Raw genomic sequence first — 54,890 nt, 5'->3', positions numbered from 1 at the left:
AGAAAGTGCTGTACGAGCGCGCCGGTGGGTCAGGCAATGGGAGGCGTAAGGATGACCTATGACATCGTGATCCGCGGCGGCAGCCTTGTGGACGGCGCGGGCGGGGAGGCCGTGCGCGGCGACCTCGGCATCCGCGATGGCGTGATCGCTGCGGTCGGAGAGGTCGAGGGCGACGCCGCGGAGGAGATCGACGCGGTGGGCTGCCTGGTCACGCCGGGGTTCATCGACCTGCACACCCACCTCGACGCCCAGATCGGCTGGGACCCCGACCTCACGCCCGTGAGCTGGCATGGCGTCACCACGGCGCTGATGGGGAATTGCGGCGTCACCTTTGCGCCCTGCAAACCCGCCGACCGCCCGTTCCTCGCGGCCATGATGGAGACGGTGGAGGATATCCCCCGCGAAGCCATCCTGGGCGGCCTGCCCTGGAGCTGGGAAGACTTCGGCGGCTACCTGGACGCCCTGGAGGAGCTGAAGCCCGGCATCAACGTCGCCGGCCTGGTCGGGCATAGCGCGGTCCGCTGGTACGTCATGGGCGAACGATCCTTCGACGCCGAGGCGACGGCGGAAGAAGTCGCGGAAATGGCTCGCATCGTCGCCGAGGCGATGGATCGCGGCGCGCTGGGATTCTCGGTCAACCGGCTGGAGTCGCACAAGGTCCCCGACGGCCGGTGCATCCCCGGCACCTATGCGCCGATCGAAGAACTGATCGAAATCGCGAAGGCGGTGGCCGATCGGAACGGCATCATGCAGTTCGTCGCCTCGCCGCACGACGAGATGCGCCGGATCGCCGATTCCACGGGCGTGCGCATCCTGTTCAGCTTCGGCGCCGGAGCCTCGGCGGGCGCGGGGCGTCGCGCCTCGGAGGCGTTGGACGCCCTGTGCGATGGCCGTGACGTGACCGCCATCGCCCAGTCCCGCGGAACCGGCTTCATGTTCGGCTTGCAGGGCGGCCTGCCGTTCAGCGGCGACACCTGGCGCAGGCTGCGGCGCGTCGGGTTCGATGAACGTCTTGCCGCGATCCGCGATCGCGACACGGCGGCCGTCCTCGTGGACGAAGGGCGGCAGACGACGCGGTTCGACCTGCGCGAAGTCTACTACCTGGGCGATGCCGAGACGCCCGACTACACCCAGACCTCATCATCCAGCGTGGCTGCATTGATCGCTGCGACGGGGGAGAGCTTCGTCGAACTGTTCCTGCGCCTTTCTCGCGACACCGATGGGAAGGCGCTCTTCAGCCAGCGCATGTTCGCCCGCAACCTCGACGAGGTCGCCGACCTTCTGGCGAACCCCCGGGTCTACCCCGGGCTTGGGGACGCCGGGGCCCATGTATCGCAAGTCATGGACGCCGACTGGGGAACCTACCTGTTGTCCGAGTGGGTGCGGAGGCGAGGATTGTACTCCGTCGGCGACGCGATCCACAGGATGACGGGCGGGCCTGCGCGGGTCATGGGGCTCACCGATCGCGGCCAGCTCAAGGTCGGCAAGCGGGCGGATGTGAACGTCATCGACTACGCGAGGCTGACAAGTCTTCGGCCTGAGATCCTCCACGACTTTCCCAACGGAGCGCCGCGTTTCTCGCTGCGCGCACGCGGCTATCGCGCCACGATCATAAACGGGAAGGTCAACATTCGGGATGATCAACTCACCGGATCGCGGAACGGCTCGGTGCTTCGATCTTCCCTTGCGAATTGAGCGCCTGGCGTAGCTGGCCGCGCGATACCGTACGGAACCTGACTGCCCGACGAAGGGACGCTCAAGGCCCCCGAAGCGCGCGACGCCGCCGGGGATGGAGATCGCCCTGGGATCCCGGCCGATGCGCCGGCCGCGCCGGCTTTTCGACTGCGCCATCGGGCGCGCTGCCCGGCCCGAGCCCGCTTGCAATTGACGTGCGGCCCATAGTACTACTGACAAAACGTCAATATTATGCCAGCTTCTAGGGTGGCTCAGTAGCGCGAGGGAAGACCAGATGAACGCCCGCTCACTGCCCGGTTTCGAGTCGATCAACGTCGGCGTCGAAGGCCCGGTCGCCGTCGTGACCTTGAACCGGCCCGAGCAACTGAATGCCTGGGACTGGGAGATGTCCCTGGAGCTCAGCAACGCCTACGAGGCCCTGGACCGCGATGACTCCGTCCGCGCCATCGTGCTCACCGGCGCCGGGGACGCCTTTTGCGCGGGGGCGGCGCTTCAACCCGATGGCGCAAATTGGACGAACGGCCGCCGGGAAGAGATCGCGAAGCTGCACAGGCGGCTCGTGGGGCCCAGCGACCTGCACACCCCCGTCATAGCGGCCATCAACGGAGCGGCCGTAGGCGCGGGAATCACCATGGCGATGGGCGCCGATATCCGCATTGCTGCGGACGACGCCATCATCGGCTTCGTCTTCCACCGGCGAGGGGTGATACCGGACGGCGACCTCCTGTGGAGTCTGCCGCGCCAGATCGGCTATGGCTCAGCCATGGAGTTGCTCCTGACGGGGCGGAAGTTCACCGGCGCCGAGGCCTGCCGGCTGGGGCTGGTGGTGCGGGCCGTCCCTCGCGATCAGGTGCTGCAAGTGGCGATGGATATGGCGAACGAGATCGCCGAGAACGTGGCGCCCATCGCCGCGGCCCTCACCAAGACGGCCGCCCGAAAGCTGCTGGACGAGCCTGACAGATCGAGGGCGCGCGCCGTACAGGATCGCATCTTCCGGTGGTCGGTGCGCCAAACGGATGCGGCGGAGGGCGTCAATGCCTTCAAGGAACGCCGGTCGCCCAATTGGCGTCTGTCGGCCCACTCGGACTTCCCGGCGGAGCTCTTCGACGACGGTCGTGAGTGACCCGGCGGCGGGCAGGCGGCGGGGTTGGGGCAGGGGCGTGACTCCGCCAGGTCAAGGATAGGGAAGGACGCACATGCGCCGCCGCGATCTGATCGGCCTGGCCGGATGGGGCGCCGCCACGCTGGCCGGCTGTGCGACGTTGTCGCGACCCGATGCCGAGGACATCACGGGCGATGTCGCGCGCGGCCTGGAGCCTGTGCGCGACGCCTTCCTGCGCTCGCATGCCGACGACCCCGGGGGCGCCCAGCTCGCCGTCTACAGGAATGGTCGGCGGGTCGTCGACCTGTGGACGGGTACGGACCCGGTGAAGAAACAGCCCTTCACCGCAGAGAGCCTCACCACGGTCATGTCCTGCACCAAGGGCTGGACAGCCATCGTCGCACACGACCTGGCCCAGCGGGGGGTCATCGACATCGACGCGCCTGTGACGCGCTACTGGCCCGAGTTCGCCGCCAAGGGAAAGGGCGGGACTACCGTTGCGTGGCTGCTGTCCCATCGCGCCGGACTGCCCTCATTCCCGGCCGCGTCCGGGATCGGCTGGCGCGAGATGGCGGACTGGGATCGTTGCGTGCATGTGCTGGAGCAGATGGAGCCGGCGTGGAAGCCGGGTTCGGCCGTGCAGTATCACGCCGTGACGTTCGGATTCCTGGTCGGCGAGGTCATTCGGAGGGCGTCGGGCCGGACCGTCGGCATGCATATCGCGGAAGAATACGCGAAGCGGCTGAATCTCGATCTGTGGATCGGCCATCTTCCTTCGGACGCCGAGGCGCGCTACGCGCCGGAGTTCAGGTTGCCGCTCAACGCCCCGCCCGCCCCCGTCGACTTCCTGAACTCGCCGGCTGCGCACCAGTCGGAGCAGCCCGCCGCGAACGGCATCACCAATGCGCGTTCCATGGCGAAGCTCTACGCGGCTGTCATCGGGCCGGTCGACGGGCCGCAGATACTTCGAGACGACACCATCGCCCGGGCGACCCTGGATGTGACGAAGGGCCTGAACGCCCCGGACGGGACGCCGCGAACGGCGCGCTACGGCCTGGGCTTCAACATCTGGAATCCCGCTCGACAGGAGATGCTGGGACCGACCTCCTTCGGGCATGCGGGGGCCGGTGGCCGGCAGGGCTTCGCCTGTCCGCGACTAGGGATGGCGGTCGCCTACGTCTGCACCAACATGGCGTGGGATTCCTCTCGCGGTCCCGACCCACGATGGGCCTGCATCGACACGCTGCGGAGGATCGTGCAGGCTTGAGGGACGGCGTTCAGGATGACCTGTCCCCGTCCTGATCCCGATGGGCCGTGTGAGCGCCGTCCCCTGTCCCCTCTTCGAGCCTGTCAGGCCGTGTAGACGCAGAACTTGTTGCCGACGGGGTCGCGGAAGTAGGCGCCGTAGAATTCCGTGCCTTCGGGCGGGCGGAAGCCGGGGGCGCCCTCGTCGGAGCCGCCGGCGGCCAGGGCCGCGGCGTGGGCGGCGCGCACCTCGTCCTGCGACGCGGCCCGAAAGGCGATCATGACGCCGTTGCCGGCGCGGGCCGCCTGGCCGTCGTGCGGCTTGCAGATGCCGACGCAGGGGCTGCCGCCCTTCGGGCCGTAGAAGGCCCAGCCGCCCGAGGGCTCGCCCCGCTCGTAGCCGAGGGCGCCCAGGGCCGCGTCGTAGAATGGGAGGGCGGCCTCGACGTCGGCGGCGCCCAGGGTCACGTATCCGATGCTCATGTCCATCTCCTGTCCGGTCCCGGGAACATAGCTGTGAGAACGAACATAGCAAGAACATGAATTGACAAGGCGCGGCGAGAGGCGTCCCCTCGGCGAACGCCAGTCTTTAGGGAGCCACGCGATGGAGACCCGGGAACACTTCGGCGACCAGACGATGGACGTCGTGACCCACGAACGGACCTACCACTACTTCAGCATCCTCACGCGCTGGGCGATGCTGGTGATCGGGGACCTGATGCTGTGGCTCACCCTGTGGTTCGCGACGCCCGCGGGCTTCCTGGGCGGGACGTTCGTCGCGATCGTGGCCTTCGTCATCGGCTACATCGTGCTGGTGCGGCACGAGGAGAAGCAGCCGCTCGACGTCTGGGTCGAAGGCCGCTGATCCTCATGGCGTCGCCCCGGCGTCCGCCGGGATGAGCGGTGCGCGGGCGGCCTACGCCGCCAGCGCCTTCTCCAGGTTGGAGGCCACCTTGTCGAGGAAGCCCTCGGTGGTGAGCCAGCCCTGGGTGTCGCCGACCAGCAGCGCCAGGTCCTTGGTCATCGAGCCCGACTCGACCGTGGCCACGCAGACCTTCTCCAGCGTGTTGCAGAAGTGCTCGAGCTCGGCGTTGCCGTCGAGCTTGGCGCGGTGCTTCAGCCCTTGCGTCCAGGCGAAGATCGAGGCGATCGAGTTGGTCGAGGTGCTCTCGCCCTTCTGATGCTGGCGGTAGTGGCGCGTGACGGTGCCGTGCGCCGCTTCGGCCTCCATGATCTTGCCGTCGGGCGTGATCAGCACCGAGGTCATCAGGCCCAGCGAGCCGAAGCCCTGGGCGACCTGGTCGGACTGCACGTCGCCGTCGTAGTTCTTGCAGGCCCAGATGAAATCGCCGTTCCACTTCAGCGAGCTGGCCACCATGTCGTCGATCAGGCGGTGCTCGTAGACGAGGCCGGCGGCCTTGAACCGCTCGATGTAGTCGGCCTGGTAGATCTCCTCGAAGATGTCCTTGAAGCGGCCGTCGTAGGCCTTGAGGATCGTGTTCTTCGTGGAGAGGTAGAGCGGGTACTTCCGGGCCAGCGCGTAGTTGAAGCAGGCCTTGGCGAAGTCGCGGATCGAGGCCTCGACGTTGTACATCGCCATGGCGACGCCGGCGCCCTTGAAGTCGTAGACGTCGTGCTCGATCACCTGGCCGTCGGCGCCCTCGAACTTGACCGTCAGCTTGCCGGGGCCCGGGACCACGAAGTCGGTGGCGCGGTACTGGTCGCCGAAGGCATGGCGGCCGATGATGATCGGCTTGGTCCAGCCGGGGATCAGGCGCGGCACGTTCTTGCAGATGATCGGCTCGCGGAAGACGACGCCGTCCAGGATGTTGCGGATCGTGCCGTTCGGCGACTTCCACATCTTCTTGAGGCCGAACTCCTTCACGCGGGCCTCGTCGGGCGTGATGGTGGCGCACTTGATGCCGACGCCGTACCGCTTGATCGCGTTGGCCGCGTCGACCGTCACCTGGTCGTCGGTGGCGTCGCGGTTCTCCATCCCGAGGTCGTAGTACTCGATCTGCAGATCGAGGAACGGGTGGATGAGCTTGTCCTTGATCAGCTTCCAGATGATCCGGGTCATCTCGTCCCCGTCGAGGTCCACGACGGGGTTGGCGACTTTGATCTTGGCCATGAGGGGCGGGCGCTCCGGGATGTTCGTCTTGTTTGGGGTTCGTATAGCCACCGGGAGCGCCGACGCAAAGGCTCGTGGCGGCCTCTAGCCCACGGCTTTCACGGCGGCGCCCGCAACCTGGGCTATGACGCGGTCGCGGCCGGCGTCGTCCAGGGTCGATCCGGAGAGGAAAACCGCCAGCGCGTACGAACGCTTGTCGGGCAGGGTGAAGATGCCGACGTCGTTGTGGGCCAGGGAGACGCCGAGGTCGACGCCCGACGTGCCCGGCCGGTGCGCCAGGAAGGCGTTCGCCGGCAGGCCCGCGCGGATGCGGTTCGCGCCGCGGGGCGTGCGCGCCATGGTCTGCAGCAGGGTGCGGGTCGAGGCGGGCGAGACGAGCTCCTGCTTGTCCAGCCTCTGCAGGAACTCGATCATGCCGCGCGGCGTGGCCGTGTCGCGCGGGTCGGCCATGTAGGCGCGGTGGGCGGCGGCGCGGCGTTCGGGGGGCACGGCCTCGCGGGCGGCGGCGAAGGCGGCGTCGGTCCGCCAGGCCGGGCGGTACGAGGCCATGCCGTTGGCCTCGGTCTGGATCTCGCGCTCGTAGCGGTCGATGCGCACCTCAGGGACGCGCTGGGCGGTGAGCCAGGCCATCAGGGCGCCGGGCCCGCCGATCCGTTTCATCAGCACGTCGGCGGCGGTGTTGTCGCTGTCGACGATCACGGCGTCGAGCAGCTCCCGGACCGTGTATTCGCGCCGCCCGGGCCAGGCGGCGGCGATGGGCGAATAGGGAACGGAAAGCTGCGGCTCGAGCAGGAAGACGCGCTCGGTCAGGAGCACGCGCCCGGCGTCGACCTCGGCGAGCACGGCCGCCGCCAGCGGCAGCTTGAAGACGCTCTGCATGGGGAAGCGCCGCTCGCCGTTGAAGAAGAAGACCTGGCCGCTCTCCAGGTTCGAGAGGCCGACGCCCAGCACGCCCGGCCTGGCCCGCTCGGCGATGGCGACCACGGCGTCGGTCATCTGGGCCAGGGCGATCTTGGGGGTCGTGGAGGCGGTGGTCCGCATCCGGGGCTCGCAGGCGGCCAGCAGGGCGGCGGGGGCGGCGGCCAGCAGGGCGCGGCGGTCCAGGCTTGCCATCGGCGGTCGGGACTCCTCTAAACGCGGCATGTCCGAAGCGTCCCTCCCAGCGCCCGTCGTCATCCTGAACGCGACGCAGCTCGCCGAGAATATCGGGGCCACGGCGCGGGTCATGGCCAATTTCGGGCTTTCGGACCTGCGGCTCGTCAACCCGCGGGACGGCTGGCCGCAGGAACGGGCCTGGGCGCTGGCCTCGGGGGCCGAATGGCCGCTGAACGCGGCGCGGGTCTACGACAGCGTGGCCGCGGCGATCGCCGACCTGCAGGTGGTCTACGCCACCACGGCGCGGCCGCGGGAGCTGACCCTGCCGGTGCTGACGCCGCGGGCGGCGGCGGCGGAGCTGGCCGAAGCGGCGGGGCAGGGGCAGAAGACGGGCCTGCTGTTCGGCGGCGAGCGGGCCGGGCTGGAGACGGCCGATATCGCGCTCTGCCAGGCGGTGGTGACGATCCCGATCGACCCGCGGTTCCGCTCGCTGAACCTCGGCCAGGCGGTGGCGATCAACGCCTATGAGTGGCGCACCGCGCAGCAGGACGCCGCGCCGGCCAACTTCCGGGAGCGGTCGGAACCGGCGACCGGCGAGGCGCTGCTGGGCCTCTACGAGCACCTGGAGCGGGAGCTGGACGCGGCGGGGTTCTTCCACCCGCCGGAGAAGACGCCGAACATGATCCAGAACCTGCGCTCCGCGCTGGGGAAGGCGCGGTTCACCGACCAGGAGGTGCGCACGCTGCGGGGCGTCGTGACGGCGCTTTCGCGGGGCCGCGGCAAGGTGCTGGAGAAGATCGCGAAGAAGAAAGGCGAGGGATCATGACGCTGCGCGCCCTGCTGGACGGCCTGCCGGTCCCGATCCTCCAGGCGCCGATGGTGGGCGCCTCGCTGGACGGCCTGGCGCTGGCGGTGAACGCCGCGGGCGGGATGGGGACGCTGGCGGCGGGCGCGCTGGCGCCGGCGGACATCGCCGCGGCGATCGCGGCCATGAAGGCGGCCAGCGACCGGCCGTTCGGCGTGAACCTGCTGATGGCGCCCAGGGTTTCGCCCGATGCGGCGACGGTGGAGGCCGCGCTCGAGCGGCTCGCGCCCTGGTACGCGGAACTCGGCGAGGCGCCGCCGGAGACGCCGAACCAGTACGCGCCGGATTTCGAGGCGCAGCTTGCGGCGGTCGTGGCGGCGGCGCCCGCGGTGGCGTCCTTCACCTTCGGCATCCTGACGCGGGACCAGGCGGCGGCGCTGCGGGCGGCGGGGACCTATGTGGTCGGCACGGCGACCTCGGTGGCGGAGGCGCGGGCCTGGGCCGAGGCGGGCGCCGACGGGATCTGCGCGCAGGGGTTCGAGGCGGGCGGGCACCGCGGCCACTTCCTGGCCGAGCTGGACGCGAGCCTGGTGGGCACGATGGCGCTGGTGACGACGATCCGGGCCGCGGTCGACCTGCCGGTGATCGCGGCGGGCGGGATCATGGACGGGCGGGGCGTGGCCGCCGTGCTGGCGCTGGGCGCCTCGGCGGCGCAGATGGGCACGGCCTTCCTGCTGGCCGACGAGGCGACGACGTCGAAGCCGTGGCAGCGCGCGGTGAGCGAGGCCGGCGACGAGGCGACGCGGCTGACGCGGGCCTTCACCGGCCGCTACGCCCGCGGCGTCGAGAACAGGTTCATGCGTCTGATGCATGGGGTGCAAGGCCAGGTCCCCGCCTATCCTGTGCAGAACCGGCTGACCCAGCCGCTGCGCGCCGCCGCCGCCAAGGCCGACGATCCGGAGATGCTGTCGCTCTGGGCCGGCCAGGCCGTCGGCCTCGCGCGGCCGGGCGCGGCGGGGGAGATGGTCCGCCGCTGGTGGGCCGAGGCAAGAAAAGCGGCCGCAGACCTCGCGGCGAGGACCGGGAGACCTGAGTGAGCGACCTACGGACGGCGGCGCGTGAGGCGTTCGTCTATGCGCTGCCGCTGATCGAGGTGGCGACCACGCGCCAGCGCGGCATGGGGCTGGGCCAGTCGATGGGCGCGATCACCCACGTGCGCAACCTGGCGAACCACCGCCACCGGGCGGTGACGACGCCGAACACCGACACGCTCTATTCGACGGCGCACATCGACCTCGCGGCCGGGCCGGTCACGTTCGTATTGCCGGCGGCGGGGGACCGCTATCTCTCGCTGGCGCTGATGGACGCCTACACCAACAACTTCGCCATCCTGGGCACGCGCACGACCGGGCCGGACGGCGGCACGTTCCGGCTCGTGGGTCCGGGCGAGGCGGCCGAGGGGCCGAACGTGATCCGTTCGCCGACCAACCACGTCTGGGCGCTGGCGCGGATCCTGGTGGCGGGCCCGCACGACCTGGAGGCCGCGCGCGCGGTGCAGGCGGGGATTTCGCTGCAGGGACCGGACGCGGCGTGCCCGGGCCCCTACGCGGCGCGGACGGCGGACTGGCGCGAGCTGTTCGGGGCGGTCGCGGCGCTGATGGCGGCCAATCCGCCGCCGGTCACCGACCTCGGGAAGCTGCGCCAGATCGCGCCGCTGGGCCTGCTGGAGGGCTTCGATCCGGCACGGTTCGACGCCGCCGAAGTCGCGGAGATCGAGGCGGGGCTGGCCGAGGGGCGCAAGGCCGTCCGCGGCGGCGGCGGGCTGGGCGGCGAGGCCTTCAGCGAGGGCTGGACCTATCCGACCGCGCGACTGGGCGACTTCGGCCAGGACTATGCGCTGCGCGGGACGGTGGCGCTGGGCGGGCTGGCGGCCCTGCCGCCCGAAGAGGCCATGTACATGCAGGCCGAGGGGCCGGGCCCCCGGAAGCTGTTCGACGGGACCCAGGGCTGGCGGCTGCACTTCCCGGCGGGGCAGCACCTGCCGGTCGACTCGTTCTGGTCGCTCAGCCTCTACGAGGCGATGGACGACGGGCAGTTCTTCTTCACCGACAACCCGCTGAACCGCTACGCCATCGGCGACCGCACGCCGGGCCTCGCCTGCAATCCCGACGGCTCGCTCGACATCTGGATCGGCCACGAGAGCCCCGGCGCCGAGCGCGAGGGCAACTGGCTGCCGGCGCCGGCCGGGCCGTTCGCGCTCTTCATGCGGGCCTACCTGCCGAAGCCGGAGTTGCTCCAGGGCTATTACCGCATGCCTCCGGTCGAGGTTGCCTGAAGCCCGCCACGACGTAGGGTCGCGGCGGATCTGATGGAGGCGAAGTCTTGAACAGGCGTGAGGCGCTGGCGTTGCTGGCGGTGATCGGGGCGGCGCCGGCGGCGCGGGCGTTCGCGGCGGCGGGCGATCTCAAGGCGGCGGCGCGGGAGGCGTGGCTCTATGGCCTGCCGCTGATCGAGATGGCGACGACGCGGGCCCGCGCGCTGAAGGGCGACGGGACCATCGGCGCCGGGCTGAACGCCTTCCGCCACACCCGCCAGTTGGCCACGGACAAGAGCCGCGGCGTCACCTCGCCCAACAACGACACGCTCTATTCCGGCGCCTGGATGGACCTGACGAAGGGGCCGCTGACGCTGACCCTCCCGCCGACGGGCGAGCGCTACATCTCGGTGGCCGGGATGAGCATGTACACCGACAACGACTTCGTCCTGGGCACGCGCACCAGCGGCGTCGCGGGCGGGACCTACACCATCGTGGGGCCGGGGCAGGCGGGCTCGGGGCCGAACGTGGTGCGGCTGAGCACGCCGCACGGCTGGCTGCTGGTGCGCACGCTGGTCGACGGGCCGGGCGATCTCGCCGCCGTGCATAGGGTGCAGGACGCGCTGGGGCTGAAGGGCCCGGCCGCGGCCCCGCCGCCGGCCTACGCGCTGCGCAGCGCGCCGGCCGCCGAATACTTCGCCTCGGTCGCGCGGCTCCTGGGGTCGGACCCGCCGCCCGCCACGGACGGCGCGTTCTTCGCCCGCATCGCGCCGCTGGGGCTGACGGCGAAGGGCGTGTTCGACATGAAGCGCCTCGACGCGGCGGCGATGAACGAGGTGGAGGCCGGCGTCGCCGAGGCGCGCGCCTCGCTGGCGGCGCTGCGGGCCGGCAGCGGGGTCCAGGGCTGGAACTATCCGCGCGCGGCGCTCGGCTTCTACGGCCAGGACTACGGCTTCCGCGCCGCGGTGGCGCTCTCGGGCCTGGCGGCCCTGCCCCCGGCCGAGGCGATGTACATGAACCCGGTCGCCGACCGCGGGCGGATGTTCGCCGGCGCCGGGCCCTACCGGCTGCACTTCGACGCCGACAGGATGCCGGCGGTGGACGGCTTCTGGTCGCTGACCATGTACCAGGGGACGCCGGACGGGCAGTTCTTCCTCGTGCCGAACGCCATCGGCCGCTTCTCCATCGGCGACCGCACGCCGGGGCTGAAGAAGAACGCCGACGGCTCGCTCGACATCTGGATCGCCCGCGCCGACCCGGGCGGGGAGCGTTCGTCCAACTGGCTGCCGGCGCCGGCCGAGGGGCCGTTCACGCTCAGCTTCCGCGCCTACCTGCCCAAGCCCGACCTGCTGGACGGCCGCTACCGCCTCCCGGCGATCCAGGCGGGCTGAGGCGCATCTCACTCTCTGGACGTCGTGGCCGGGAGAAGATGGAGGATGAAACCTTCGGTTCGCGCCGACCTCGTCAAGCGGTGTCCTTGACTCCGGGCCACCCGGCCGTCATACACCGCGCCTTCCCGCCGCCGGGCCAGCCCGCGTGGCCGGGAACCTATGACGGATTGATGCAAGGCCGCCGTTGAAATCGCATTCTCACCGAGAGGATGCCGGCCCGCGTCGAATGAGAGTGGAATATGTCCAAGCGCCATAGCGCCAAGTACAAGCTCGACCGCCGGATGGGCGAAAACGTCTGGGGTCGCCCGAAGTCTCCGATCAACACCCGCGCCTACGGCCCCGGCCAGCACGGCCAGCGCCGCAAGTCCAAGGTCTCGGACTTCGGCCTCCAGCTCCGCGCCAAGCAGAAGCTGAAGGGCTACTACGGCAACATCACCGAGAAGCAGTTCGTCCGCATCTACAAGGACGCCGCGAGCCGCAAGGGCAACACCTCGGAAAACCTGATCGCGCTGCTGGAGTCGCGCCTGGACGCGGTGGTCTACCGCGCCAAGTTCGTGCCGACCCCGTTCGCCGCCCGCCAGTTCGTCAACCACGGCCACGTGCTGGTGAACGGCAAGCGCGTGAACATCGCGTCGTACCGCGTGAAGCCGGGCGACGTCGTGTCGGTCCGTGAGCGTTCGCGCAACATGGCCCTGGTGCTGGAAGCCCTCCAGTCGAGCGAGCGCGACACGCCCGAGTACATCACCGTCGACCACAAGGGCATGGCCGCCACCTTCGTGCGCGCCCCCGAGCTGTCGGAAGTGCCGTACCCGGTGAAGATGGAACCGAACCTCGTGGTCGAGTTCTACGCGTCGTAAGTGTTGCTCCCCTTCGGGGGAGCTCCTGCGAAGCCGGTGAGAGGCTTCCTCCACTGTTGGAGTGGACCCCATCGGCTTCGCTGACACCTCCCCGATGGGGAGGAACCTGGAAAGGGCCCCGGATCATCTCCGGGGCCTTTTGCTATTCCGATACAGGCTCGTCCGCGCTCCCGCTGTTCCGGCGGTAGCCATCGTACCATCTGATGTTGTGGAACCGGCCATCTGCGACCAGCTCTGGGTGTAGCCGCTTGAGAAGCTGGGCGAGGATGGATGCGTGGCGATCGAACAGCCGAGTGAAAGCGGGTGTGCGCTCGATGCCGATAAGGGTGTAGCTGTCGTCCATATCCGTGATCTGCATCGTCACCAGACCACGACCTGCCGCGGCATCGAAGCGCCATCCGTAGGGCGGACTGTGCTCGGGTGTCTCGACCTCGTACCCGAGATGTTGAAGCTTCTCGGCGATGCACTCCGCAAGAGCCTTGCCTCCGAGGAGGAGGGGCTCCTCGTCCGGGTCTTCGGGCCAAATGGTGTCGTCCGGAAAGTCGGCGGTGAACTCCGCGAAGGCTCGGACCTTCACCGCCATCCCGCTTCCTCCATCGCTTCGTTCAGATAGCCGCCACCCACGACGACAGCACGGTGGCAGTCTTGCATACTTGAAGAACGGGTCCACGCGCGTGTGTCGTTCGTAGAGCTCACCATGCGCCCTGCCAGCGGGGCCTTTTGCATTGGCGTCGCATGTGGCGAACTGGCCGGATGAACCGTCGCGTCTTCATGCTGGCCGCCGTGGCGCTTTCGGGCTGTGCGGGCGCGGGCGTGCGGGTGGCGCCGGCGGACGCGCCGCTGGCGGAGCTGGAGCCGGTGTACCGGGCCGACGCCGGGCGCGAGGCGATCACCATCAGCGTCGCGTCCAACGGCTGCACGGCGAAGGCGGACTTCGCGTTCCATGTGGAGCGGCGGGGCGGGGCGACGACGCTGGCCTTCGCGCGCAGGCGGATCGACACGTGCAAGTCGTTCGCCATGGGCAGGACGGAGCTCACCTTCACCTGGGCCGAGCTGGGCGTGGCGCCCAGGACCGAGGTGTTCCTGCTGAACCCGCTCTCGGCCTGGACCGGGCCGGGCGCCTGATCAGGCGAACATCGCCGTGATCCACCCGGGCACGCGGCGCGGACGGCGGGTGGACTGTTCGACGAGGACCCAGGTGGTGACGACCTGGGCGCACATGGCGCCGTCGGGGCCGTCGATGCGGATCATGCGGTCGAAGCGGGCCCCGTTGGCGGCCTCGGCGACCCAGGTGCGGCCCTGGGCGGTCTCGCCGAGCTTCAGCTCGCGGCGGTAGTCGATCTCGTGGCGCAGCGCGACCCAGACCCAGGCGGCCCGGGCGTCGGCGGGCGCGAGGCTCTGCCAGTGGGCGACGCCCATGTCCTGCGCCCAGCGCAGGTAGACCACGTTGTTGACGTGGCCGTTCTCGTCGATGTCGGAAGGCTGGGGCTCGAACGTCAGGCGGAAGACCTGGCGGCCTTCCGGCGGCTCGAGCAGCTTCGTCACGTCAGGCTTCGATCAGGCCCTGGTCCGCCAGCATGGCCTTGAGTTCGCCCGACTGGAACATCTCGCGGACGATGTCGCAGCCGCCCACGAACTCGCCCTTCACGTAGAGCTGCGGGATGGTCGGCCAGTCGGAGAAGGTCTTGATGCCTTCGCGCAGCGGCTCGCTCTGCAGCACGTCGACGCCCACGAACTCCACGCCCAGGTGATCGAGGATCTGCACCGTCACGGCCGAGAAGCCGCAGCGGGGCTGTTCCGGTTCGCCCTTCATGAAGAGGACGACGGGGTGCTCGGCCACGGACCTGGCGATCCAGTCGTGGACGGGGTTGGCGGTGGCGGTGTCGGTCATGGGTCGCCCTTTCGGCGAAAATCGGTCGCCCTGAAGGTGGGGAAGGCGATCCCCGGGGTCAAGCGCGCCAAATCGCCGTCCTAGGACGGCGCGGAGGTTTCGAGCGCGAGCGCATGCAGTTCGCCGCCCATCCTGCCCTTGAGCGAGGCGTAGACGAGCTGGTGCTGCTTCACCCGCGGCAGGCCCGCGAAGGCCGCCGAGACGATGCGGGCCTTGTAGTGGTCACCGTCGCCCGCGAGGTCGGTGATCTCGATGGTGGCGTCGGGGAAGCCTTCGCGGAGCGCGGCTTCCAGGTCGGGCTGGGACATCGGCATGGGGCCGACTTAGGCGCCTCAGCGCGTGAAGTCCATGATCCAGTTCGTCTCCCAGGTCGCGCCGGCGTCGTAGGAGAACGACTGGGTCCAGCGGGCCTGGCCGGGGTCGAGGATCTCCCACAGGAAGCGGACCTTCACCGGGCGCCCGGCGCAGGCGTCGTCGCCCTCGAAGCGGCCGACGCCGCCTTCGAACCGGCCATGGACCGGCGGCTCCAGGGCGCCGGACGCGCCGTCGACCCAGTAGATCGACCAGCGCTGCCGCTCCACGTCGAAGCTGCGGAAGGTCAGGCCCTGGCCGTACTCGCCCAGGTCGTTCTCGTCGACGTTGCAGAGGCCGCCCATCAGCCCCTGGCAGAAGGCGACGCCGCCGAAGGCGTCCCACTCCGTGCAGCCGACGCCGCGGGCGACGAGGCGGCGGTGCGCGACCTGCCACCGCCCGTAGAGGAAGTGGAAATCGCGTCGTCCGTCGTCGGCGGCGTCGTAGGCCATGTCCTGTCCCCGTGGATTCGAGGACAGGCTATCGCGCCCCTGCTGACAGCCGTCTGTCAGCATCACGACCTCCCCCCTCTGGACGTCATCCCGCGAACAGGTCGCGGGATGACGTTCGTGAGGAGGCTTCAGTCGATGATCGAGCCGTAGACGATGCTCTTGAGCTGGCCGCGGAAGTTGAAGGTGCCCGACGGCATGAGCTGGGCCATGAAGACGACGCTGAGGTCCTCCTTCGGGTCGACCCAGAAGATCGTCGAAGCGGCGCCGCCCCAGTAGTAGTCGCCGGCGCCCAGCGTGCCGGTGCGCACCTGGTCCATGGTGGACGCGAAGCCCAGGCCGAAGCCCACGCCCTCGTTGGCGGTCTCGGAGAAGCCCTCGAAGGCGACCTGGGTGAGGTCCTTGCCGCCGGGCAGGTGGTTCATGTGCATGATCTCGAGCGTGCGCGGGCCGATCACGCGGTGGCCGTCCAGCTCGCCGCCCCGGCGGAGCATCTCGCAGAAGCGCAGGTAGTCGGAGATCGTGCCGGTGAGGCCGCCGCCGCCGGACTTGAAGGCCGGCTCGCGGGTGAAGTTCGAGGTCGCGGGGTCGTCGATCAGCTTCAGCTTCTTGTCGGGGCCGCGCTGGTAGTTGGCGGCGAAGCGGCCGACCTTGTCCGGCGCCACGGAGAAGGCGGTGTCCTTCATGCCGAGCGGATCGAAGATCACCTCCTGCAGGTATTGGGCGAAGGGCACGCCGGAGATGATCTCGACGAGGGCGCCGCAGACGTCGGTGGCCAGCGAGTACTGCCACGCCTCGCCGGGGTGGTAGCGCAGCGGGACCTGGGCGAGCTTGTCCATGAACTCGGCCATGGTGTCGGTGGTGTCGGCCGAGCGGATCTTCAGGGACCGGTAGACCTTGTCGATCGGGTGCTGGATGCCGACGCCGGGCAGGCCGCCGCCGTAGGTGAGGCCGGCCATGTGGCCGAGCACGTCGCGGAAGCTGGCCGGGCGGTGCGGCGCCTCGGTCACCATGTCGTCGCCCTCGCCGGAGACCCACACGCGGTGGTTCTTCCACGACGGGACATAGCGGCTGACCGGGTCGTTGAGCTGGAAGTAGCCGCGCTCGTAGAGAGTCATCAGCGCGATCGAGGTGATCGGCTTGGTCATGGAGTAGATGCGGTAGATCGTGTCGTCCGCGGTGGGCTTGCCCCGCTCCAGGTCCATCGAGCCGAACGCCCGCGAGTAGGCGATGTGGCCGTGGCGGGCGACGGCGACCTGGCAGCCGGCGATCTTCTGCGGGCCGATGTAGTTGCGCTCCAGGTGCTCGGTGATGCGCTCCAGGCGGCCTGCGTCCAGGCCCGTCCACTGCGATTGGGCGTCCATGAAAATCCTCCCCGAAGTATGGCTCTTCGCTTGAATGACGGCATCATGGGCCCCGAACGGTTGTTTGGGGAAGGGACGAGATGGACGAGCTGGAAGCGCTGGCCGCGGAGATCGGGGCGATCCTGAAGGCGCGCGGCGAGAAGATCGCCGTCAACGAGAGTTCCTCGGGAGGCCTGATCTCGGCGGCGCTGCTCTCGGTCCCGGGGGCCAGCGCCTACTACCTGGGCGGCGCGGTGGTCTACACGCCCAAGGCGCGCGTGCTGCTCACCGACATTCCGCGCGAGGCGCTGGGGGGCATGCGCTCGTCCAGCGAGCCCTACGCGCTGCTCCTGGCCCGCAACGCCTGCGAGCGCTACGGCGCCGACTGGGGCATCTCGGAGACCGGCGCAGCGGGGCCCACGGGCAACGGCTACGGCGACGCGTCGGGCCACACCTGCGTGGCCGTGTCCGGGCCGGTGGAGCTGGTGACGACGATCGAGACGGGCTCGGACGACCGCTCGGCCAACATGCGGGCGTTCGCGGCGGCCTCGCTGGGCCTGCTGAAGAAGGCGCTGGAGGCTTAGGAAGAGGACGAATCCACATTCAGTCGGAGGGCTGTGGCCCTGGTCTCCCTTCCTCCTCGATGGAGGAAGGGCCGGGGATGGTGGTGTGCGCAGGATCCTACCGGCCGGATGCGGGAGGCGTCGACGCCACAGGCGCCGGCTGCCGTAACGCCCCGGTCACACCACCACCCAACCCTCCTCCATCGAGGAGGAGGGCTCTCGATTGTGCTGCGGCTTCCGTTCGAGTCCTCGACGACCCTGCTTAGGCGACCCGCACCCGCGCCGTCGATTCCGGCAGGTCCTGGCCGAAGGCGCGCTGGAAGAACTCGGCGACGGTGCCGCGCTCCAGCTCGTCGCACTTGTTCAGGAACGTCATGCGGAACGCGAGCCCGATGTCGCCGCCGAAGATCTCGGCGTTCTGGGCCCAGGTGATCACGGTCCGCGGGCTCATGACGGTCGAGATGTCGCCGTTCATGAAGGCGTTCCGGGTCATGTCGGCCACGCGCACCATGGCGTTGATGGTCCGCTTGCCCTCGGGCGTCTGGTAGTTCGGCGCCTTGGCCAGCACGATCTCGGCTTCGACGTCGTGGCTGAGGTAGTTCAGCGTGGTGACGATCGACCAGCGGTCCATCTGGCCCTGGTTGATCTGCTGGGTCCCGTGATAGAGCCCCGTCGTGTCGCCCAGGCCGATGGTGTTGGTCGTGGAGAACAGGCGGAACCAGGGGTTCGGCCGGATCACGCGGTTCTGGTCCAGCAGGGTCAGCTTGCCCTGCGCCTCCAGCACGCGCTGGATCACGAACATCACGTCGGGGCGGCCGGCGTCGTACTCGTCGAACACCAGGGCGATCGGCCGCTGGATCGCCCAGGGCAGCATGCCTTCGCGGAACTCGGTGACCTGCTTGCCGTCCTTGAGCACGATGGCGTCCTTGCCGACCAGGTCGATGCGGCTGACGTGGCTGTCCAGGTTCACCCGGATCAGCGGCCAGTTGAGGCGCGCGGCCACCTGCTCGATGTGGGTCGACTTGCCGGTGCCGTGGTAGCCCTGGACCATCACGCGCCGGTCGAAGGCGAAGCCGGCCAGGATCGCCCGCGTGGTCTCGGGGTCGAACTTGTAGGCCGGATCGATGTCCGGTACGTGCGCGTCGCGCTCGCTGAACGCCGGGGCCTTCATGTCGATGTCGACGCCGAAGGTCGATCGCACGTCGACCTCCCTGTCCGGAGTCAACGTGATGAGCTTGTCGTCGGCGGTGTCGAAGGCGGCCATGGTCGGCTCGATTACAGGGTTGCCGGACGTGACGCAAACAGGTGTTTCATATGACCTTGCGTCAGGGAGAAGCGTGATGTCGCAAGCCGCAGAAGCCGCGTATCGGACCATTACCGTGAAGCCGCAGCCCAGTGGGTTCGGCGCCGAGATCGGCGGCGTGGACCTCGCAAAGCCGCTGCCCGCCGGGCAACTGGCCGAGGTGAAGGCCGCCTGGGCGAGGCACAGCGTCCTCGCCTTCCCCGACCAGCCGCTCAGCCTGCACGAGCTCGAAGCCTTCACGCTGGAGATCGGCCCCTACGGCGTCGACCCGTTCGTCGCGCCCATGCCGGGCCATCCGAACGTGCTGGAGGTGCGCCGTGACCCGAACGAGACGCTGACGCCGTTCGGCGGCGCCTGGCACTCGGACTGGAGCTTCCAGGCGACGCCGCCGGCGGCCACCATCCTGCGTTCGGAGGTCATCCCGCCGGTGGGCGGCGACACGCTCTTCGTCGACGCCGCGGCCGCCTACGAGGCCCTGGACGAGGCCACCAAGGCGAAACTGGCGCCCCTGAAGGCGGTGCATTCGGCGACCCGCGCCTATGGCCCCAGGAGCGGCTACGCCAAGGAGCTGGACCAGCGCTCGATGCCGATCATCGTCAGCGCCGACGCCGACAAGACCTTCGCCCACCCGCTGGTGCGCACCCATCCGGTGACGGGCAGGAAGGCGCTCTTCGTCTCGCCGGTCTACACCATCGGCATCGAGGGGATGACGCCGGCCGAGGCCGATCCGATCCTGGCCGGGCTCTACAAGCACATGGTCCAGGACCGGTTCATCTACCGGCACAAGTGGCGCGTCGGGATGGTGCTGATGTGGGACAACCGCTGCACCATGCACAACGCCGAGGGCGGCTACGACGGCCACCTGCGGGTGATGCATCGCACGACGGTGGCGGGCGAAACGCCGGCCTAACCGTCGACGTAGCGCTCTTTCGCCGCCAGGAGGCCCGCGAGGCTGAGGGCGCCGGCCGCCACCAGGTAGAACCCGACCGGCGTCAGCCCGCCACGGTCCGCCAGCGCCTGGGCCGCGATGGGGGCGAGGCCGCCGCCGATGATGCCGCCGAGGTTGAAGGCCATCGACGCGCCCGTGTAGCGCACCCGCGGCGGGAACAGGCTGGGCAGGAAGGCGCCCAGCGGCCCGTAGACGAAGCCCATGACCAGCAGCGCCAGCGACAGCCAGAGCCAGATCAGCGCCAGCGAGCCGGCCCCCATCATCGGCCCCATCGCCAGCCCCACCAGCACCGTCGCACCGCAGCCGGCCATCAGCACGCGGCGCGGGTTGGCGGCGTCGGCCCACCAGCCGGCCGCCACGATGCCGGCGGCCAGGAACAGGATCGCCCCAAGTTGCACTGCCAGGAAGGTCTCGCGGCTGTAGCCGAGCTTGCCGGTCCCGTGGCCCAGGGCGAACGCGGTGGAGATGTAGAAGAGCGCGAAGCACGCCACGACCGCGAAGGTCCCGCCCAGCAGCGCGCCGAAGTGGCGCTTCACCACCTCGGCCATCGGCACGTGGCTGGCCTCGGCCTCGGCCATGGCCTTCTCGAACGCCGGCGTCTCGCCGATCCGCAGCCGCACCCAGAGGCCCAGGCCCACCAGGATCGCGCTGGCCAGGAACGGCAGCCGCCAGCCCCACGCGCGGAAGGCGTCGGCGTCCAGGCCCAGGCCCAGCAGCAGGAAGAGCCCGTTGGCCGCGATGAACCCCACCGGAGCGCCGAGCTGCGGGAACATCCCGAACCGCGCCCGCCAGCCCGGGGGCGCATTCTCGACCGCCAGCAGCGCCGCGCCGCCCCACTCGCCGCCGAGGCCGAAGCCCTGGCCGAACCGCAGCAGGCAGAGCAGCGCCGGCGCGATCCAGCCGGCCACGGCATAGCTCGGCAGGAAGGCGATCAGCAGCGTCGAGAGCCCCATGGTCAGCAGCGACGCGACCAGCGTCGACTTGCGCCCGATCCGGTCGCCGAAGTGGCCGAAGAACGCCGCGCCCACCGGCCGCGCGAAGAACGCCACCGCGAAGGTCGCGTAGCTCTGCAGGAGCTGCGCCGACTCCGACGACTTCGGGAAGAACAGGTGCGGGAACACGAGGCTGGCCGCCGTCGCGTAGATGTAGAAGTCGTAGAACTCGACCGCCGTGCCCACCAGGCTCGCGCCCAGCACGCGGCGGTTCGATGCCTTCCCGTTGTCGGCCACGCCCGCGCTCCCCCGTTCGTTGCGAAGGCCATCGCGTCCGTCGCGCGCCGGGTCAAGTCCGGGCCGCGCGTGCGGGTCTGGCTCTCGACATCGCGGCGCGGCCATGTATCCCGGTCGCATGAGCGCCGAGATCGACCCGTTCTACGCCATCTCCATCAGCGGCCTGGCCCAGCGGCTGAAGGCCGAGGGCCGCTCGGTCATCCACATGGAGTTCGGCCAGCCCTCGACCGGCGCGCCTCGGGCCGCCATCGAACGCGCGCACGCCGTGCTGGACGCCGACGCCATGGGCTACTGGTCCAGCGACCCGCTGAAGGCGCGCATCTGCCGCCACTACGCCGAGGCCTACGGCGTGACGATCGAGCCGATCCAGATCGTGCTGACCTGCGGCGCGTCGCCAGCCCTGGTGCTGGCGCTGTCGTCCACCTTCAAGCCCGGCGACGTGATCGCCATGGCGCGGCCGGGCTACGTCGCCTACCGCAACAACGTCAAGGCGCTGCACATGGTCCCGCTGGAGATCGCGTGCGGCCCCGAGACCCGCTACCAGCTCACCGCCGAGACGCTGGCGGCGCTGGACCCGGCGCCGGCCGGGGTGATCCTGGCCAGCCCCGCGAACCCCACCGGCACGATCATCCCCGCCGACGAGCTGCGGGCCATCGCCGACGTCTGCCGCGCGCGCGGCATCCGCATCGTCTCCGACGAGATCTACCACGGCCTCAGCTACGGCGAGCGCACCCGCTCGATGCTGGAGTTCGAGCCGACGGCCGTCGTCGTGAACAGCTTCTCGAAGTACTTCTCCATGGCCGGCTGGCGCCTGGGCTGGCTGATCACGCCCCGCGCCGAGGCCTCGCGCGCCATCGCCTACATGGGCGCGCTGTTCCTCACCGCCCCGTCGCTCGCCCAGCACGCCGCCCTGGTCGCCATGGACTGCCGCGACGAGCTCGAAGGCCACCTCGAGACCTACCGCCGCAACCGCGAGCTGGTGCTGGCGGCGCTGCCCCAGCTCGGGCTTGAAACCATCGCCCCGCCCGACGGCGCCTTCTACGTCTACGCCGATGTGGGCCGGCTCACCGACGACAGCCTGGCCTTCTGCAAGCAACTGCTCTCGGACACCGGCGTGGCCACGGCGCCCGGCATCGACTTCGACCCCGTCGACGGCCACCGCTTCATCCGCCTGAGCTTCGCGGTCTCGACGCCGGAGATCGAGGAGGCGATCCGGCGACTGGTCCCCTGGTTCCAGGCGGCCTGGGCGAAGGCGGCTTAGGGTCCGGACTCGATAGAGTTAGCCCAAAATACCGGGTCATCCCGGCCGGAGGGCCGTATTCGGCCCGTAGAGCCGGGACCCAGGGGGTTCAAGCTCCGGGTCTGGCGCCCTTGGGTCCCGGCTCTCCGCTACGCTGCGGCCGGGATGACAATCTATATTGTTGAATTCATGTTACTCTATTGCATTTGCAATTGGGTCTGGCCCCAGGGGCGGACGCGAGCCCATCCGAATGTTCCTTATTAATCCTTAATGCAACCTTGGCTCTCAAAACATGGAACAATAGAGGACATTTCAGCCCATACAACCGTGAGCCCGGCGCCATGTCGCAGGATGTCTACACCGTCGAGCATGCCGCCGAACGGCTGAAGCTCCATCCGAAGACCATCCTGCGCGCGATCAGGGACGAGCGCCTGCGCGCGACCCGCGTCGGCAAGTCGTACCGGATCCTGCGCGGCGACCTGGAGGCGTTCGGCGGCCTCGCGCCGCGCGCCCCCGCCTCGGCCGCCGGGGCGCGCACGACCGCCATCGTCGACGTGCCCGATGTGAGCCCCGAACGCGCCGACCGGCTGATGAGCATGGTCCCGGCGGTGCTGAACAGCCGCGATCCCGCCGGCCCGCCCGCCCGCGCGGACGTCGTCTACGACCCCGGCGCGCGGACGGCGAAGGTCGTCATCGTGGCCTCGCCGGGCGACGCGGGCGCGATCCTCAAGATCATCCAGGTCTGGCTGGAGAGCTGACCGTGACCGCCATCTGGAAGACCGCCGCCGGCCGCGAAGCCGTGCTCGCGCGCTATCGGGCGTTGCTCCAGGCCTGGCCGGGAGAAGCCGAGCAACTCCGTGTGCCGACCGCGCAGGGCGAGACGTTCGTGATCGCGAGCGGGCCGAAGAATGCGCCAGCGGTCCTGCTGCTGCACGGCTCGGCCTCGAACGCGGCGAGCTGGATGGGCGACGCCGCCCTGCTGACGCAGCGCTTCCGCGTCTATGCGGTCGACATGATCGGCGAGCCGGGCCTCTCGGCCGAGGCGCGCCCGCCGCTGGCCACCCACGTCTACGCCGACTGGCTGGGCGAGGTGATGGCGGGGCTGGGCGTGAGCCGCGCGGCGCTGGCCGGGATCTCGCTCGGCGGCTGGCTGGCGCTCGAATACGCCACGCGGCGGCCGGAGACGGTGAGCGCCGTCGTCCTGCTGTGCCCCGGCGGCGTGGGCAGGCACAGGAACATCCTGGTCTGGGCGCTGCCGCTGTTGCTGCTCGGCAAGTGGGGCCGCCAGAGGATCATGCGGCGGATGGCCGGCGGCGCGCCGCGGCCGACGCGCCTCTCGCCTGGCATGAAGGCCTATGGCGAGTTCATGGACCTGACGTTCGCCAACTTCCGCCCGCGGACGGAGGTGCTGCCGCCGTTCGCGGACGCCGAGCTGGCGCGGCTCGACATGCCGCTGCTCGCGATCCTGGGCGCGAAGGACGTGATGATCGACTCCGCCGGCACGCGCGAGCGGCTCACCCGCAACGTCGGCAGGGCCGAGGTCGTCTGGCTGCCCGAGGCCGGCCACCTGCTGATCGACCAGGGCCGCGTGGTGGACGGCTTCCTGCGGAGGGCGCTGACGCCATGAGCGACGAGGTCCGCACCCTGGCCGGCGCGACGGTCTATGTCTGCGCCGCCGACGGCCCGAAGCTGGACGGCGAGCGGGCGGCCGTCGACGTCATCGGCTGTTCCTACGCGAGCCGCCCGGCGGTGGTGGCGATCCCGGTCGCCTGTCTCGCGCCCCACTTCCTCACGCTCTCGAACCGCGTCGCCGGGAACGCGATCCAGAAGTTCGTGAACTATGGCGTCGCCGTCGCCTTCGTGGGCGACATCTCCGGGGCCGTCGCCGCCAGCAAGGCGCTGCGCGACTTCGTCCGCGAATCGAACCGCGGCCGCCACGTCTGGTTCGTCGCCGACATGGCCGAGCTGGAGGCCAAGCTCGCCACCCAGTGACCGTCATGGCCCGCCGCCCGTGCGATCCCCACGCGCCAAGCCCCATGGGTCCCCGGACAAGCCGGGGATGACGATCAGGTTTGAGGCCGCTGACCGACCAGCTTAAGCAGCAGCGATGCGCCTCTACCTCGCCTCGTTCCGGACCGGCGACAGCTTCGCCGAACTCATCCGCATGGCGGGCGCCGGCGCACGGGTGGGCGTGATCTCCAACGCCGTGGATTTCATCCCCGCCGCCGACCGCGAGGCCTATGCGCGCAAGGTCTTCGATCCGGTCGCCGACTTCCGGGGCCGCGGCCTCGACGCCTACGACCTCGACCTGCGGGCCTACTTCGGCCGGCCGCAGGACCTGCTCGCCGAGCTGGAGCGGACGCGGCTGGTCTGGGCGGTGGGCGGCAACGCCTTCCTGCTGCGGCGCGCCATGCGGCAGAGCGGCTTCGACGCGCTGGCGCCGGGCCTGATCTGGGCCGAACGGCTGGTCTACGGCGGCTGGAGCGCCGGCGCCTGCGTGGCCGCGCCCAGCCTGCGCGGGCTGGAGCTGATGGACGACCCGGAGGTGCTGGCCGCCGGCTACGACCCCGAGCCGGTGTGGGAGGGCCTGGGCCTCATCGACGCCGCCGTCGTCCCGCACTACCGCTCGGACCACGCCGAGGCCGAGGCGGCCGAGCAGGCTGCCGCCTACATGACGGCGAACGGGATTCCGCACCGCATCCTGCGCGACGGCGACGTCCTGATCCAGAACGGCGAAACCCTGGAGCTGCACGCCGGGCGCACTTGACGGCTCGTCCTCTTGACGGACTCGGGGTCGCCGCGGTCTGTCAGCGCTCGCACGAAAGCGGGAGCACGCCATGCAGACGCGGAAGGTCGGTCAGTTCGAGGTGTCGGCCATCGGCCTGGGGTGCATGAGCCTCAGCCACGCCTACGGCGCCCCGCCGCCGCGGGAGCGGGCCGAGCAGGTGCTGCTGGGCGCGCTGGACGCCGGCTACACCTTCTTCGACACCGCCGCGGTCTACGGCCTCGGCCACAACGAGACCCTGGTGGGCGAGGTGCTGGGGCCGCACCGCTCGAAGTTCACCCTGGCGTCCAAGTGCGGCATCACCGACGCCACCGGCACGCAGCGCGGCCTCGACGGGCGGCCCGAGACGATCAAGGCGCTCTGCGACGTCTCGCTGCGCCGCCTCAGGACCGACGTCATCGACCTCTACTACCTGCACCGGTGGGACAAGAAGGTGCCGATCGAGGAGAGCGTCGGCGCGCTCGCCGACCTGGTGAAGGCCGGAAAGATCCGCGCCATCGGGCTCTCGGAGGTCTCGGCCCCGGCGCTGCGCCGCGCGCATGCCACGCACCCGATCGCGGCGCTGCAGACCGAGTATTCGCCCTGGAGCCGCAACGCCGAGATCGCCGTGCTGGACGCCTGCCGCGAGCTGGGCGTGACCTTCGTCGCCTTCTCGCCGGTCGGCCGCGGCTTCCTGGCCGGCGAAAGCCACGACCCGTCGAAGCTGGAGGACGGCGATTTCCGGAAGAACATGCCGCGCTGGCAGGACGGGAACCTGCAGGCGAACCTGGCCCTCTACGCGCGCTTCAAGGCCATCGCCGACGACGCCGGCTGCACGCCGGCGCAGCTCTGCCTGGCGTGGCTGCTGGCGAAGGACCCGATCATCGTCCCGATCCCGGGCACGACGAACCCCGACCACATGCGGGAGGACGCCGCCGCGGCCGGGGTTGCGCTGTCGCCCGAGCTGATCGCCCGGGTCGACGGGACGGTGAACGGCGAGACGGTGTCGGGATCGCGCTATCCGCCGGCCCTGCAGGCCTCGGTGGACACCGAAAGGATGCCCACCGAGGCCGCCGCCTAGACCCTGGACGCCCAGGCGGGGCCGGCCTCCCGGAACCGCGACGCCCAGGTGGTCCGGCGCCGTCGTGCGGCGGCGCCGATGGTCAGGAACCCCAGGAGCATCGTGGCCCAGGCGGCCGGTTCCGGCACAGTCGACGGGGGTTGGTCGATGAGAACCCCGGGGGGCGACTGGCCGAAGCGGATGTTGTCGATACCGATGTTGTCGCTGTCGAAGCCGAGGCCGGTGAGGTCGATGTCTATGGCGAGCGTCCGGCCGCTCAGCCCCAGCCCGAAGTCGAACGTCGAGTGGCCGTTCGCGCCCTCCACGTGGACGCCCTCCGCGGCGTACAGGACCGCGTCGCCGCTGGTCACCGTGAGCCCGGGGAGCGTGTAGTCGCTGTGGTTCCAGCCGGCGAGGTCGAACCCGAACAGCTTGACCGTGTAGCCTTCGTCGGCGGTGAACAGGATGCGCAGCACCGTGTCGCCGTCGTCGTCGTTGGTCAGCACGTTGACCAGGTCGCCGTAGTCGGCGTTCCAGCGGGTCAGGATGGCGCCCGGCGTCCCGCCGGAATAGGCGACGGTGACGTTCGGCGTCAGGCCGTCGCCGAGGCCGATGCCGTACTGGAACTTGCCCATGGTCAGCGCCGTGACGCGGTCGCCGTAGGCCTGGTCCATGATCAGGCTGGAAAACGGCTGCCGCGTGTCGGTGTCGAAGGTCAGGATCGTGGCGCGGGCTGAGCCGGCCAGCGCCGTGGCGGCGAATACGACCGCCGCAAATCCACGCAGGTACATGTCACGAACACCCCCATTGAAGAGGCTTCATCTGAGCCGGTCGGATGAGGTGCGGTAAGGCGCGCCGGCATGCGCGGCGGTGCATCAGGTTGCAGGGCCCGGCGACATGCAGGCGCCTGCGGGCGGTTCGCGGTAGGCCTGGCCGCGGGCCATCGAGCGGGAGAGCGGCATGCGCAGCAGCAGGTCGCCGCCCAGGGGCGACTGCGCCGGGCCGACGTCGCGCACCAGGTGCTTCTGCAGCGCTTCGGGAATCGAGCCGTCGGGCGCGACGGGATCGCGCTGCATCAGCTCGTCGAAGAAGGCGTCGTCGGCCGCCCGGTCGCCGCTGAGGTCGGCGATCCGCTCGAACATCATGGCGCAGGCGGTGGGCGTGCGGCCGGGGTCCAGCGCCGAGCCCAGCATCAGGCCGTCGACCACCTCGGCCTTGGCGCTGGCGACGCCGTTGAAGATGCCGAACACCAGCGCGCCTGAGACCACGTCGGCCACCACCGAGAACAACTGGTTCTGCAGCGGCAGCATCCAGCCGTCGGCCGCGTGCCCGCCGGTGCCCATTCGCAGCGCGAGGAGGCCGGTCGCGTCCAGGCGGATCATCCCGTAGTCGTGCAGGAACCGGCCGGGTTGCAGCAGGTAGGGCCGCGTCGAGCGGAAGAAGCCCTCGTAAGCCGCGCCGCGCAGTTCGGTCGCCGACCGGATCTGGCCCATAAGCGCCAGCGGCAGGGCCGGCGTGGGCTCGAGCGCGCTCACCACCCCGGGGTTCACGCCCAGCCGCTGGGCGAAGTCGGCGAGCGACAGGTCCCAGTCCAGCACCGCAAAGCCCGGCGCGCGCTCGGCGACCAGGGCGGTGAGCCTGAGCAGGTTGTGGTCCGAGGGCCGCACCGCCCCGGTCACCCAGCGGCCCACGACCGACTTGTCGACGCCGAGGTCGGCCGAGAGCCGGCCGCGGCTGAGCGACAGGGCCTTGAGGGCCAGCGCGAGTTTCGAACTGAAGGGATCCGCCATCCCGGCAGCCTGAGCCGGCGGGAAGGGCTGCGGAATCCCCTCGCCGGGGGAGATCGCGTCCGGGCGCCTGTCAGGCGCAGAGGGCGCCCACGATCTCCTCGCGGCTGCCGACGCCCAGTTTCTGGCCCAGGTTGCGGACGTGGGTGACGACGGTGGAGGAGCCCATGCCCAGGCGGTCGCCGATCACCGGATAGGACATGCCGGTGGCGAGCATCCGCGCCACCTCCTGCTCGCGCGGCGTCAGCGCGCGGAACAACGGCGAGCGCAGCATCTTCAGGCCGACCGGCAGGCGCTTCTCGATCTGCACGCCGACGGTGCGCGCCTCGCCCTCGGTATTGGCGTCGAGGGCGTAGGCCTTGATCACGAAGCGGCCGTAGGCCGTGACGGTGTCGCTGCGGGCCACGCCGCCCCCGGCGCCCGCCAGCCCGTCGTCCACCCGCGCCGCCAGCGTCGCCAGCATCGGCCGCGCCCACTCGTAGACCCGGTCGCGCAGCACCGCGAGGTCGGCCGGCACGCCCGCCGCCCCGTGCAGCAGCCGCCACGCGCCCGGGCTCGCGTGCAGCACGCGGCCCTCCAGGTCGGTCACCAGGATCGCGGCCTGGTCCTCCAGGTCGGCGTCGGGCCAGGCGTCGAGGCCGTCGGCGCGGCTCATGGCCTGGACGATGTAGGGCCGCACGAGCCTGAGCAGGCGCATCTCGGCGTCGGAGAAGTCGCGGCCCCTGGGTGGGCGGCCGATGCCCAGGTTGCCGATGGGCCGGGCGCCGTCGCGCAGCGCGAGCCCGGCGATCCAGTGGTGGCGGCCGCCGGAATAGACCTCGTCGTAGAGCTCCGTCTCGCCGAAGGCCGGCGTGTAGTCGCTGACCCGGATGACGCCGAGGGCCGGGTTGAGCTGCATCTCGCGCTGGCGGGGGTAGTAGCGGCCTTCCTCAGCGTCGAACCAGCGGTTGGCGTAGCGGGTGATCAGCTCGGGCCCGGCGTCGACGGTGATGAAGGTGTCGATGGGGTCGTGATCCGGCCCGAGCCACAGCATGGCGGCCGTCTCGAAGGGCGCGACCTCGGACAGCAGGCCCACGAACTCGGGGAAGGCGACGCGGTCGGGCAGGCCCAGGGCCGCGAGCCGCTGCAGCGCCGCCATCGCGCGTCGAGCCCGGTCGGACACCTCTTGAAGCCTCAGATCCGCCGCTCGAGTCCGGCCCAGAACGGCTCGCGCAGCTTGCGCTTGAAGATCTTGCCGGAGTCCTCGCGGGGCAAGTCGGCGGCCAGCTCGACCCGGCGCGGGACCTTGTAGCCGGCCATCCGGTCGCGCAGGTAGGCCTTCACCGCCGCCGCGTCGACGCCGCTGCCCGCCGCCGGCTGCACGACGGCGCAGACGCCCTCGCCGTATTCCTCGTCGGGGATGCCGAAGACCGCGCAGTCGACCACGCCGGGCATCTTCAGGAGCTCGGCCTCAATCTCGGCCGGATAGATGTTCACCCCGCCCGAGATGATCATGTCCTTGGCCCGGTCGCACAGGTAGAGGAAGCCGTCCTTGTCGAAATAGCCGATGTCGCCGGGGGCGATCAGGCCGGCCTTCTCGCTGTCGGCCCGCTTCTGGTCGTCGCCGTGGTAGGTGAAGTCGTTGATGAAGCGGTTCTTCGAGACCACCTCGCCGACCTCGCCCTGGGGCACGTCGTTGCCGTCCTTGTCGATGATGCGGACGTCGGCCTCGGGGATCGGCTTGCCGACCGTGCCGGGGTGCGCGAGCCACTCCTCGGAATTGCAGGAGACCACGATCCCGACCTCGGTCGCGCCGTAGTATTCCTCGATCACCGGCCCCCACCACTCGATCATCTCGCGCTTGATCGGGGGCGGGCAGGGCGCGGCGGCGTGGACCACGAACTTCAGCGACGAGAGATCGTACTTCCGCTTCACCTCGTCGGGCAGCTTGAGCAGCCGGTGGAACATGATCGGCACCATGTGCAGGTGCGTGACCCCGTGCGTCTCGATGAGCTGCAGCAACTCCTCGGGATCGAACCGCGGCTGCAGGATCGCCGTGCCGCCGGCGCGGGCCGCGAAGAGGCCGTAGGCGTTGGGCGCCGAATGGTACATCGGCCCGGTCACGACGGTGACCACGTCGCTCGGCGCGCCGAACCCCGAGAAGCCGAAGCCCCGCATCAGCACCCGGCCGTAGGCTTCCACCTGCTCCGGCGTCGGGGGGTGGCGGCGCACGCCCTTCGGCCGCCCGGTGGTGCCCGACGTGTAGATCACCGTCCCGCCGCCGGTGGACGGCTCGCCCGTATAGGGCTCGAAGCTCGACAGCCACTCCGACCAGTCCAGCATGCCGGGCGGCGTCGCGGCCGGCGTGATGCCGTAGGCCTCCGCGATCTCGGGCGGGGTCGGGACCACCAGCACCGGCACGCGGGGCGGCAGGGCGGAGCGGATCGGCTCGATCAGGTCGGCGTGGATCACGATGGCCTTCGCGCCCGAGTTCTCGAACAGGTAGGCCGCCTCGTCGGGGGTATAGTGCCAGTTCACCGGCGTCGCGTAGACGCCCAGCAGGCCTGCCGCCGTGCTGGCCTCGATGAAGGGGAAGTCGTTGCGCAAGTAGAGCGCGATCAGGTCGCCGGCGCCGATGCCCAGGCTCTGGAGGCCCGTGGCGGCGCGGGCCGCGCGGGCCTGCATGTCGGAGAGGTCCTGGCGGCGTGCGCCGCTGATCAGTTCGCCCACGGCTCGCCTCCCTACTTCAGCGCCGCGGGGAACTTCGGCAGGGCGTCGAAGTCCTCGACGACGTGCTCGCGCACCACGCGGGCCTTGGTCTTCGCCGCCAGCGCCTCGGTCAGTTCGTAGCTCGCCAGCGTCTGGGCCCGGTCGGTGTTGAACCGCGGCACCTTCTTCCCCGCGCGGCTCTCGGCGAGGTGCCAGAGGTCGCCGGTCAGCAGCACCGCGCCGCTCTTCAGCCTGAGTTCGAGGATCGTATGGCCCGGCGTGTGCCCCGGCGCCCGATGGATCACCACGCGCCTGTCGCCGAACACGTCGTGGCTCGGCCCCTCGATCAGGATCGTCCTGGCGTTCTCCAGCGCCGAGTAGGCCGCGAACTGGGCCCCCGCGGCGCGCGACTGCGGCCGGAAGGCGTAGGCCTTCTCGTCGGGGGAGACGATCCAGGTGGAGCCTGCGAACAGGCCGGCGTTGCCGATGTGGTCGAAGTGGCTGTGCGAGACCGAGATGAACTCGATGTCGGCCGGCTCCAGGTCCAGCGCCTTCAGGCCGCCCAGCAGCGCCTCCTTCGAGGCCGGCGTGCCGGTATCCCAGACGAGATCGCCCTTCGGGTGGCGGATCAGGTAGCAGGGCACGATCAGGGTCCGCGACAGGCCCTTGTACGAGCCGTCGTCCGCGAAGCCGTCGGCGTTCGGGACCGGCAGGCGGCCGCAGTCGATGGCGTAGAGCTCAAGCTGCTTCGGCGGCGCCTTGGCCGCCTGCGCGGCGCCGGCGCCCAGCAGCGTCAGGGCCAGAACGGAACCCGCGAGGCGCACGCCCCGGACGAATGCATGCATCTTCCCACCCATCACGCTCTTTGCGGCGTCGGCGCGAACCTTGCCGCAAGCGGGCCGAGCACGCCAGCGGCCGACGGATCCGCGGCCGCTGGACTCGTCTTCCGCTTTCCGGCCTCCTGACCCCAGGGGGACGTGGATGGCCGACGAGACGTCTTCGACGCGCCTGATGGGCCTGATCCTGGGCGGGTTGGCCGCGCAGGTCGTGCGCGCGCTCGCCGAACTGCGCCTGCCCGACCGGATGGGCCGCGATCCGCATCTCGCCCGCGATCTCGCGGCCGCCATCGACGTCGACGCGGCGGCCCTGGAGCGCCTGCTGCGCGCCGCCACGACCCTGGACCTCGCCGCCTGCGAGGCCGATGGCCGCTTCCGCCTGACCGACCTCGGCGCGCGGCTGGGCGATGGCGCGGGCGGCCTCGGCCCCATCGCGCGCGGCTATACGGGAGACAGCTTCTGGCAGAGCGCGCTCGGGCTGTCGGAGAGCGTCCGGCGCGGCACGCCGGCCGTCACCCACCAGCTCGGTGCCGGGACCAGCTTCGACCTCTACGCCCGCGATCCGGCGCTGGCGGCCGATTTCGATGCGGCGATGACGGCGATGTCGGACGTGGTCGGCCCGCCGGTCGCCGCGGCCTATCCGTTCGCAGGCCTGGTCGTCGACGTCGGAGCCGGCGTCGGCCGCCTGATGGCCCACATCCTGGCGGCGCATCCCGCAACGCGCGGCCTGGTCTTCGAACTGCCGCCCGTGGCCGAGAAGGCCCGCGCCTTCGTGGCCGCCCAGGGGCTTGCCCACCGCTGCGACGTCGCGGCGGGTGACATGTTCGAGGCCGCGCCAGCGGGGGGCGACGTCTACGTGCTCTCCGCCGTGATCCACGACTGGCCGCCCGACGCGGCCGTGAAAGTGCTGGCGTCCGTCCGTCGCGCCATGGCCCCGGCCGCGCGGCTCGTCCTGGTCGAGCGCGTGCTGGCCGAACGGCCGGACGCGGGCCTCACTGACCGCAACGACGCCATGATCGACCTCCTGATGATGGTCCGGAACGGCGGCCGCGAACGCACCGAGGCGCAATATCGCGCCCTCCTGGCCGACGCCGGCTTCGAACTCCTGCGGGTCATCCACACGGCCGGCCCGAGAGCTCTGGTGGAAGCGGCGCCCCGCTAGACCATCCACATCCAGCGGCGTTTCGCGCACACCCCGGAACTTCTCGACGTCATGGCCGGGCTTGTCCCGGCCACCGATGAACTCAGACGCTGGAATCAGTCTGCAGCGGCGGCCTCAACCGCTATTCCGGCGAAGGCTGGTGTCCATGGGTGGCCGGGACAAGCCCTAGACCATCCCCGCCTTGCGGAGCGCCTGGTACGAGCGGATGACCCGCTGCAGGCGGTGTTCGCCCGAGCGGTCGCCGTTGTTGGCGTCGGGATGCAGCTTGCGCACCAGCTCGGTGTAGCGGGCGCGGATCTTCGGGCCGTCGGCGTCGTCGTCGAGGTCCAGGTCGGCCAGGGCATTGCGCTCGATCTTGCCCAGCTTGCGGCCTTCCGGCTCGGGCCGGCGCGCCTGCGCCCCGCCGCCGCCGAACATGTTGAACGGGTCGCGGTAGCCCTGGCCGGAGCCGAACCTGGCGGTGAAGGCGGCGCTCTCGCGGCTCATGCGGCCGGCCTTCATCTCCCAGGTGGGGCGGCCGCCGGTCATCATCTCCTCCTGCTGGCGGCGGCGGACCTCGGCCTCCGGCAGGCCGGCGAAGAAGTTCCAGTTGCGATTGTACTCGGCCGCGTGCGGCTGGCAGAACCAGTAGTGCTCGTGCAGCAGGTCGCGCGCCTTGGGGGCCCGCGCGGTGGCGGGCCGGCGGCAACCGGGGTGGTCGCAGGCGCGCTCGCCCGGCTTCAGCGCGTTGACGTCCTCGCCGCTGTCGTCGTTGTCCGACGGCGGCCGCACGCGGATATCCACGAACTTGGGCTTATATTGAAACGCGCCGGGCATGGGCCAAGTATGAGGCGCAGAAACTTCCGTACAAGAATTGAAGGTGTCGGCGATGGGCGCCATATTTGATGCGATCCAGGACAAGCTGACGGCGGCCTTCCAGCCCACACGGCTGGAGATCGTCGACGACTCGCACCGGCATGCGGGCCATTCCGGCGCGCGCGAAGGCGGCGAGAGCCATTTCAACGTGACGATCGAGGCCGCGGCGTTTTCGGGGACGCCCCGGGTGGCCCGCCAGCGCATGGTCCACCGCGCCCTGGCCGAGGAACTGGCCGGCCCGCTGCACGCGCTCTCGGTCAAGGCGCTGGCGCCCGGAGAGGCGTGACCTAAACTCCGCCCATCCCCGCATGCGCGGGGATGGGCGGGTGAGAAGCATGGAGGGGACGGGTTGCGCACGACCATCACCGTCAACGGCGAGGCGCGGTCGCTCGATCTCGACCCGCGAACGACCCTGCTCGACGCCCTGCGCGAGCACCTGAAGCTCACCGGGGCCAAGAAGGGCTGCGACCACGGGCAGTGCGGCGCCTGCACGGTCCTGGTGAACGGCGTGCGGATCAACGCCTGCCTGTCGCTGGCCGTCATGCATGACGGCGACGAGGTCATCTCCATCGAAGGCGTGGGCACGCCCGACAGGCTGCATCCCGTGCAGGTGGCGTTCCTGAACCAGGACGCGTTCCAGTGCGGCTACTGCACGCCCGGCCAGATCTGCTCGACGCTCGGCCTGCTGGCCGAGCTGGAGGCGGGGCATCCCAGCCAGGAGACCGCGCCGGGCGCCAAGCCGGAGTTCACGGGCGACGAGATCCGCGAGCGGATGAGCGGGAACATCTGCCGCTGCTCGGCCTACCCGCAGATCGTGGCGGCCATCCGCCAGGCCGCGGAGCAGATGGCATGAAGCCGTTCACCTACGAGCGGGCCGAGAGCCCGGCGGCCGCCGCGAAGGCCGCGGCTCTGACAAAGGGCGCGCGCTTCATCGCCGGGGGCACGAACCTTCTGGACCTGATGAAGCTGGAGATCGAGCAGCCGACGCACCTGATCGACGTCGGCCGCCTGCCGATGGCGGCGATCGCGCCCACGCCCGAGGGCGGCCTCACGATCGGGGCGGCGGCCACCAACACCGCCGTCGCGGCCCACGCCGACGTCCGCGCGCGCTATCCGGTGCTGTCGCAGGCGATCCTGGCGGGCGGCTCCCCGCAGTTGCGCAACAAGGCCAGCGTCGGCGGCAACCTGCTCCAGCGCACCCGCTGCGCCTACTTCTACGACGCCTCCAAGCCCTGCAACAAGCGGGCGCCCGGCTCGGGTTGCGGGGCGCTGGAAGGCCTGAACCGCAACGCCGCGATCTTCGGCGCCAGCCAGGCCTGCATCGCCACCCACACCTCGGACATGGCCGTGGCGCTGGCGGCGCTGAACGCCCGCGTCGAGACGATCTCGCCGTCGGGCGACACCCGTTCGATCCCGCTCACGGACCTGCACCGCCTGCCCGGCGACATGCCCCACGTCGAGACCGTCCTCGTGCCCGGCGAGCTGATCACCGCCGTGACTCTCCCGCCGCCGCCTGTGGGCGGGCAGGCCTACCGCAAGGTGCGCGATCGCGCCTCCTACGCCGGCGGCCTGGCCAGCGTGGCGGTGGCCGGCGGCGACCTGGCGCTGGGCATGGTGGCGCTGAAGCCCTGGCGCGCCGCCGGCGCCGAGCGCGCGCTCAGGGCCGGCGCGTCGCCCGCCGAAGCCATGGCCGCGGAACTGGAGGGCGCGAGCCCACGGGGGCGCAACGACTTCAAGATCCCCCTGGTCGCCCGGCTGGCCACGGCCGCCATCCACGAAGCGAACGGGAGGGGCGCATGAGCTCGGTCGCCGACTGGGAAGCCACGCCCAATCCGGTCAAGACGAACCGCGCCGGCCTGATCGGCAAGCCCGTCGACCGCTACGAGGGCCCGCTCAAGGTCACCGGCACGGCGCCCTACGCCTACGAGGTCCAGCCGCCGTCGCCGCCGGCCTATGGCGTGATGATCGGGGCCGAGATCGCGGTCGGCCGCGTCACCGGCGCCGACCTCGCCGCCGCCCGGGCCGCGCCGGGCGTCCTGGCCGTCTGGACTCACGAGAACGCCCCCGCCCAGCCGCCCAGGGGGACCAAGGCCCACCCGCGCAGCTCGGCCGGCTCGCGGCCGGCGCTGGACGGCGACCGCGTCACCTACTGGGGCCAGCCGGTGGCCTTCGTCGTGGCCGACACCCTGGAGAACGCGGTCGCCGCCGCCCACCTCGTGAAGCTGAGCTATGCCCCCGAGACGCCGAACGTCGACTTCCACGGCCGCCTGATCGACGGCGTCGATCCGCCCGGCGAGAAGGACGTCGAGGTCGGCGACTTCGAGGCCGGCTTCAAGGCCTCGCCGGTGCAGGTGGACGAGACCTGGACCACGCCCATCCAGAACCACTGCCAGATGGAGCCCTGCGCCTCGCTGGCCTGGTGGGAGGGGCCCGACCGCTGCATCGCCCATACTTCGGTCCAGATGGTGAAGCCCGCCCAGCACGGGCTGGCCGAGACGCTGGGCATCGACCGCGACGGCGTCCACCTGATGACCCGCTACATCGGCGGCGGCTTCGGCGGGAAGGGCCAGACCTACGACGACCTGACGCTGGCGGCGCTGGCCGCCCGCGAGCTGGGCCGCCCCGTGAAGGTGGCCTTCACCCGCCAGCAGATGATGCACGGCACGATCCACCGGCCGGCGACGCTCCAGCGCGTGCGCCTGGGGGCGGAGAAGGACGGGCGGCTGAACGCGTTTTCGATCATGACCTGGACGCACTGCCACTCGGACGGCGCGTTCACCGAGCACGCCTCGAACTTCGCCCGCGCCCTCTACGCCGCGCCGAACCGGCTGACGGGCCACCGCCTCGTGAAGCTGGACTTGCCGCATGCCGGGCCGATGCGGGCGCCGGGCGAGGCCTCGGGCACCATGAGCCTGGAAGTGGCCATGGACGAGCTGGCCGAGAAGCTCGGCATGGACCCGGTGCAGCTCAGGATCGTCAACGAGCCGCCGGTCGACCCCGAGAACGGCCGCCCGTTCTCGCAGCGCCAGCTCGTGCGCTGCCTGCAGGAGGGCGCGCAGCTCTTCGGCTGGGACCGCCGCCTGCCGCAGCCGGGCCAGGTGCGTGACGGCCGCTGGCATGTGGGCCTGGGCATGGCCGCCGCCATCCGCGGCAACTTCCTGCTCCCCGCCAAGTGCAGCTTCTCGGTCGACGCCGAGGGGACCATCACGGTGCGCCAGGGGATGACCGACATCGGCACCGGCACCTACACGGTCCTGGCCCAGATCGCCGCCGAGACCCTGGGCGTGCCGCTGGGCAAGGTGGTCGTCGAGATCGGCGACAGCGAGCTGCCGCCCGCCCCGGGCTCCGGCGGCCAGTTCGGCGCGGCCACGGCCGGCTCGGCGGCGCTGGCGGCGGGCGTGAACCTGCGCCGCGCCGTCGCCGAGCTCGCGGTCGGCGACGCGGGCTCGCCCCTCCATGGCGGCGATCCCGAGGCCGTCACCTTCCAGGATGGCGTGATCGCGCTGGAGAACCGCTCCGAGACGCTGTCGGACCTCATCCGCCGCACGCGCCCCGAGGGCCTGACGGTGGAAGGCGAGATCCGCCCCGCCCAGGATGCGCAGCGCTGGAGCACCCAGACCTACGGCGCCCACTTCTGCGAGGTCGGCGTCGACGTGGTCACCGGCGAGGTGCGTGTGCGGCGCATGCTGGGCGTGTTCGCCGCCGGCCGGATCCTCAACGCCAAGACCGCCAGGAGCCAGCTCACCGGCGGCATGATCTGGGGCGTCGGCGCGGCGCTGACCGAGGGCAATGCGGTCGACCCGCGCTACGGCTCGCTGATCGCCCAGGACCTCGCGCAGTACCTCGTGCCCGCCCACGCCGACATCGGCGACCTCGACGCGATCATGCTGGACGAGGTGGACGACAAGGCGAACCCCATGGGCATCAAGGGCGTGGGCGAACTCGGCAACTCCGGCGCCAGCGCCGCCGTGGCCAACGCCATCCACAACGCCGTGGGCGTGCGCGTGCGGGACTATCCCATCACCCCCGACAAGCTGCTGGCGGCGCTGATGGCCAGGGGGCTGTGAGCCGCTTCCGCACCCATCCCTTGTCATCCCGCCACCGCTGTCATCCCGGTCTTCGCCTGGGGCGAAACCGGGATGACAAGGGGTAGGTTGGGGGCCGGTCCCTGACAGGCCGCCGGGCGGCTACGGAAGCGGGGGAAGGGGCTGTGGCGCTAGTTGCGCGTCTTCAGTTCGCCCAGCACGCGCGCCAGGTCGCCCTCGCGGAAGGGCTTCTGCAGCACCGGCGAGCCGCGATCCACCTCCCTGAGCCCCGCGTCGCCATAGCCCGTGGCGAAGGCGAACGGCGCACCCTTCTCACGCAGCAGGTCGGCGAGCGGGAAGATGGGCTGGCCGCCCAGGTTCACGTCCAGCACCGCGCAGTCCAGTTCGGCTTCCCTGGCCAGCTCCATGGCCTCGTCCAGCCGCGAGGCCGGGCCGACGACGGTGCAGCCGAGATCGCTCAGCATGTCCTCGATCAGCATCGAGACCATCATCTCGTCCTCGACCACGAGGACCCGCAGGCCCTCCAGGTTCGACTGGGCGCTCATCGCAAGTACTCCGGCACCTTGGGCGTTTGGGGGGACTTCGAGCCCAATGTGGGAATCTCTAGAGGAAGTGCGGCGGGTTGTCGCGGGCGCCATTGCAACACGTTCTGCCTATCGGTGATCGCCCCGGCCGTAGCCGGGAGCCCCTCACAGGCGACAACGGCCAAGCTTGACCCCGGTTCCCGCCGCGGCCGCATGCGCTCACGCGCCGCACCGGATGCGACGGGGCGTCTTCGTGATTGCGAAACCAAATCGCGCGAAAACCCGTACGCGTTGGTTGAGGCGTTGAGTTCATGTTCGACTTCACCGTGCGGGCCCGAAGCGGCCACTGGGTCCTGCAGGACGCCGAAAGCGGCGACCTAGGCGCCTACGACACCTGCGACGAGGCGCTGGCCGCGGCCGGCGACTGGATGCGCCTGATCGACATGCCCTGGCCGGTGCTGGTGTGCGACGCCGACGGCGAGTGGGACCAGACGCTGGTGGAGCCCACACGGCCGCACTGAGCGGGCGCCCGCATTACGCGGTGTTAAAGTATTAAGTCGCCGTAATTTTCTTAAATCGACGTCATTACTCCCTATTCACGGGATTTCACCCGGGTCCGGAAGTATTCGTTCTCTCGCCGGCGGACAACACCGTCGGGCAGCACAACCGCTCCAGAGGGAACACCACGATGACCAAGATGAACCTCGCTTCCCGTATCTCCGGCGTCGCCATGCTGGCGCTCGCGGCCCTCCCCATCGCCGCGCTCCCCGCTTCGGCCCTCGCCGCCACCACCGTGAAGGTGGCCGACATCAACCTCCTGACCCCCGAAGGCGTCGCCACCTACCAGCAGCGTTCCGACGCCGCGGCCCGCAAGTTCTGCTCCCCCGAACGCACGGTCGCCGCCCGCCAGAGCTGCAAGACCGGCGTGAAGGTCGAGCTCGACGAGAAGCTGGGCGCCCTGCGCACCGCTCGCCTCGAGCACGCCTCCCAGACCCTCGCCGCCCGCTGAGCTCTCCCTTCGAGGCGGATGTGCGAAGACGGGCTCAGGGCCGCCCCAGCCCTGAGCCCAATTCGCAGGCGCCCCGGCCGCCGATCAGGCGGCGTCGACCAGGACGACTTCGGCGTCCTCGAGGGCCCGGACCCTCAAGACCTCCTCATCCCTGACCGCCGCGCCGTCGCGGGCGTCCAGACGGACCCCGTTGACCTCCACGGCGCCGGTCGCCGGCACCAGATAGGCGTGCCGAGCCTTGCCCAGCACATACTCGGTCGTCTCGCCGGCCTTGAGCGTCGCCCCCGCCACCCGCGCATCGGTGCGGATCGGCAGCGCGTCGTCGTCGCCGGCGATGCCGCTGGCCAGGGTCACGAACCTCCCGGCGCGGTCGCCCTTGGGGAAGGGCTTGGCGCCCCAACTGGGCTTGCCGCCCGTCGTGGAAGGCTCGATCCAGATCTGGAACAGCGTCGTGGTCTCGGGCTCCAAGTTGTACTCGGCGTGGCGGATGCCGCTGCCGGCGCTCATCACCTGCACGTCGCCCGCTTCGGTCCGGCCCTGGTTGCCCAGGCTGTCCTGGTGGGTGATCGCGCCCTTCCGGACGTAGGTGACGATCTCCATGTCGGCGTGCGGGTGCGGCGGGAATCCGGAATTGGGCGCGATCTCGTCGTCGTTCCACACCCGGATCGGACCCCAGCCCATGTTGTCCGGGTCGTGGTAGCTCGCGAACGAGAAGTGGTGGCGGGCCTTCAGCCAGCCGTGGTCGGCGCCGCCCAGGCGCGCGAAGGGCCTCTTGTCGATCATCGGTTCGTCTCCCTGCGACACGCATCGCGTCGCGTTCGGGACCGAAGATAGGTTCGCCGCTCCGGAGATAAATCCGGCCGAACGCAGAAGATTGTTGCCGGACTGGAAGCGATGCGGCGAAGCTGACCCACGGCTGGCGAGACCTTTCAGCGGCGGTTCATTACGGTCCCGCTTCTCTGGCCCGGCAACATCCTGTGGAGGCTGACCCCCATGACCAAGACCCTCTTCGCCGCCGCCCTGGCCGTCGCGGCCCTTGCCGGCGCCGCCGAAGCCCAGCCCTATCGCGGCGGCTCGGCCACGCTCTATTCGCTGCCGAACTTCCAGGGCCAGTCGGTGACGATCACCCAGTCGACGCCCGACCTCGGCAAGTGGCGCTTCAACGACCGCGCCCAGAGCGCGCGCTTCGACGGCCGCTGGCTGATCTGCGAGCACGACAACTTCAAGGGGCGCTGCCAGGAGGTGCGCGGCGACGTCGCCAACCTGCACACCTACGGCCTGATGGCCCAGGTCTCCTCGCTGGAGCCGGCCGGCGGCGGGCGGCCCGGCGGTCCGGGCGGCCCCGGTCCCGGCCCAGGGCCGGGTCCCGGCTTCCCGAGCGGCGGATCGCGCGGCGTCGACGGGACGGCCACCGTCTTCTTCCCGCGGCCGACGGTGCGCGGGATCGACGTGGCGGCGGGCGACCGCGGGGCCAACGCCTTCTGCCGCAGCCAGGGCCTGGGCCGCGCCGTGTTCTTCGACTCCAGCGCCCGCGCCAACCAGGCCATCGGCCCCGAGGGCCAGCTCATCGGCCGCAGCGACGTCCTGCGCGACCTGCTCTGCCGCAGGTCTTGACGAGCATCCGGCCCTCCTGCCCCTCTGCGGGCGGGAGGGCCTTCGCATGCTTCATGGACTGACTGCCGCCGCCGTGCTGCTCGCGGGCGCCGCGCCCGCGCCCGACTGGCGGCCGCTCGATCCCGAGAACACCCTCGTCGTCTCGACGACCCAGGGCCAGGTGGTGGTCGAACTGCGGCCCGAGTTCGCGCCGAAGGGCGTGGAGCGGGTCAAGCTGCTGGCCCGCGAGCACGTCTACGACGGCCTGCAGTTCCACCGGGTTATCGACGGCTTCGTCGCCCAGACCGGCAACCCCGACAACCGCGACGGCGGGACGTCGAAGCATCCCGACCTGCCGCCCGAGTTCAGCTTCCGCCTCGACCCCGCCGTCGCCACGGTGGTCGTCGACCGCAGCGACGCGCGCGAGGGCTTCGTGGGCGCGACGCCGTTCCAGGCGGTCTCGGCGGGCGAGCAGCAGAGCCGCGGCGACGCCCGCCTGCGCGGCTGGGGCGCCTATTGCCCGGGCGTGATGGGCATGGGCCGCCAGGCCGACCCCGGCACCGCCAACGCCGAGATCTTCTTCATGCGCGCCCCGGCGCGGCGCCTCGACCACGAGTACACGGTGGTGGGCCGCATCGTGTCGGGCCTCGAGGCGGTGAACGCCGTGGCCGTCGGCGAGCCGCCGAAGGTCCCGGACCTGATGCTGAAGGTGCGCGTGATGGCCGACCTGCCCGCGGCCGAGCAGCCGCGGCTGGAGGTGCTGAACGAACGCGGGGCGGCGTTCCGCGAGGCCATGGCCGACCTCAAGCGCCTGAAAGGGGCCGACTTTTCGATCTGCGACGCGCCGGTGAGGATCCGTCCGCCGCCAGGCTAGTGCGACGATGCGCGCAATTGTTGAGCTCCCGCCCGCTCAGTACATGTGGTTGCAGGGAACCGGGACCGTCGTATGCGTTTCGAAGTGGTGGAAGAGGCGGACGAGTGGATCGTCCGCAGCGAAGGCTGTGAACTGGCCCGCTACGGCGACCAGGACACGGCCCTCCATGACGTGGCCGACCGCCTGCGCAACGCCGACTCCAGGGCCCCCGCCGGCCTGTCGGTGCGCTACCAGACCAGGACCGCCTGACCTCGCCTATTGCCCGACGCCGCCGGCGCGGGCCAGATCGCGCCACGTCCCCGGCGGAGCGCGGCCTTGAAGTTCCTCAAATCCCTGAGCGTCCAGGTGCTGATCGCGCTGGCGGCGGGTCTCGTGGTCGGCGCGGCGGCCGCGGCCTACGGCGGGCCGGACGCGACCCGGGCCATCGAGAGCGTCGAGGCGCTGGGCGGCCTGTGGCTGAACGCCCTGCGCATGACGGTCGTGCCGCTGATCTTCGCGGTGCTGGTGACGGGGATCGCCCAGGTCTCCGACGCCGCCGCGACCGGACGGCTCGCCGTGCGCGCGGTGCTCTGGTTCACGGGCCTGCTGGTGCTCTCGGCGGTGACGTCGATCCTGGTGACCAACGGCGTACTGGCGCTGTGGCCGGTGAGCGAGGCCGCCTCGGCCGCCCTGCGCGCCGGGGCCCAGGCGCCGCCGGCCGGCGCGCCGACCGCGCCCGACTTCGCCGCCTGGGTGAGGAGCCTCGCGCCGTCGAACCCGATCAAGGCCGCCAGCGAGGACGCGGTCCTGCCGGTGGTGGTGTTCGCCGTCTTCACCGGCTTTGCGCTGACCCGCCTGCCCGACGGCCGCGGCCGCGCCCTGATCGACGTCTTCCAGGCGCTGGGCGAGGCGATGATCGTGGTGGTGCGCTGGGTGTTGGCGGTGGCGCCCGTCGGCGTCTTCGCCCTGGGCCTCGGCGTCGGCCTGCGCGCCGGCGTCGGCGCGGCGGGCGTGCTGGGCCAGTACATCGTCACCGCCGCCTTCGCGGGGCTCGTCATCACCGTCATCGGCTACGGGCTGGCGATCACGGTCGGCCGCGTGCCCCTCGGCCGCTGGGCGCGGGCGACCGCGCCGGTGCTGGCGACGGCCTTCGCCACCCAGTCCTCGCTCGCCTGCCTGCCCGCGATGATCGAGCGCAGCCGCGACGACCTGGGCATCCCGCCGCGGATCGCGGGCCTCGTCCTGCCGCTGGCGGTGGCGATCTTCCGCTTCACCAGCCCGGCGGTGAACCTGGCCGTCTGCGTCTTCGTGGCCAAGGTCTACGGGATCGAGCCCACGGCGCTGCAGTACGCCGGCGCGGTGCTGGTCGCCCTGGCGGTGGCGGTGGGCTCGGTGGGCCTGCCCGGGCAGGTGTCGTTCATCGTCAGCGTGGCGCCGATCTGCCTCGCGCTGGGCCTGCCGATCGACCTCCTGCCGATCCTGCTGGCCGTCGAGGTCGCCCCCGACATCTTCCGCACCCTCGGCAACGTCACCGGCGACATGGCGGTGACGGCGATCGTGGCCAGGGGCGAGCCTGCCTCCCCCGTCGCGATGGGGGAGGTAGACGGCGCCTAGCCAAGCCCGACCGGTTCCGGCAGGTTCGCCCGCCATGGCGAATGAACCGTTCTTTCGAAAAGAGGGCGACCTCTTCCTCCCCACCCGCGCCGGGATCGGCCCGTGGACCGCGGACTCCCTGCACGGCCGGCTGATCATCGGCCTGCTGGGCGCCGAGATCGAGCGCCAGTACCGCACGCCCGAGTACATGCCGGCGCGCCTGACGGTCGACATGTACCGGCTGCCCGACCTGTCGCCGGTCGAGGTGGTGACCCGCGTGGTCAAGGACGGCTACCGCATCAAGGTGGTCGACGCCGAATTCATCTCGGGCGGCCAGAGCGCCGGGCGCGCCACCTGCCAGCTCCTGCGCAGGACCGGGAACGCGCTCGGCAAGGTCTGGGCGCCCGACAACTGGGATGCGCCCAAGCCCGCCGACATGCCGCCGCCGGAACAGCGGCCCATGGGCGGCATGTGGGACATGCGCCGCATCGCCGGCGACTTCGGCGTCCCCGGCCACCCGCGCCGCGTCTGGATGGCCGAGGTCCGCGACCTGGTGGAAGGCGAGCCCTTCACGCCCTTCGCCCGCGTCGCCACAGCCGCCGACTTCGTCAGCCCCTTCGCCAACTCCGGCGACCAGGGGCTGGGCTACATCAACTCGGACGTCACCATCTATCTGCACCGCGAGCCTGTGACCGACTGGGTGGGCTTCGACGTCACCGGCCACGGCGCCACCGACGGCGTCGCCATCGGCGAATGCCGCCTCTACGACGAGCAGGGCGTGATCGGCGCCGCGAGTTGCACCGCCCTCGCGCAGAAACGGAAGGTGAGCTAACCGGCGGGCATGTTCGACACGCTGCCCCGCCCGGAGGTCCAGGGCCTCCGCATGTCCCGGATCCGCGAGGTGGCCAACGCCGGCCTCGGGCGGAACGACATCCTGGCCTTCTGGTTCGGCGAGTCCGACCAGCCGACGCCCGACTTCATCCGCGAGCCCGCGGCCCGGGCCCTGCTCGACGGGCGCACCTTCTATACCCACAACCTCGGCCGCGCCGACGTGCGGGACTCGCTGTCCGGCTACCTGACCCGCCTGCACGACGCGCCCATCGGCGTCGGGCGCGTGGCCGTCACCAGCGCGGGCGTCAACGCGATCCAGCTCGCCGCCCAGCTCGTGGTGTCGCCGGGCGACCGCGTCGTCGAGGTGGGGCCGATCTGGCCGAACGTGCCCGAGATCCCGAAGATCCTGTCGGCCAGCGTCGAGATGGTCCCGCTGGAGCCGGCGCAGGGCCGCTGGCGGCTCGACCTCGACCGGCTGGTCGACGCGCTGACGCCGGGCACGAAGGCGCTGGTGATCAACTCGCCCAACAACCCGACCGGCTGGATGATCCCGGCCGAGGACCGCGCCGCCATCCTGGAGCGGTGCCGCCGGCTCGGCGTCTGGCTGATCTGCGACGACGTCTACGAGCGGCTCACGTTCGACCGCCCGACCGCGCCCTCGTTCCTGCCGCTGACGACGCCCGAGGACCGGATCATCGGGACCAACAGCTTCTCCAAGGCCTGGCGCATGACCGGCTGGCGGCTGGGCTGGATGGTCGTGCCGCCGAAGCTGATGGACGGGCTGGGCGTCCTCATCGAGTACAACACCTCCTGCGCGCCGGGCTTCGTGCAAGAGGGCGCGAAGGCCGCGCTGGACCACGGCGACAGCTATGTGGCCTCGGTCCGCGCCGAGCTCGTGGCCGCCCGCGACCAGGTGCTGAGCGCCCTGCGCGCCATGCCGGGCGTCGAGGCGCCCCGGCCGGACGGCGGCTTCTACGCCTTCTTCCGCGTCGAGGGCTGCACGGACTCGCTCGCGCTCTGCAAGGACATGATCGACAAGGTCGGCCTGGGCCTCGCGCCGGGCTCGGCTTTCGGCGAGGAGGGCGAGGGCTGGATCCGCTGGTGCTTCGCCGCGCGGCCCGGGAAGAACGCCGCCGGGCTCGAACGCCTGGCGACCTACCTCGCGAGCCGGTAGGCGGCGAAGGCCAGCAACGCCCCCTGCACCGCGAAGATCGCCCAGAGCGAGGTGCGGAACGGCTCCTTCCTCGTCTTGTGACGCAGGATCTGCTGGGCGGCCATCGCGGCCGGCGTCCCGCCGAAGGCGGCCAGCATCAGCAGGCGCCGCTCGGGCACGCGCCAGGCGCGCCGCTCGGCGGCCCGCTTGTCCAGCGCGAAGGCGGCGTAGGTCAGGCCGTTGATGGCGACCAGATAGGCCACGGCGATCTCGAACATCGCCGTGAGGCTAGACGCGGCAGGGTTCGCGAAGCGTGAAGCCTCAGCCCGCCGGCGTCGGCGGAGTCTCGGCGGCGGGCGCTTCGGGGGGCGCTTCGGCCGGCTCGTCGGTGGCCGACGGTGGCGGGGCTTCGCCCTTCGGCGCGTTGGCCTTGAGCGCCGTGCCCATCAGTTTCGAGCGCTGCTCCAGTTGCGCCGCGACGCGCTCGCAGCGCACCGGCAGCGCCCAGCTCATCCATTCCTGCGCCTTGCGCGCCTTGGTGACGTCGGGGCCGGTGGTCCAGCTCATCCGGCCCGCGCGGACGGCGGCGGCGCCCTGGACGTTGAGCGGACGCACCGAGGCCTTCTCCGCGGCGGTCAGGGCGGCCTGGAAGGCCTTCAGCTTGGCCTGGCCGTCCTTCTGCATGTCGGCGTAGACCTTGAGGTCGTCCTTCAGGCTGGAGCCGGGCTTGCGGAACTGGCTCTCGATCCGGGTCACCTCGGGCATCATCTCGTCGTGCATGTCGAGGTAGCCGCGCAGGCTGCCGTAGCACCACGCCACGAACTGGTAGTCGTCCCTCGGCGCGCCGGTCGGCAGGCGATCCTCCTCGACGGCCGGCGCGGGCTCGGCGGGCGGCGCGGCGGTCGCGGCCGGGTCTTGCGCGAACAGGAGGAAGGCGAGGGCGAGCGGCGTCATGGAAGTCCTTGTGACCGGTGATCTTGTCAGCTTTGCGCCGGGTTCAGGCCACCCGGCCGAAACCGCCGCCTCCGGGCGTCTCGATCTCGATGGCGTCGCCAAGCTCCACCGTAACGGAGAAGCAGCCGGGAAGTTCATTCGCCTGGCCTGACGCCTTGATCAAGCGCTGCCGGCCCGGTTTTCCCGGACCGCCGCCGGCCAGGCCCTGGGGCGCGTGCTCGCGGCGCGACGACAGAAGGGCGGCCTCCATCGGCGCGAGGAACCGGATGCGCCGCACCGCTCCGTCGCCGCCGCGCCTGGCGCCCGCGCCGCCCGAGCCGCGGCGGACGCCGAACGCCTCCACCCGCACCGGGAAGCGCCGCTCCAGGATCTCCGGGTCGGTCAGGCGCGAGTTGGTCATGTGGATGTGGACGGCGCTGGCCCCGTCGGCGGCGGCGGTCGCGCCCGCGCCGCCGCAGAGGGTCTCGTAGTACTGCCGCTGCTCGTCGCCGAAGGTGAAGTTGTTCATCGTGCCCTGGCCGTTGGCCATGACGCCCAGCGCCGCATAGAGCGCGTCCACGATGTGCTGGCTGGTCTCCACGTTGCCGGCGACGACGGCGGCGGGCGGGTTGGGCGCCAGCAGCGAGCCCGGCCGGGTGATGACCTTGAGCGGCTCCAGGCAGCCGGCGTTGAGCGGGATGTCGTCGTCCACGAGCGTGCGGAAGACGTAGAGCGCCGCCGCGTCGACGATCGCCGAGGGGCCGTTGAAGTTCGAGCCGAGCTGGTCCGATGTGCCGGTGAAGTCGAGGGTGGCGGTCCGCGCCTGCGTATCCACCGTCGTGACGACCGCGATCTCGCCGCCGCCGTCGAGGGGCGTGGACGCCGCCCCGTCGTGCAGCCGGCCGACCGCGCGGCGCACCGCCTCGGCGGCGTTCTGCTGCACGAAGCCCATGTAGCGGGCCACCGCCTCTGCGCCGTAGGTCCGGATCATCCCGGCCACCGCCGCGCCGCCGGCCTGGCACGAGGCGACCTGGGCCTTCAGGTCGGCGAGGTTGCGCTCGGGCGCGCGGGCGGGCCAGCGCCCCTCGGCGAGGGCGGCGCGCACCTCGGCGTCCAGGAATCGGCCCCCGCGCATGATCGGAAGGGCGTCCAGCATGACGCCCTCCTCGTCGATGGTGTGCGAGAAGGGCGGCATCGAGCCGGGCTGGATTCCGCCCACGTCGGCGTGGTGCCCCCGCGCGGCGACGTAGAAGCTGGCCTGCGTATCGCCGTCCGCCATGAACACCGGCATGACGACCGTGATGTCGGGCAGGTGGGTGCCGCCGGCGTAGGGGTTGTTGAGCGCGAAGGCCTGGCCAGGCCTCAGGTTCGGATGGCGGTCGCGGACGGCCCGTACGCTGGCGCCCATCGAGCCGAGGTGGACCGGCATGTGCGGCGCGTTCGCCACCAGCCCGCCGTCGGCGTCGAACAGCGCGCACGAGAAGTCGAGCCGCTCCTTGATGTTCACCGAATGCGCGGTGCGCTCCAGCGCCGCCCCCATCGCCTCGGCCACGCCCATGAAGCGCCGGTTGAACAGCTCCAGCGTGACCGGGTCGGCCCTGTCGAGCGCGATGACCTGGCGAGCGGCGGCTGCGGTGCGTGTGAGGCGGATCAGGCCGTCGTCGCCGGCGGCGGCGCGCCAGCCGGGCAGCACCGCGATCTGCGTGTCGGCGCGGACGACGAGCGCGGGCCCGTCGATTTGCGTCAGGGCTTCGGCCGCGATGACGGGCGCCTCATGCCAGGCGCCGAGTGCGTACATCTCAACCCGCTCATCCCCGCGCATGCGGGGACCCAGACTTCCTTGTGCGACGTTCGGGCCATCCTCGGGCGAGGAAGAAGATAAGCCTGGGTCCCCGCATGCGCGGGGATGAGCGGTGTTGGAGGTGGCTTCCGCCTCCACCGCCGCGATCAGGATCGGGCGCTCCGGCTCGATGAAGCCGAAGAGGCGCTGGTGGGCCTGCTCGAAGGCAGCCCTGGCCGTCGCCACGTCCGACAGCGCCACCGGCAACTCCGCATCGGCCCCGTCGTAGCGCAGGCGCAGCGTCCGCCGGACCGCGCCCGTCTCCGCACCCTGCGCCGCCATGTCGGCCCGCACGTCGGCCTCCAGGCCCGCGAGCGCCGCCTCCGCCGCCGTCAGCCCGCCGGCCAGCGGAAGATCGACGCCCGCCTGCCGCAGCGCCGACACCTGCGCCTGCCCGATCCCCCAGGCCGACAGCACCGAGCCGTACTTCGGGCACAGCACCTCGTCCACGCCCAGCGCCTCGGCGGTCTGGCACGCCACCTGCCCGGCCGCCCCGCCGAACGCCACCAGCGCATGCTCGCGCGGATCGAAGCCGCGCTCGGTGGAGATGCGCCGCACGGCCTGCGCCATCTGCTCGACCGCCACGGCGACGAAACCCTCCGCCGCGGCCTCCACGCTCGCGCCCATCGCCTGCGCCAGCGCCGCCAGCCGCGCCCGGCTCGCCGCCGGATCGAGCGCCGCGTCGCCCGCAGGCCCGAACACGCTCGGGAAGAACCGCGGGTCCAGCCGCCCCAGCACGAGGTTCGCGTCCGTCACCGCCGCCGGCCCGCCGCGGCCGTAGCACGCCGGCCCCGGATCGGCGCCGGCGCTCGCCGGGCCCGCCCGTGCGCGCATCCCGTCGAACGCCAGGATCGAGCCGCCGCCCGCCGCCACCGTCTCCACGTCCAGCATCGGACTGCGCAGCTTCACGCCCGCCACCTTCGCTGCATCGCGCCGCTCCAGCGCGCCCGCGAACCGGCAGACGTCCGTCGACGTGCCGCCCATGTCGAAGCCCAGCACCGCCGCCGCGCCCGCCGCCTCCGCCGTCCGCGCCACGCCCACCACGCCGCCCGCCGGCCCCGAGACCACCGCGTCGCGCCCCCGGAACGCCTCGGCGCGCACCAGCCCGCCCGCCGAAGTCATGAAGTAGAGCGGCGCGCCGGCCACCGCGTCGGCCACGCGGCGCACATAGGCCTGCAGCACCGGCGTCAGGTACGCGTCGGCCACCGTCGTCTCGGCCCGCGGCACGAAGCGGGGGAGGGGCGACACCTCGCTCGACAGCGCCACGAAGCCGAACCCGGCCGCCCGCGCGATCTCGCCCGCCGCCCGCTCGTGCGCCGGGTTGAGGTCGGCGTGCAGGAAGGCGATCGCCGCGGAGGTGAAGCCCTCGGCCACGGCGGCCTCCAGCTTGGCCCACAGCGCGCGCCCGTCGAACGGCGTCACCACCGACCCGTCGGCCGCCAGCCGCTCGCGCGCCTCGGCCACGCCCGCGTACAGCGGCGCCGGCTTCTCGATGTTCAGCGCGAACAGGTCCGGCCGCGCCTGGTCGCCGATGACCAGGGCGTCGGCGAAGCCCTCGGTCGTCACGAACAGCGTCTTCGCCCCGCGCCGCTCCAGCAGCGCGTTGGTCGCCACCGTCGTGCCCATCTTGATCGCCTCGACGCGCGCGGCGGGGAAGGGCGCCCCGGCCTCCGCCCCGAGGATCCGCCGCATGGCCTCCACCGCGGCGTCCGGATAGGCCGGCGAGGCCGACAGCAGCTTCAGCGACACCTCCGCGCCGTCCGCCGCGCGCCCGATCACGTCGGTGAAGGTCCCTCCGCGGTCGATCCAGAAGGAGAAGCGTCTGTCCAAAACTCGACCCATGGGAATGACTGTCGCGCGTTCGCCGCGGCCTTGGGCATGCCATAGCGAAATGAGCTTCCGGCGCAAAACCCATGAGCGCTTTTGCGACCGGCCGACTCCACGAAACGGCGCGTGGCGCGGCCCCAGGCCCCGCCGAGGCCGCCGGGGGTCAGGGTACGAGCTCCAGGACCGGCCGCCCGGCGAGCTCGAGCCGGATGCGCCCCCGCGCCGGACGCACCAGCCGCACCGGCGCCTCGCGCTCGTCGAGGCGGCGGCGCAGGAGGATGAGCCGGGTCTCCAGATTGTCCTTGAGCTCCGGCAGCCGGAGCGTGCTGTCCAACCGGACCTCGCGGTTGGTGAAATCCTGCCGTCCCGTCTCCGCGGCGACGGTGAGGAAGTGGAAGAGGAGCCGGCCCGGAACCCCCTTGATGATGTAGGCGTCGTCGATGAACAGGCTGTCGTCGTGCGTGTGATAGCGCACGTGGAAGCGGGTCCCGGCGATATCTTCCTCGGCGGGGAGGAGGGCCGCCAGCGGCTCACGCGCCTCGAGCTCGGCCAGGCGGAGGCTGGCGGCCAGTTGGACGCCCACGAGGCTGAGCGCATCCTCGTCCTCGGGCGTGAAGGCGAAGCGTTTCGCCGCCTCCGCGAACAGCACGCCGAACAGCTCGCCGCGGGACACGACGGGCGCGGCGAGCTGGCTCTGGGCGGATGCGAGGCCCGGCAGGGGAATGAGGCGGGCGGTGTCGAGGTCGGCGACATTGCGCACCGCCGCGGCGAGGCGATGGCCGCGGCTGACGTCGTTGAAGCGGATCGCCTGGCGATGGGCTGCGGCGATCCCGATCGCGCCGTCCCCCAGGGCGACCTCGGCGCCGGCGCCCTCCCGGTCGTAGCCGCGGCTGCCCAGCGTGCTCAGGCGCTGGGTCGCGGGGTCGAAGACGAGCGCCATCACGGCCTCGAATCCCAGATCCCGGACCAGGCCGTCCAGGGCGCTGTCGAGCACGGCGTCCGCCTCCGGGCTGGCGGCGATCCGCGCCGTGAGCCGTGCGGCGCCCGCCAGCCTCGCGCCGGCGGGACTGGCGCTGCGGACCGGCCCGGGCGGCGCCGGCGCATGGACCGCGCGGCGGCCCGTCACCCGATAGACCTCCGCGCTCCGCAGGCGCATCACCTCCGGAAGGCCGTGCTGGCTGCTGATCGCGGCCAGTTGCGCGCTCATGCGGTCGTAGACATCGCCGTGGGCCAGCGAACCGACGTGCAGCACGTCCAGCATGTGCTGTGCGCCGGTCCGGCCGCTCACCACCATGACCGTGGCGCGCCCGGTCGCCTGCACGTTCGCCGCGGTCTTCGAGAAGAACTGGTTCGAGAGCGCGATGTGCTGCGGGTCGACCAAGTGTACCTGCGACAGGTAGGAGACGTTCGGAACCCCCTCGCCGTCCAGGGTCGCGACCGCCGCCGGGATGACGCCCTCGAAGCAGTCCTGCAGGTCGTCGAGCTCGATCGTCATGCGTCGGGGCGGGCCAGGACCTGCCCGGCGCCGTCGCCGGGCGTCTGGTCGAAGACGACGGAAGGCCGCATGTGCAGCGCCGCCAGCGGCTCGAGGTCCACCCACTGGTCGATCTGGGGCTGCAGGATGCCCAGCCGCAGCAGTTCCGCGCCCATCGCGGAGCGGTAGGCCGTCGCGCGCGCGTCGGCCGCGGCGTCGCCCGGCATCCGGCTCAGCAAGGGGCCCTTGACCTGGACGGCGCGATAGTCGGACGGACGCACGAAGGTCAGGGCGACGGTGTCCCCCGGCGCCAGGCCGCCGAGGGCCTCCGCCCACTGGCGTGCGCCGACCTGGACGTGCAGGTCGCCGTCGTCCTGCACCCGGCACCCGAGCACGCGCGCGATGGCCGGCCGCCCCTCGGCGGTGCGCGAGGCCATGAGGATCATCACCGGACCCTGCAGAAACCGCACCAGTTCAGGGTCCAGCACGCCGCGCCCTCCGCCTGCGCCGTCTTTTAGGAAACGCGATCCGGCTTAGGAAGGTTTTAGGATGAGGCGCCCGGCGATGGCGCCTAGTGAGCAGGTCCTCGACGCAACGCAGGGGACCTCCGATGACGACGCCGCACTTCATGACCGCCGCAGAGCGCGGCCGCTGGGACATCTATGGCCCGATCCACAAGGGCCTGCGCCTCGCGCACGGCGCGCTGCTCCACCGCCTCGGCGCGGCGGACTTCGCGTCCAGCCCGCCTCATCGCCTGCTGGCCGACCTGCGCGCGCACCTGGCGCTGGCCGCCCGGCATCTCGCGCACGAAGACACCGTGATCCATCCCGCCCTCGAAAGCCGGGCGCCGGAGGCCGCCGCGGGCGTCGACGACGACCACGCCCACCACAAGGCCCGGCTCGCGGTGCTGGAGAGCGCGATCCGCGGGATCGAGCACGCCGCGGCCGCTGACCGGGCCGCGCTCGGCCGCGGCCTCTACCTGGCCTTCTCGACCTTCGTCGCGGAGGACCTGGCCCACATGGGCCGCGAGGAGACGGAGATCTGGCCGCGCCTGTGCGACCTCTTCTCGGACGATGAACTCGCCGCGCTGGAAATGACCATCGTCGCCAGCCTGAGCCCCGCGGACAACATCGCCTTCATGCGGATCATGCTGCCGGCGATGAACCGCGCCGAGCGCAGCGCCCTGCTCACCGCCATGAAGTCCGGCGCGCCGCCGGAGGCCTACGCCGCGGTGATCGAGCAGGCCGCCCGGCCGACCCTGGCGCCCGCCGACATGTCCCACCTCAGCGAGCTCGGCCTCGCGGCCTGAGCGGACGCGGCCCACCCCAACGACCCTGGAGACGACAGACATGACCCGATCGATCCTGAGCCCCGCCCTCGGCGTGGTCCTGGCCGCCCTCCTCGGCGGCTCCGCCGCCGCGGCGACCCGCATCGTCAACTTCACGCTGGCCCCCGACGTGGCGTCGGGCGAGTTCTCCTACGACGCCGACCTGACCGGCGTGATCGGCTACGAGGACCTGGCGAGCTTCTCGCTTGTGTTCGCAGGGACGGGCCACGGCTACGACCTGGCGTTCGTGCGGTCCGGCGACTTCTCCGCCTACCGCGGGTTCGGCTTCGACACCGCCTCCCTGACCTTCGTCACCACGGCGGCCGGCGGCTCGACGCAGATCATGAGCGCGATCAGGAACGGCTTCGGCGACGGCTTCTTCATCCGCGACGACGACGGCGGCCACGCCGCCACCGACTACGCCGACGGGCTCGAGCTCGCGTTCGACAGCCTTCAGATCACCTCGCGGCTCGTCGGGGCGGCGGTTCCCGAGCCGGCGGCCTGGGCGTTGATGATCACCGGCTTTGGGCTCGCGGGGGCCGGCCTGCGCCGCCGGGGCGCCGTGTCCGCGGCCGGCGGCCCGGCGCGATCCGGCCGGCTTGCGTAGGTCCCCCGACCGCGGCTGGCCGCGCGCCCACAGTCCTCGCAACGCAACCCCAGCCCCCGGGAGTCCACAATGCGTCTTTCCCCCCTCGTCCTGGCCCTCGGCCTCCTGGCCGCCCCCGCCTCGGCCCAGGACACGCCGCAGAAGATGCTCGACATGGCCCGCCAGGTCCGCGCGCAGGCGGAGCAGTTGAGAGCCCATCTGTCGCCTGAGGACTACGCCGACATGCTCGCCCAGGCGGCGCAGATCGAGCAGGACGTGCGAGACGGCGGCTTCTCCGCGCCGGTCGCCCGGGAGCCGGTCACGCTGTCGAAGCGGATCGCCGACGCGCACCAGGGCCGCCTCGATTGGCTGGATGGCGAGGCCGCCTGCGTCGGCTACGGCTGGGAGAACCACCGGACCTTCGTATCGAACTATGGCGACCCCGAGCGCGACCGCCTCTGCCGCAAGGCCTTCGCGCATTTCGAAACCTATTTCCGGATAACCCGTGACGGCGCCGGCGCCGGCGAACCTCACCTCGCCGCCTACGACGAGGCCGCGCGGGCGGCCGTGGACTACTATGCCGCCAGGCGGCGCTAGCCCCTTATCCGACACTCGGCATGCGCCGCCTCCTCGCCGCGGGGTTGCGAATGGCGCGTCAGGTCGGATGTTGCGACGGCGCGGCCTCGAATCCCGGGCGTCCTTGTCCGTCGCGGTGGCTTTCGTCGCCGCGGCGTCCTACAACCCGGCCTGCGGGATCGCCCGCCCGTTGGGGTGATCCGCAGAAACACCGCGGAAGCCTGACGTGAATTATATATTTGAATCTGCTGACAAAATGAAACGGAGAGAGACCTCCTGAAACCGGCTTCCTCGTTCTGGCGCAAGATAGCTGGCCTTGCCGCGCGCAAGGTCGACGAAGCGGAATGCGACGTCTGCCCGCCCGGCCTGCCGGGCGAGGATCCCGCCTTCTCGACCGCGGTGACGGCCCTGGGCGCCAAGCTCGCCAAGGCCGACGGCGAGGCGCAGGCGGCCGAATACGACGCCTTCCACGCCATCTTCCAGGCCGAGCCGGGCAGCGAAGGGGCGATCCGCCGCCTCTACCAGCTCGCGCGGCAGACCACCCGCGGGTTCGAGGGCTATGCGCGGCGGCTGCGCAAGCGCTATGGCGCGTGCCCGCAATTGCTGGAGGACGTGCTGGACGGCCTTTTCCACATCGCCGCCTCCGACGGCGTGGTGACGGCGGACGAGCTCGCCTACCTCGAGCGCGTCGGCGAGCTCTTCGGCCTCTCGCCGCTGACCTTCCGCCGCCTGAAGGCCACGCACCTCGGCGCGGCCAACGACGACCCCTATGTGATCCTGGGCGTGGCCCCCGACGCCGGCGACGAGGCGGTGCGCGCCGCCTGGCGCAGCCAGCTCTCGGAAGCCCACCCGGACCGGGCCCGCGCCCGGGGCCTGCCGGCCGAGTTCGTCGAGGTGGCCGAGGCCAAGGCGTCGGCCATCAACGCCGCCTTCAGCACCATCCGGCGCGAGCGCGACGCGATCGCGCGCGCCGGCGCGGCATGAGCGCCCGATTTCGGCCGCGCGCCGCATCCGAGGTTGACGACGGGGACGGCTGTGCTGACATAGGTCTTTCACGGACGCCTCCGGCGCCGCTGAGGAGCTGAACGTTGGTCGGATCTGAGAGGGTCAGGGACTTCGCCGCGAACCCGGGCTCCGCCCTTCGCAGCCTTGCCGCCGTCGCCGCCACGCTCGCGACCGCCGCCGCGGTGGTCGTGGGGGCCGTCCTCGCCGTCTTCGCCGCCGCCACGGTGGCCGTGATCGCCATCGTGGGCTCGCTCCTGCTGGCGCTTTCGGGCCTCGCGCTCCGCGCCCGCCGCACCGTGCGCGCCCGCGCCCGCGGCAATGATGTCATCGAAGCCCGCCACCAGGGCGGCCACCACTGGGTGGCCTACGGCTGGAACGAGCGGCGCTAGCGGGCGTCTCGCCAATGGCCTTCCTCAAGAGGCTATGGTGGCTGGTCGTGGATAAGCCCAAGCCGCTCAGCGCGTTCCTCGCGCTTGTCGCATACATGTTCGCCATGGTGGCGATCGAGCAGACAGAACTCTGGTTCTGGACGGCGCTCCCGCTCTACTGGGCCTGGGTGTCTGCTGTCTGGTGGTGGCAAGCAAAGCGCGCGGGCGCGCTGAATGCGGATCCGAA

General features: G+C 71.2%; 61 protein-coding genes. 37 read left to right on the top strand and 24 right to left on the bottom strand.

Features of this window, described 5'->3' with window-relative positions:
* Positions 1-51 precede the first annotated feature (51 nt).
* The 3 genes from KF737_RS18220 (at position 52) to KF737_RS18210 (ending at position 4,064) form a co-directional block, all read left to right on the top strand.
* On the top strand, positions 52-1,695 hold the full coding sequence (locus tag KF737_RS18220; RefSeq protein WP_296458271.1) for an amidohydrolase family protein: 1,644 nt from the start codon (positions 52-54) through the stop codon (positions 1,693-1,695).
* Positions 1,696-1,969: 274 nt separating this feature from the next.
* Entirely contained in the window at positions 1,970-2,818 is an 849-nt protein-coding gene (locus KF737_RS18215; protein ID WP_296458268.1) for an enoyl-CoA hydratase-related protein, read from the top strand.
* Between the two features lie 73 nt (positions 2,819-2,891).
* Positions 2,892-4,064: a serine hydrolase gene (locus KF737_RS18210; protein WP_296458265.1), complete on the top strand. Its 1,173-nt coding sequence runs from the start codon at positions 2,892-2,894 to the stop codon at positions 4,062-4,064.
* An 83-nt stretch (positions 4,065-4,147) separates the two neighbouring features.
* Here the strand turns inward: KF737_RS18210 and KF737_RS18205 are convergent, their stop codons facing one another.
* On the bottom strand, positions 4,148-4,525 hold the full coding sequence (locus tag KF737_RS18205) for a VOC family protein (protein ID WP_296458262.1): 378 nt from the start codon (positions 4,523-4,525) through the stop codon (positions 4,148-4,150).
* A gap of 121 nt (positions 4,526-4,646) precedes the next feature.
* On the opposite strand from KF737_RS18205, the gene KF737_RS18200 reads away from it, so the two are divergent.
* Complete coding sequence (locus KF737_RS18200) at positions 4,647-4,907, top strand: aa3-type cytochrome c oxidase subunit IV (protein ID WP_296458257.1); 261 nt, start codon at positions 4,647-4,649, stop codon at positions 4,905-4,907.
* Between the two features lie 51 nt (positions 4,908-4,958).
* On the opposite strand, the gene KF737_RS18195 is transcribed toward KF737_RS18200, so the two are convergent.
* The gene (locus KF737_RS18195) at positions 4,959-6,173 is read right to left on the bottom strand and encodes an NADP-dependent isocitrate dehydrogenase (protein WP_296458254.1); all 1,215 of its coding nucleotides are present in this window, start codon (positions 6,171-6,173) and stop codon (positions 4,959-4,961) included.
* 84 nt (positions 6,174-6,257) lie between these two features.
* A complete protein-coding gene (gene bla, locus KF737_RS18190; RefSeq protein WP_296458251.1) occupies positions 6,258-7,286 on the bottom strand; it encodes a class A beta-lactamase in 1,029 nt (342 codons plus the stop codon).
* A gap of 28 nt (positions 7,287-7,314) precedes the next feature.
* On the opposite strand from bla, the gene KF737_RS18185 reads away from it, so the two are divergent.
* The 5 genes from KF737_RS18185 (at position 7,315) to rpsD (ending at position 12,635) form a co-directional block, all read left to right on the top strand.
* Positions 7,315-8,094: an RNA methyltransferase gene (locus tag KF737_RS18185; RefSeq protein WP_296458248.1), complete on the top strand. Its 780-nt coding sequence runs from the start codon at positions 7,315-7,317 to the stop codon at positions 8,092-8,094.
* Positions 8,091-9,170 carry a nitronate monooxygenase gene (locus KF737_RS18180; RefSeq protein ID WP_296458246.1) on the top strand — a complete coding sequence of 360 codons (1,080 nt, stop codon included), beginning with the start codon at positions 8,091-8,093 and terminating at the stop codon, positions 9,168-9,170. The genes KF737_RS18185 and KF737_RS18180 overlap by 4 nt, the downstream gene beginning before the upstream one ends.
* Entirely contained in the window at positions 9,167-10,408 is a 1,242-nt protein-coding gene (locus tag KF737_RS18175) for a DUF1254 domain-containing protein (protein WP_296458243.1), read from the top strand. The genes KF737_RS18180 and KF737_RS18175 overlap by 4 nt, the downstream gene beginning before the upstream one ends.
* Positions 10,409-10,455: 47 nt before the next feature.
* Complete coding sequence (locus tag KF737_RS18170) at positions 10,456-11,778, top strand: DUF1254 domain-containing protein (RefSeq protein ID WP_296458240.1); 1,323 nt, start codon at positions 10,456-10,458, stop codon at positions 11,776-11,778.
* A 239-nt stretch (positions 11,779-12,017) separates the two neighbouring features.
* The gene (gene rpsD, locus KF737_RS18165) at positions 12,018-12,635 is read left to right on the top strand and encodes a 30S ribosomal protein S4 (protein ID WP_293478045.1); all 618 of its coding nucleotides are present in this window, start codon (positions 12,018-12,020) and stop codon (positions 12,633-12,635) included.
* A gap of 142 nt (positions 12,636-12,777) precedes the next feature.
* Here rpsD and KF737_RS18160 read toward each other — a convergent pair whose 3' ends face one another.
* Complete coding sequence (locus tag KF737_RS18160; protein WP_296458235.1) at positions 12,778-13,218, bottom strand: hypothetical protein; 441 nt, start codon at positions 13,216-13,218, stop codon at positions 12,778-12,780.
* Between the two features lie 170 nt (positions 13,219-13,388).
* On the opposite strand from KF737_RS18160, the gene KF737_RS18155 reads away from it, so the two are divergent.
* Positions 13,389-13,760, top strand: a complete 372-nt coding sequence (locus KF737_RS18155) for a hypothetical protein (RefSeq protein ID WP_296458233.1) — start codon at positions 13,389-13,391, stop codon at positions 13,758-13,760.
* Here KF737_RS18155 and KF737_RS18150 read toward each other — a convergent pair whose 3' ends face one another.
* The 5 genes from KF737_RS18150 to KF737_RS18130 form a co-directional block, all read right to left on the bottom strand.
* Positions 13,761-14,180, bottom strand: coding sequence for a thioesterase family protein (locus KF737_RS18150; protein ID WP_296458230.1), 420 nt, complete (start codon positions 14,178-14,180; stop codon positions 13,761-13,763). It abuts the gene before it with no gap.
* 1 nt (position 14,181) lies between these two features.
* Positions 14,182-14,526, bottom strand: coding sequence for a Grx4 family monothiol glutaredoxin (gene grxD / locus KF737_RS18145; protein WP_296458227.1), 345 nt, complete (start codon positions 14,524-14,526; stop codon positions 14,182-14,184).
* Between the two features lie 80 nt (positions 14,527-14,606).
* Positions 14,607-14,840, bottom strand: a complete 234-nt coding sequence (locus KF737_RS18140) for a BolA family protein (RefSeq protein WP_296458224.1) — start codon at positions 14,838-14,840, stop codon at positions 14,607-14,609.
* A gap of 18 nt (positions 14,841-14,858) precedes the next feature.
* Positions 14,859-15,329: a DUF1579 domain-containing protein gene (locus KF737_RS18135; protein ID WP_296458222.1), complete on the bottom strand. Its 471-nt coding sequence runs from the start codon at positions 15,327-15,329 to the stop codon at positions 14,859-14,861.
* Between the two features lie 128 nt (positions 15,330-15,457).
* Positions 15,458-16,690 (bottom strand): serine hydrolase, encoded by a 1,233-nt coding sequence (locus KF737_RS18130; protein ID WP_296458220.1) that lies wholly within the window; start codon positions 16,688-16,690, stop codon positions 15,458-15,460.
* An 80-nt stretch (positions 16,691-16,770) separates the two neighbouring features.
* Here KF737_RS18130 and KF737_RS18125 point away from each other — a divergent pair, with 80 nt between their 5' ends.
* Positions 16,771-17,253, top strand: coding sequence for a CinA family protein (locus KF737_RS18125; protein ID WP_296458215.1), 483 nt, complete (start codon positions 16,771-16,773; stop codon positions 17,251-17,253).
* Between the two features lie 241 nt (positions 17,254-17,494).
* On the opposite strand, the gene cobS is transcribed toward KF737_RS18125, so the two are convergent.
* Positions 17,495-18,496, bottom strand: coding sequence for a cobaltochelatase subunit CobS (cobS, locus tag KF737_RS18120; RefSeq protein ID WP_296458213.1), 1,002 nt, complete (start codon positions 18,494-18,496; stop codon positions 17,495-17,497).
* Between the two features lie 76 nt (positions 18,497-18,572).
* Here cobS and KF737_RS18115 point away from each other — a divergent pair, with 76 nt between their 5' ends.
* Positions 18,573-19,445 (top strand): TauD/TfdA family dioxygenase, encoded by an 873-nt coding sequence (locus tag KF737_RS18115; protein ID WP_296458210.1) that lies wholly within the window; start codon positions 18,573-18,575, stop codon positions 19,443-19,445.
* On the opposite strand, the gene KF737_RS18110 is transcribed toward KF737_RS18115, so the two are convergent.
* Complete coding sequence (locus tag KF737_RS18110) at positions 19,442-20,713, bottom strand: MFS transporter (protein ID WP_296458206.1); 1,272 nt, start codon at positions 20,711-20,713, stop codon at positions 19,442-19,444. The genes KF737_RS18115 and KF737_RS18110 overlap by 4 nt on opposite strands.
* 118 nt (positions 20,714-20,831) lie before the next feature.
* Between KF737_RS18110 and KF737_RS18105 the strand changes: the two genes are divergently transcribed.
* The 6 genes from KF737_RS18105 (at position 20,832) to KF737_RS18080 (ending at position 25,798) form a co-directional block, all read left to right on the top strand.
* Positions 20,832-21,974, top strand: coding sequence for an aminotransferase class I/II-fold pyridoxal phosphate-dependent enzyme (locus KF737_RS18105; RefSeq protein WP_296458203.1), 1,143 nt, complete (start codon positions 20,832-20,834; stop codon positions 21,972-21,974).
* Positions 21,975-22,294: 320 nt separating this feature from the next.
* Complete coding sequence (locus tag KF737_RS18100; RefSeq protein WP_296458202.1) at positions 22,295-22,711, top strand: helix-turn-helix domain-containing protein; 417 nt, start codon at positions 22,295-22,297, stop codon at positions 22,709-22,711.
* 2 nt (positions 22,712-22,713) lie between these two features.
* Positions 22,714-23,580 (top strand): alpha/beta hydrolase, encoded by an 867-nt coding sequence (locus KF737_RS18095; RefSeq protein ID WP_296458199.1) that lies wholly within the window; start codon positions 22,714-22,716, stop codon positions 23,578-23,580.
* The gene (locus KF737_RS18090; RefSeq protein WP_296458196.1) at positions 23,577-23,945 is read left to right on the top strand and encodes a DUF4180 domain-containing protein; all 369 of its coding nucleotides are present in this window, start codon (positions 23,577-23,579) and stop codon (positions 23,943-23,945) included. The genes KF737_RS18095 and KF737_RS18090 overlap by 4 nt, the downstream gene beginning before the upstream one ends.
* Before the next feature lie 115 nt (positions 23,946-24,060).
* Positions 24,061-24,720, top strand: coding sequence for a Type 1 glutamine amidotransferase-like domain-containing protein (locus KF737_RS18085; RefSeq protein WP_296458193.1), 660 nt, complete (start codon positions 24,061-24,063; stop codon positions 24,718-24,720).
* Between the two features lie 70 nt (positions 24,721-24,790).
* Entirely contained in the window at positions 24,791-25,798 is a 1,008-nt protein-coding gene (locus tag KF737_RS18080; RefSeq protein ID WP_296458189.1) for an aldo/keto reductase, read from the top strand.
* On the opposite strand, the gene KF737_RS18075 is transcribed toward KF737_RS18080, so the two are convergent.
* From KF737_RS18075 to KF737_RS18055, 5 genes are all read right to left on the bottom strand, one after another.
* On the bottom strand, positions 25,795-26,568 hold the full coding sequence (locus KF737_RS18075) for a PEPxxWA-CTERM sorting domain-containing protein (protein ID WP_296458185.1): 774 nt from the start codon (positions 26,566-26,568) through the stop codon (positions 25,795-25,797). The genes KF737_RS18080 and KF737_RS18075 overlap by 4 nt on opposite strands.
* 84 nt (positions 26,569-26,652) lie before the next feature.
* The gene (locus KF737_RS18070; RefSeq protein ID WP_296458182.1) at positions 26,653-27,567 is read right to left on the bottom strand and encodes a hypothetical protein; all 915 of its coding nucleotides are present in this window, start codon (positions 27,565-27,567) and stop codon (positions 26,653-26,655) included.
* Between the two features lie 70 nt (positions 27,568-27,637).
* Positions 27,638-28,726 (bottom strand): helix-turn-helix transcriptional regulator, encoded by a 1,089-nt coding sequence (locus tag KF737_RS18065; protein WP_296458179.1) that lies wholly within the window; start codon positions 28,724-28,726, stop codon positions 27,638-27,640.
* A gap of 11 nt (positions 28,727-28,737) precedes the next feature.
* A complete protein-coding gene (locus KF737_RS18060) occupies positions 28,738-30,273 on the bottom strand; it encodes an acyl-CoA synthetase (RefSeq protein ID WP_296458177.1) in 1,536 nt (511 codons plus the stop codon).
* Between the two features lie 11 nt (positions 30,274-30,284).
* Positions 30,285-31,097, bottom strand: a complete 813-nt coding sequence (locus KF737_RS18055; RefSeq protein ID WP_296458174.1) for an N-acyl homoserine lactonase family protein — start codon at positions 31,095-31,097, stop codon at positions 30,285-30,287.
* 136 nt (positions 31,098-31,233) lie between these two features.
* On the opposite strand from KF737_RS18055, the gene KF737_RS18050 reads away from it, so the two are divergent.
* Positions 31,234-32,250, top strand: a complete 1,017-nt coding sequence (locus KF737_RS18050; RefSeq protein WP_296458171.1) for a methyltransferase — start codon at positions 31,234-31,236, stop codon at positions 32,248-32,250.
* A gap of 165 nt (positions 32,251-32,415) precedes the next feature.
* Here the strand turns inward: KF737_RS18050 and KF737_RS18045 are convergent, their stop codons facing one another.
* Complete coding sequence (locus tag KF737_RS18045) at positions 32,416-33,066, bottom strand: DnaJ domain-containing protein (RefSeq protein ID WP_296458169.1); 651 nt, start codon at positions 33,064-33,066, stop codon at positions 32,416-32,418.
* 52 nt (positions 33,067-33,118) lie between these two features.
* Between KF737_RS18045 and KF737_RS18040 the strand changes: the two genes are divergently transcribed.
* From KF737_RS18040 to KF737_RS18025, 4 genes are all read left to right on the top strand, one after another.
* Positions 33,119-33,391 (top strand): BolA family transcriptional regulator, encoded by a 273-nt coding sequence (locus tag KF737_RS18040; protein ID WP_296458166.1) that lies wholly within the window; start codon positions 33,119-33,121, stop codon positions 33,389-33,391.
* A 63-nt stretch (positions 33,392-33,454) separates the two neighbouring features.
* Entirely contained in the window at positions 33,455-33,958 is a 504-nt protein-coding gene (locus KF737_RS18035; RefSeq protein ID WP_296458165.1) for a 2Fe-2S iron-sulfur cluster-binding protein, read from the top strand.
* The gene (locus KF737_RS18030) at positions 33,955-34,905 is read left to right on the top strand and encodes a xanthine dehydrogenase family protein subunit M (RefSeq protein WP_296458162.1); all 951 of its coding nucleotides are present in this window, start codon (positions 33,955-33,957) and stop codon (positions 34,903-34,905) included. Before KF737_RS18035 ends, KF737_RS18030 begins: the two co-directional genes overlap by 4 nt.
* The gene (locus KF737_RS18025; RefSeq protein WP_296458159.1) at positions 34,902-37,172 is read left to right on the top strand and encodes a xanthine dehydrogenase family protein molybdopterin-binding subunit; all 2,271 of its coding nucleotides are present in this window, start codon (positions 34,902-34,904) and stop codon (positions 37,170-37,172) included. Before KF737_RS18030 ends, KF737_RS18025 begins: the two co-directional genes overlap by 4 nt.
* Before the next feature lie 149 nt (positions 37,173-37,321).
* On the opposite strand, the gene KF737_RS18020 is transcribed toward KF737_RS18025, so the two are convergent.
* Positions 37,322-37,696, bottom strand: coding sequence for a response regulator (locus KF737_RS18020; protein WP_296458156.1), 375 nt, complete (start codon positions 37,694-37,696; stop codon positions 37,322-37,324).
* Positions 37,697-37,986: 290 nt separating this feature from the next.
* Between KF737_RS18020 and KF737_RS18015 the strand changes: the two genes are divergently transcribed.
* Both KF737_RS18015 and KF737_RS18010 read left to right on the top strand, forming a co-directional pair.
* Positions 37,987-38,196, top strand: a complete 210-nt coding sequence (locus KF737_RS18015) for a hypothetical protein (RefSeq protein WP_296458153.1) — start codon at positions 37,987-37,989, stop codon at positions 38,194-38,196.
* 167 nt (positions 38,197-38,363) lie between these two features.
* Positions 38,364-38,684, top strand: coding sequence for a UrcA family protein (locus KF737_RS18010; RefSeq protein WP_296458150.1), 321 nt, complete (start codon positions 38,364-38,366; stop codon positions 38,682-38,684).
* Positions 38,685-38,768: 84 nt separating this feature from the next.
* Here KF737_RS18010 and KF737_RS18005 read toward each other — a convergent pair whose 3' ends face one another.
* Entirely contained in the window at positions 38,769-39,467 is a 699-nt protein-coding gene (locus KF737_RS18005; protein ID WP_296458147.1) for a pirin family protein, read from the bottom strand.
* A gap of 210 nt (positions 39,468-39,677) precedes the next feature.
* Between KF737_RS18005 and KF737_RS18000 the strand changes: the two genes are divergently transcribed.
* The 6 genes from KF737_RS18000 (at position 39,678) to KF737_RS17975 (ending at position 44,728) form a co-directional block, all read left to right on the top strand.
* The gene (locus KF737_RS18000; RefSeq protein ID WP_296458144.1) at positions 39,678-40,298 is read left to right on the top strand and encodes a beta/gamma crystallin-related protein; all 621 of its coding nucleotides are present in this window, start codon (positions 39,678-39,680) and stop codon (positions 40,296-40,298) included.
* 46 nt (positions 40,299-40,344) lie between these two features.
* Positions 40,345-41,151: a peptidylprolyl isomerase gene (locus KF737_RS17995; RefSeq protein ID WP_296458143.1), complete on the top strand. Its 807-nt coding sequence runs from the start codon at positions 40,345-40,347 to the stop codon at positions 41,149-41,151.
* 72 nt (positions 41,152-41,223) lie between these two features.
* Positions 41,224-41,400: a hypothetical protein gene (locus KF737_RS17990; RefSeq protein WP_296458141.1), complete on the top strand. Its 177-nt coding sequence runs from the start codon at positions 41,224-41,226 to the stop codon at positions 41,398-41,400.
* 66 nt (positions 41,401-41,466) lie between these two features.
* The gene (locus KF737_RS17985; protein ID WP_296458139.1) at positions 41,467-42,744 is read left to right on the top strand and encodes a cation:dicarboxylase symporter family transporter; all 1,278 of its coding nucleotides are present in this window, start codon (positions 41,467-41,469) and stop codon (positions 42,742-42,744) included.
* Between the two features lie 34 nt (positions 42,745-42,778).
* Positions 42,779-43,555, top strand: a complete 777-nt coding sequence (locus tag KF737_RS17980; RefSeq protein ID WP_296458136.1) for a thioesterase family protein — start codon at positions 42,779-42,781, stop codon at positions 43,553-43,555.
* A gap of 9 nt (positions 43,556-43,564) precedes the next feature.
* The gene (locus tag KF737_RS17975; protein ID WP_296458134.1) at positions 43,565-44,728 is read left to right on the top strand and encodes a pyridoxal phosphate-dependent aminotransferase; all 1,164 of its coding nucleotides are present in this window, start codon (positions 43,565-43,567) and stop codon (positions 44,726-44,728) included.
* On the opposite strand, the gene KF737_RS17970 is transcribed toward KF737_RS17975, so the two are convergent.
* The 5 genes from KF737_RS17970 to KF737_RS17950 form a co-directional block, all read right to left on the bottom strand.
* Complete coding sequence (locus KF737_RS17970) at positions 44,710-44,985, bottom strand: DUF1294 domain-containing protein (protein WP_296458131.1); 276 nt, start codon at positions 44,983-44,985, stop codon at positions 44,710-44,712. The genes KF737_RS17975 and KF737_RS17970 overlap by 19 nt on opposite strands.
* A 43-nt stretch (positions 44,986-45,028) precedes the next feature.
* Entirely contained in the window at positions 45,029-45,661 is a 633-nt protein-coding gene (locus tag KF737_RS17965) for a hypothetical protein (RefSeq protein WP_296458128.1), read from the bottom strand.
* Positions 45,662-45,704: 43 nt separating this feature from the next.
* Positions 45,705-49,310, bottom strand: coding sequence for a hydantoinase B/oxoprolinase family protein (locus KF737_RS17960; RefSeq protein WP_367273249.1), 3,606 nt, complete (start codon positions 49,308-49,310; stop codon positions 45,705-45,707).
* Between the two features lie 160 nt (positions 49,311-49,470).
* The gene (locus KF737_RS17955) at positions 49,471-50,802 is read right to left on the bottom strand and encodes a GAF domain-containing protein (RefSeq protein WP_296458122.1); all 1,332 of its coding nucleotides are present in this window, start codon (positions 50,800-50,802) and stop codon (positions 49,471-49,473) included.
* Positions 50,799-51,269, bottom strand: coding sequence for a pyridoxamine 5'-phosphate oxidase family protein (locus KF737_RS17950; RefSeq protein ID WP_296458119.1), 471 nt, complete (start codon positions 51,267-51,269; stop codon positions 50,799-50,801). Before KF737_RS17950 ends, KF737_RS17955 begins: the two co-directional genes overlap by 4 nt.
* A gap of 122 nt (positions 51,270-51,391) precedes the next feature.
* Here KF737_RS17950 and KF737_RS17945 point away from each other — a divergent pair, with 122 nt between their 5' ends.
* The 6 genes from KF737_RS17945 to KF737_RS17920 form a co-directional block, all read left to right on the top strand.
* Complete coding sequence (locus tag KF737_RS17945) at positions 51,392-52,090, top strand: hypothetical protein (RefSeq protein ID WP_296458116.1); 699 nt, start codon at positions 51,392-51,394, stop codon at positions 52,088-52,090.
* Positions 52,091-52,130: 40 nt separating this feature from the next.
* Positions 52,131-52,715, top strand: coding sequence for a PEPxxWA-CTERM sorting domain-containing protein (locus tag KF737_RS17940; protein ID WP_296458114.1), 585 nt, complete (start codon positions 52,131-52,133; stop codon positions 52,713-52,715).
* Positions 52,716-52,784: 69 nt separating this feature from the next.
* Positions 52,785-53,291 (top strand): hypothetical protein, encoded by a 507-nt coding sequence (locus KF737_RS17935; RefSeq protein ID WP_296458112.1) that lies wholly within the window; start codon positions 52,785-52,787, stop codon positions 53,289-53,291.
* Between the two features lie 255 nt (positions 53,292-53,546).
* Entirely contained in the window at positions 53,547-54,254 is a 708-nt protein-coding gene (locus tag KF737_RS17930) for a DnaJ family molecular chaperone (RefSeq protein ID WP_296458304.1), read from the top strand.
* Positions 54,255-54,358: 104 nt separating this feature from the next.
* Entirely contained in the window at positions 54,359-54,664 is a 306-nt protein-coding gene (locus KF737_RS17925; protein ID WP_296458109.1) for a hypothetical protein, read from the top strand.
* A 14-nt stretch (positions 54,665-54,678) separates the two neighbouring features.
* Positions 54,679-54,890 (top strand): hypothetical protein (locus KF737_RS17920; protein WP_296458108.1); only part of this gene is annotated, 212 nt, incomplete at its 3' end.

Origin of the sequence: Phenylobacterium sp. (assembly GCF_019636135.1) — a bacterium.
Lineage (GTDB): Bacteria > Pseudomonadota > Alphaproteobacteria > Caulobacterales > Caulobacteraceae > Phenylobacterium.
The sequence above is the reverse complement of the archived record's forward strand: the minus strand, read 5'-3'. Positions and strand labels throughout refer to the sequence as shown.

Coding starts and splice junctions, on each gene's coding strand:
- KF737_RS17965 (WP_296458128.1), bottom strand. CDS start 45,661: ATGACGCCGCTCGCCCTCGCCTTCCTCCTGTTCGCGCAAGACCCGGCC.
- KF737_RS17975 (WP_296458134.1), top strand. CDS start 43,565: ATGTTCGACACGCTGCCCCGCCCGGAGGTCCAGGGCCTCCGCATGTCC.
- KF737_RS18015 (WP_296458153.1), top strand. CDS start 37,987: ATGTTCGACTTCACCGTGCGGGCCCGAAGCGGCCACTGGGTCCTGCAG.
- rpsD (WP_293478045.1), top strand. CDS start 12,018: ATGTCCAAGCGCCATAGCGCCAAGTACAAGCTCGACCGCCGGATGGGC.
- KF737_RS18085 (WP_296458193.1), top strand. CDS start 24,061: ATGCGCCTCTACCTCGCCTCGTTCCGGACCGGCGACAGCTTCGCCGAA.
- KF737_RS18195 (WP_296458254.1), bottom strand. CDS start 6,173: ATGGCCAAGATCAAAGTCGCCAACCCCGTCGTGGACCTCGACGGGGAC.
- KF737_RS18055 (WP_296458174.1), bottom strand. CDS start 31,097: ATGCATGCATTCGTCCGGGGCGTGCGCCTCGCGGGTTCCGTTCTGGCC.
- KF737_RS18050 (WP_296458171.1), top strand. CDS start 31,234: ATGGCCGACGAGACGTCTTCGACGCGCCTGATGGGCCTGATCCTGGGC.
- KF737_RS18215 (WP_296458268.1), top strand. CDS start 1,970: ATGAACGCCCGCTCACTGCCCGGTTTCGAGTCGATCAACGTCGGCGTC.
- KF737_RS17945 (WP_296458116.1), top strand. CDS start 51,392: ATGACGACGCCGCACTTCATGACCGCCGCAGAGCGCGGCCGCTGGGAC.
- KF737_RS17935 (WP_296458112.1), top strand. CDS start 52,785: ATGCGTCTTTCCCCCCTCGTCCTGGCCCTCGGCCTCCTGGCCGCCCCC.
- KF737_RS18180 (WP_296458246.1), top strand. CDS start 8,091: ATGACGCTGCGCGCCCTGCTGGACGGCCTGCCGGTCCCGATCCTCCAG.
- KF737_RS18020 (WP_296458156.1), bottom strand. CDS start 37,696: ATGAGCGCCCAGTCGAACCTGGAGGGCCTGCGGGTCCTCGTGGTCGAG.
- KF737_RS17990 (WP_296458141.1), top strand. CDS start 41,224: ATGCGTTTCGAAGTGGTGGAAGAGGCGGACGAGTGGATCGTCCGCAGC.
- bla (WP_296458251.1), bottom strand. CDS start 7,286: ATGGCAAGCCTGGACCGCCGCGCCCTGCTGGCCGCCGCCCCCGCCGCC.
- KF737_RS18030 (WP_296458162.1), top strand. CDS start 33,955: ATGAAGCCGTTCACCTACGAGCGGGCCGAGAGCCCGGCGGCCGCCGCG.
- KF737_RS18210 (WP_296458265.1), top strand. CDS start 2,892: ATGCGCCGCCGCGATCTGATCGGCCTGGCCGGATGGGGCGCCGCCACG.
- KF737_RS18010 (WP_296458150.1), top strand. CDS start 38,364: ATGACCAAGATGAACCTCGCTTCCCGTATCTCCGGCGTCGCCATGCTG.
- KF737_RS18105 (WP_296458203.1), top strand. CDS start 20,832: ATGAGCGCCGAGATCGACCCGTTCTACGCCATCTCCATCAGCGGCCTG.
- KF737_RS18160 (WP_296458235.1), bottom strand. CDS start 13,218: ATGGCGGTGAAGGTCCGAGCCTTCGCGGAGTTCACCGCCGACTTTCCG.
- KF737_RS18100 (WP_296458202.1), top strand. CDS start 22,295: ATGTCGCAGGATGTCTACACCGTCGAGCATGCCGCCGAACGGCTGAAG.
- KF737_RS18155 (WP_296458233.1), top strand. CDS start 13,389: ATGAACCGTCGCGTCTTCATGCTGGCCGCCGTGGCGCTTTCGGGCTGT.
- KF737_RS18070 (WP_296458182.1), bottom strand. CDS start 27,567: ATGGCGGATCCCTTCAGTTCGAAACTCGCGCTGGCCCTCAAGGCCCTG.
- KF737_RS18075 (WP_296458185.1), bottom strand. CDS start 26,568: ATGTACCTGCGTGGATTTGCGGCGGTCGTATTCGCCGCCACGGCGCTG.
- KF737_RS18130 (WP_296458220.1), bottom strand. CDS start 16,690: ATGGACGCCCAATCGCAGTGGACGGGCCTGGACGCAGGCCGCCTGGAG.
- KF737_RS18125 (WP_296458215.1), top strand. CDS start 16,771: ATGGACGAGCTGGAAGCGCTGGCCGCGGAGATCGGGGCGATCCTGAAG.
- KF737_RS18115 (WP_296458210.1), top strand. CDS start 18,573: ATGTCGCAAGCCGCAGAAGCCGCGTATCGGACCATTACCGTGAAGCCG.
- KF737_RS18080 (WP_296458189.1), top strand. CDS start 24,791: ATGCAGACGCGGAAGGTCGGTCAGTTCGAGGTGTCGGCCATCGGCCTG.
- cobS (WP_296458213.1), bottom strand. CDS start 18,496: ATGGCCGCCTTCGACACCGCCGACGACAAGCTCATCACGTTGACTCCG.
- KF737_RS17980 (WP_296458136.1), top strand. CDS start 42,779: ATGGCGAATGAACCGTTCTTTCGAAAAGAGGGCGACCTCTTCCTCCCC.
- KF737_RS18000 (WP_296458144.1), top strand. CDS start 39,678: ATGACCAAGACCCTCTTCGCCGCCGCCCTGGCCGTCGCGGCCCTTGCC.
- KF737_RS18220 (WP_296458271.1), top strand. CDS start 52: ATGACCTATGACATCGTGATCCGCGGCGGCAGCCTTGTGGACGGCGCG.
- KF737_RS18045 (WP_296458169.1), bottom strand. CDS start 33,066: ATGCCCGGCGCGTTTCAATATAAGCCCAAGTTCGTGGATATCCGCGTG.
- KF737_RS18135 (WP_296458222.1), bottom strand. CDS start 15,329: ATGGCCTACGACGCCGCCGACGACGGACGACGCGATTTCCACTTCCTC.
- KF737_RS18205 (WP_296458262.1), bottom strand. CDS start 4,525: ATGAGCATCGGATACGTGACCCTGGGCGCCGCCGACGTCGAGGCCGCC.
- KF737_RS18090 (WP_296458196.1), top strand. CDS start 23,577: ATGAGCGACGAGGTCCGCACCCTGGCCGGCGCGACGGTCTATGTCTGC.
- KF737_RS17940 (WP_296458114.1), top strand. CDS start 52,131: ATGACCCGATCGATCCTGAGCCCCGCCCTCGGCGTGGTCCTGGCCGCC.
- KF737_RS17995 (WP_296458143.1), top strand. CDS start 40,345: ATGCTTCATGGACTGACTGCCGCCGCCGTGCTGCTCGCGGGCGCCGCG.
- KF737_RS17970 (WP_296458131.1), bottom strand. CDS start 44,985: ATGTTCGAGATCGCCGTGGCCTATCTGGTCGCCATCAACGGCCTGACC.
- KF737_RS18185 (WP_296458248.1), top strand. CDS start 7,315: ATGTCCGAAGCGTCCCTCCCAGCGCCCGTCGTCATCCTGAACGCGACG.
- KF737_RS18200 (WP_296458257.1), top strand. CDS start 4,647: ATGGAGACCCGGGAACACTTCGGCGACCAGACGATGGACGTCGTGACC.
- KF737_RS17955 (WP_296458122.1), bottom strand. CDS start 50,802: ATGACGATCGAGCTCGACGACCTGCAGGACTGCTTCGAGGGCGTCATC.
- KF737_RS18140 (WP_296458224.1), bottom strand. CDS start 14,840: ATGCCGATGTCCCAGCCCGACCTGGAAGCCGCGCTCCGCGAAGGCTTC.
- grxD (WP_296458227.1), bottom strand. CDS start 14,526: ATGACCGACACCGCCACCGCCAACCCCGTCCACGACTGGATCGCCAGG.
- KF737_RS18025 (WP_296458159.1), top strand. CDS start 34,902: ATGAGCTCGGTCGCCGACTGGGAAGCCACGCCCAATCCGGTCAAGACG.
- KF737_RS18040 (WP_296458166.1), top strand. CDS start 33,119: ATGGGCGCCATATTTGATGCGATCCAGGACAAGCTGACGGCGGCCTTC.
- KF737_RS18005 (WP_296458147.1), bottom strand. CDS start 39,467: ATGATCGACAAGAGGCCCTTCGCGCGCCTGGGCGGCGCCGACCACGGC.